The organism is Streptomyces sp. NPDC002773 (genome assembly GCF_040295605.1).
Lineage (GTDB): Bacteria > Actinomycetota > Actinomycetes > Streptomycetales > Streptomycetaceae > Streptomyces.
In genome coordinates this window covers 55,311-111,395 of record NZ_JBEOVO010000003.1, presented here as the reverse complement: position 1 = coordinate 111,395, position 56,085 = coordinate 55,311, and the positions used below count along the sequence as shown (strand labels likewise).

Annotated in this window: 53 protein-coding genes and 3 pseudogenes (1 of these 56 cut by a window edge); 16 read left to right on the top strand and 40 right to left on the bottom strand. The window is 71.4% G+C overall.

Features of this window, described 5'->3' with window-relative positions:
* Positions 1-5 precede the first annotated feature (5 nt).
* The 7 genes from ABT034_RS05740 to ABT034_RS05710 all read right to left on the bottom strand — a co-directional run bounded on the left by ABT034_RS05740 (position 6) and on the right by ABT034_RS05710 (position 7,147).
* On the bottom strand, positions 6-1,016 hold the full coding sequence (locus tag ABT034_RS05740; protein WP_351211607.1) for a TIGR03842 family LLM class F420-dependent oxidoreductase: 1,011 nt from the start codon (positions 1,014-1,016) through the stop codon (positions 6-8).
* A 37-nt stretch (positions 1,017-1,053) separates the two neighbouring features.
* Entirely contained in the window at positions 1,054-2,460 is a 1,407-nt protein-coding gene (hydA, locus tag ABT034_RS05735; RefSeq protein WP_351211605.1) for a dihydropyrimidinase, read from the bottom strand.
* Between the two features lie 64 nt (positions 2,461-2,524).
* Positions 2,525-3,805, bottom strand: coding sequence for an aspartate aminotransferase family protein (locus ABT034_RS05730; protein ID WP_351211603.1), 1,281 nt, complete (start codon positions 3,803-3,805; stop codon positions 2,525-2,527).
* Positions 3,802-4,644: a nitrilase-related carbon-nitrogen hydrolase gene (locus tag ABT034_RS05725; RefSeq protein WP_351211601.1), complete on the bottom strand. Its 843-nt coding sequence runs from the start codon at positions 4,642-4,644 to the stop codon at positions 3,802-3,804. The genes ABT034_RS05730 and ABT034_RS05725 overlap by 4 nt, the downstream gene beginning before the upstream one ends.
* Before the next feature lie 216 nt (positions 4,645-4,860).
* A complete protein-coding gene (locus ABT034_RS05720; protein WP_351211599.1) occupies positions 4,861-6,222 on the bottom strand; it encodes a UL36 very large tegument protein in 1,362 nt (453 codons plus the stop codon).
* A 115-nt stretch (positions 6,223-6,337) separates the two neighbouring features.
* Positions 6,338-6,721: a PPOX class F420-dependent oxidoreductase gene (locus ABT034_RS05715; RefSeq protein WP_351211597.1), complete on the bottom strand. Its 384-nt coding sequence runs from the start codon at positions 6,719-6,721 to the stop codon at positions 6,338-6,340.
* A 51-nt stretch (positions 6,722-6,772) separates the two neighbouring features.
* The gene (locus ABT034_RS05710) at positions 6,773-7,147 is read right to left on the bottom strand and encodes a winged helix-turn-helix transcriptional regulator (protein WP_351211595.1); all 375 of its coding nucleotides are present in this window, start codon (positions 7,145-7,147) and stop codon (positions 6,773-6,775) included.
* A gap of 61 nt (positions 7,148-7,208) precedes the next feature.
* Here ABT034_RS05710 and ABT034_RS05705 point away from each other — a divergent pair, with 61 nt between their 5' ends.
* Complete coding sequence (locus tag ABT034_RS05705) at positions 7,209-7,901, top strand: NAD(P)-dependent oxidoreductase (protein WP_351211594.1); 693 nt, start codon at positions 7,209-7,211, stop codon at positions 7,899-7,901.
* 13 nt (positions 7,902-7,914) lie between these two features.
* On the opposite strand, the gene ABT034_RS05700 is transcribed toward ABT034_RS05705, so the two are convergent.
* Positions 7,915-8,166 carry a helix-turn-helix domain-containing protein gene (locus ABT034_RS05700; RefSeq protein ID WP_351211592.1) on the bottom strand — a complete coding sequence of 84 codons (252 nt, stop codon included), beginning with the start codon at positions 8,164-8,166 and terminating at the stop codon, positions 7,915-7,917.
* Between the two features lie 32 nt (positions 8,167-8,198).
* Between ABT034_RS05700 and map the strand changes: the two genes are divergently transcribed.
* Positions 8,199-8,966, top strand: a complete 768-nt coding sequence (gene map / locus ABT034_RS05695) for a type I methionyl aminopeptidase (RefSeq protein WP_351211590.1) — start codon at positions 8,199-8,201, stop codon at positions 8,964-8,966.
* A gap of 28 nt (positions 8,967-8,994) precedes the next feature.
* Here the strand turns inward: map and ggt are convergent, their stop codons facing one another.
* Positions 8,995-10,800, bottom strand: coding sequence for a gamma-glutamyltransferase (gene ggt / locus ABT034_RS05690; RefSeq protein ID WP_351211588.1), 1,806 nt, complete (start codon positions 10,798-10,800; stop codon positions 8,995-8,997).
* A 103-nt stretch (positions 10,801-10,903) separates the two neighbouring features.
* On the opposite strand from ggt, the gene ABT034_RS05685 reads away from it, so the two are divergent.
* Positions 10,904-11,635, top strand: coding sequence for a hypothetical protein (locus tag ABT034_RS05685; protein WP_351211586.1), 732 nt, complete (start codon positions 10,904-10,906; stop codon positions 11,633-11,635).
* Here the strand turns inward: ABT034_RS05685 and ABT034_RS05680 are convergent.
* Positions 11,586-12,842 carry a cytochrome P450 gene (locus tag ABT034_RS05680; protein ID WP_351211584.1) on the bottom strand — a complete coding sequence of 419 codons (1,257 nt, stop codon included), beginning with the start codon at positions 12,840-12,842 and terminating at the stop codon, positions 11,586-11,588. The two genes, ABT034_RS05685 and ABT034_RS05680, sit on opposite strands and share 50 nt — an antisense overlap.
* 251 nt (positions 12,843-13,093) lie before the next feature.
* Between ABT034_RS05680 and ABT034_RS05675 the strand changes: the two genes are divergently transcribed.
* A complete protein-coding gene (locus ABT034_RS05675; RefSeq protein WP_351211582.1) occupies positions 13,094-14,659 on the top strand; it encodes a CocE/NonD family hydrolase in 1,566 nt (521 codons plus the stop codon).
* Positions 14,660-14,697: 38 nt separating this feature from the next.
* On the opposite strand, the gene ABT034_RS05670 is transcribed toward ABT034_RS05675, so the two are convergent.
* From ABT034_RS05670 to ABT034_RS05615, 12 genes and pseudogenes are all read right to left on the bottom strand, one after another.
* Positions 14,698-15,555: an amino acid ABC transporter permease gene (locus tag ABT034_RS05670; protein WP_351211580.1), complete on the bottom strand. Its 858-nt coding sequence runs from the start codon at positions 15,553-15,555 to the stop codon at positions 14,698-14,700.
* The gene (locus ABT034_RS05665) at positions 15,552-16,196 is read right to left on the bottom strand and encodes an amino acid ABC transporter permease (protein WP_351211578.1); all 645 of its coding nucleotides are present in this window, start codon (positions 16,194-16,196) and stop codon (positions 15,552-15,554) included. The genes ABT034_RS05670 and ABT034_RS05665 overlap by 4 nt, the downstream gene beginning before the upstream one ends.
* 31 nt (positions 16,197-16,227) lie before the next feature.
* Positions 16,228-17,145, bottom strand: a complete 918-nt coding sequence (locus ABT034_RS05660) for a glutamate ABC transporter substrate-binding protein (RefSeq protein ID WP_351211576.1) — start codon at positions 17,143-17,145, stop codon at positions 16,228-16,230.
* 14 nt (positions 17,146-17,159) lie between these two features.
* The gene (locus ABT034_RS05655; protein WP_351211575.1) at positions 17,160-17,906 is read right to left on the bottom strand and encodes an amino acid ABC transporter ATP-binding protein; all 747 of its coding nucleotides are present in this window, start codon (positions 17,904-17,906) and stop codon (positions 17,160-17,162) included.
* A 136-nt stretch (positions 17,907-18,042) separates the two neighbouring features.
* Positions 18,043-18,486 carry a DUF6278 family protein gene (locus ABT034_RS05650; RefSeq protein WP_351211573.1) on the bottom strand — a complete coding sequence of 148 codons (444 nt, stop codon included), beginning with the start codon at positions 18,484-18,486 and terminating at the stop codon, positions 18,043-18,045.
* 92 nt (positions 18,487-18,578) lie between these two features.
* Positions 18,579-19,358: an exodeoxyribonuclease III gene (locus ABT034_RS05645; RefSeq protein ID WP_351211571.1), complete on the bottom strand. Its 780-nt coding sequence runs from the start codon at positions 19,356-19,358 to the stop codon at positions 18,579-18,581.
* A gap of 46 nt (positions 19,359-19,404) precedes the next feature.
* Entirely contained in the window at positions 19,405-20,037 is a 633-nt protein-coding gene (locus tag ABT034_RS05640; RefSeq protein ID WP_351211569.1) for an MBL fold metallo-hydrolase, read from the bottom strand.
* A 9-nt stretch (positions 20,038-20,046) separates the two neighbouring features.
* A complete protein-coding gene (gene pcaDC / locus ABT034_RS05635; protein WP_351211567.1) occupies positions 20,047-21,300 on the bottom strand; it encodes a bifunctional 3-oxoadipate enol-lactonase/4-carboxymuconolactone decarboxylase PcaDC in 1,254 nt (417 codons plus the stop codon).
* 31 nt (positions 21,301-21,331) lie between these two features.
* Positions 21,332-21,589, bottom strand: a pseudogene (locus ABT034_RS05630) (transposase); the annotation flags it as partial.
* Between the two features lie 192 nt (positions 21,590-21,781).
* Positions 21,782-22,045, bottom strand: a complete 264-nt coding sequence (locus ABT034_RS05625; RefSeq protein ID WP_351211565.1) for an FxLYD domain-containing protein — start codon at positions 22,043-22,045, stop codon at positions 21,782-21,784.
* A 206-nt stretch (positions 22,046-22,251) separates the two neighbouring features.
* The gene (locus tag ABT034_RS05620) at positions 22,252-23,289 is read right to left on the bottom strand and encodes a quinone oxidoreductase family protein (protein WP_351211563.1); all 1,038 of its coding nucleotides are present in this window, start codon (positions 23,287-23,289) and stop codon (positions 22,252-22,254) included.
* A 263-nt stretch (positions 23,290-23,552) separates the two neighbouring features.
* Complete coding sequence (locus tag ABT034_RS05615) at positions 23,553-24,041, bottom strand: hypothetical protein (protein WP_351211561.1); 489 nt, start codon at positions 24,039-24,041, stop codon at positions 23,553-23,555.
* A gap of 252 nt (positions 24,042-24,293) precedes the next feature.
* Here ABT034_RS05615 and ABT034_RS05610 point away from each other — a divergent pair, with 252 nt between their 5' ends.
* Positions 24,294-24,713, top strand: coding sequence for a hypothetical protein (locus tag ABT034_RS05610; protein ID WP_351211559.1), 420 nt, complete (start codon positions 24,294-24,296; stop codon positions 24,711-24,713).
* An 11-nt stretch (positions 24,714-24,724) separates the two neighbouring features.
* On the opposite strand, the gene ABT034_RS05605 is transcribed toward ABT034_RS05610, so the two are convergent.
* Both ABT034_RS05605 and ABT034_RS05600 read right to left on the bottom strand, forming a co-directional pair.
* Entirely contained in the window at positions 24,725-25,294 is a 570-nt protein-coding gene (locus ABT034_RS05605; RefSeq protein ID WP_351211557.1) for a transposase, read from the bottom strand.
* Positions 25,189-25,599 (bottom strand): annotated as a pseudogene (locus ABT034_RS05600) (IS5 family transposase); the annotation flags it as partial. The gene ABT034_RS05605 and the pseudogene ABT034_RS05600, both read right to left, overlap by 106 nt.
* A 597-nt stretch (positions 25,600-26,196) precedes the next feature.
* Between ABT034_RS05600 and ABT034_RS05595 the strand changes: the two are divergent.
* Positions 26,197-26,748 (top strand): hypothetical protein, encoded by a 552-nt coding sequence (locus tag ABT034_RS05595; protein WP_351211555.1) that lies wholly within the window; start codon positions 26,197-26,199, stop codon positions 26,746-26,748.
* 52 nt (positions 26,749-26,800) lie between these two features.
* Positions 26,801-27,307, top strand: coding sequence for a hypothetical protein (locus tag ABT034_RS05590; protein ID WP_351211554.1), 507 nt, complete (start codon positions 26,801-26,803; stop codon positions 27,305-27,307).
* Between the two features lie 172 nt (positions 27,308-27,479).
* On the opposite strand, the gene ABT034_RS05585 is transcribed toward ABT034_RS05590, so the two are convergent.
* The 4 genes and pseudogenes from ABT034_RS05585 to ABT034_RS05570 all read right to left on the bottom strand — a co-directional run bounded on the left by ABT034_RS05585 (position 27,480) and on the right by ABT034_RS05570 (position 30,655).
* Entirely contained in the window at positions 27,480-28,517 is a 1,038-nt protein-coding gene (locus ABT034_RS05585; RefSeq protein ID WP_351211552.1) for a M28 family peptidase, read from the bottom strand.
* A gap of 7 nt (positions 28,518-28,524) precedes the next feature.
* Entirely contained in the window at positions 28,525-28,701 is a 177-nt protein-coding gene (locus tag ABT034_RS05580; RefSeq protein WP_351211550.1) for a hypothetical protein, read from the bottom strand.
* A gap of 485 nt (positions 28,702-29,186) precedes the next feature.
* Positions 29,187-29,467, bottom strand: a pseudogene (locus ABT034_RS05575) (MerR family transcriptional regulator); the annotation flags it as partial.
* 921 nt (positions 29,468-30,388) lie between these two features.
* Positions 30,389-30,655 (bottom strand): Tn3 family transposase, encoded by a 267-nt coding sequence (locus ABT034_RS05570; protein WP_351211548.1) that lies wholly within the window; start codon positions 30,653-30,655, stop codon positions 30,389-30,391.
* A 377-nt stretch (positions 30,656-31,032) separates the two neighbouring features.
* Here ABT034_RS05570 and ABT034_RS05565 point away from each other — a divergent pair, with 377 nt between their 5' ends.
* Complete coding sequence (locus ABT034_RS05565) at positions 31,033-33,069, top strand: SpoIIE family protein phosphatase (RefSeq protein WP_351211546.1); 2,037 nt, start codon at positions 31,033-31,035, stop codon at positions 33,067-33,069.
* Positions 33,070-33,398: 329 nt separating this feature from the next.
* Positions 33,399-34,139: a restriction endonuclease gene (locus ABT034_RS05560; RefSeq protein WP_351211544.1), complete on the top strand. Its 741-nt coding sequence runs from the start codon at positions 33,399-33,401 to the stop codon at positions 34,137-34,139.
* Positions 34,140-34,194: 55 nt separating this feature from the next.
* Here the strand turns inward: ABT034_RS05560 and ABT034_RS05555 are convergent, their stop codons facing one another.
* Both ABT034_RS05555 and ABT034_RS05550 read right to left on the bottom strand, forming a co-directional pair.
* On the bottom strand, positions 34,195-34,647 hold the full coding sequence (locus tag ABT034_RS05555; RefSeq protein ID WP_351211542.1) for a nucleoside deaminase: 453 nt from the start codon (positions 34,645-34,647) through the stop codon (positions 34,195-34,197).
* On the bottom strand, positions 34,644-35,519 hold the full coding sequence (locus ABT034_RS05550; protein ID WP_351211540.1) for an LLM class flavin-dependent oxidoreductase: 876 nt from the start codon (positions 35,517-35,519) through the stop codon (positions 34,644-34,646). Before ABT034_RS05550 ends, ABT034_RS05555 begins: the two co-directional genes overlap by 4 nt.
* 94 nt (positions 35,520-35,613) lie before the next feature.
* Here ABT034_RS05550 and ABT034_RS05545 point away from each other — a divergent pair, with 94 nt between their 5' ends.
* Positions 35,614-36,084, top strand: coding sequence for an Lrp/AsnC family transcriptional regulator (locus ABT034_RS05545; RefSeq protein ID WP_351211538.1), 471 nt, complete (start codon positions 35,614-35,616; stop codon positions 36,082-36,084).
* 24 nt (positions 36,085-36,108) lie between these two features.
* Here the strand turns inward: ABT034_RS05545 and ABT034_RS05540 are convergent, their stop codons facing one another.
* On the bottom strand, positions 36,109-36,897 hold the full coding sequence (locus ABT034_RS05540) for an MBL fold metallo-hydrolase (RefSeq protein ID WP_351211536.1): 789 nt from the start codon (positions 36,895-36,897) through the stop codon (positions 36,109-36,111).
* Between the two features lie 75 nt (positions 36,898-36,972).
* Here ABT034_RS05540 and ABT034_RS05535 point away from each other — a divergent pair, with 75 nt between their 5' ends.
* Entirely contained in the window at positions 36,973-37,581 is a 609-nt protein-coding gene (locus ABT034_RS05535; RefSeq protein WP_351211534.1) for a CGNR zinc finger domain-containing protein, read from the top strand.
* Between the two features lie 53 nt (positions 37,582-37,634).
* On the opposite strand, the gene ABT034_RS05530 is transcribed toward ABT034_RS05535, so the two are convergent.
* On the bottom strand, positions 37,635-39,644 hold the full coding sequence (locus ABT034_RS05530; RefSeq protein WP_351211532.1) for a SpoIIE family protein phosphatase: 2,010 nt from the start codon (positions 39,642-39,644) through the stop codon (positions 37,635-37,637).
* A 16-nt stretch (positions 39,645-39,660) separates the two neighbouring features.
* Positions 39,661-41,253, bottom strand: a complete 1,593-nt coding sequence (locus tag ABT034_RS05525) for an oleate hydratase (RefSeq protein WP_351211530.1) — start codon at positions 41,251-41,253, stop codon at positions 39,661-39,663.
* Between the two features lie 275 nt (positions 41,254-41,528).
* On the opposite strand from ABT034_RS05525, the gene ABT034_RS05520 reads away from it, so the two are divergent.
* Positions 41,529-42,968, top strand: a complete 1,440-nt coding sequence (locus tag ABT034_RS05520; RefSeq protein WP_351211528.1) for a Gfo/Idh/MocA family protein — start codon at positions 41,529-41,531, stop codon at positions 42,966-42,968.
* Positions 42,969-43,032: 64 nt separating this feature from the next.
* On the top strand, positions 43,033-44,040 hold the full coding sequence (locus ABT034_RS05515) for a beta-sandwich domain-containing protein (protein WP_351211526.1): 1,008 nt from the start codon (positions 43,033-43,035) through the stop codon (positions 44,038-44,040).
* A gap of 81 nt (positions 44,041-44,121) precedes the next feature.
* Here the strand turns inward: ABT034_RS05515 and ABT034_RS05510 are convergent, their stop codons facing one another.
* Complete coding sequence (locus tag ABT034_RS05510) at positions 44,122-44,919, bottom strand: DeoR/GlpR family DNA-binding transcription regulator (protein ID WP_351211524.1); 798 nt, start codon at positions 44,917-44,919, stop codon at positions 44,122-44,124.
* 309 nt (positions 44,920-45,228) lie between these two features.
* On the opposite strand from ABT034_RS05510, the gene ABT034_RS05505 reads away from it, so the two are divergent.
* From ABT034_RS05505 to ABT034_RS05495, 3 genes are all read left to right on the top strand, one after another.
* Positions 45,229-46,179, top strand: a complete 951-nt coding sequence (locus tag ABT034_RS05505; RefSeq protein WP_351211522.1) for an SIS domain-containing protein — start codon at positions 45,229-45,231, stop codon at positions 46,177-46,179.
* A 110-nt stretch (positions 46,180-46,289) separates the two neighbouring features.
* On the top strand, positions 46,290-47,126 hold the full coding sequence (locus ABT034_RS05500; RefSeq protein ID WP_351211520.1) for a class II fructose-bisphosphate aldolase: 837 nt from the start codon (positions 46,290-46,292) through the stop codon (positions 47,124-47,126).
* Between the two features lie 199 nt (positions 47,127-47,325).
* Positions 47,326-49,623, top strand: coding sequence for an ATP-binding SpoIIE family protein phosphatase (locus ABT034_RS05495; protein ID WP_351211518.1), 2,298 nt, complete (start codon positions 47,326-47,328; stop codon positions 49,621-49,623).
* Here the strand turns inward: ABT034_RS05495 and ABT034_RS05490 are convergent.
* The 6 genes from ABT034_RS05490 to ABT034_RS05465 form a co-directional block, all read right to left on the bottom strand.
* Entirely contained in the window at positions 49,616-51,922 is a 2,307-nt protein-coding gene (locus tag ABT034_RS05490) for an alpha-N-acetylglucosaminidase (RefSeq protein WP_351211516.1), read from the bottom strand. The genes ABT034_RS05495 and ABT034_RS05490 overlap by 8 nt on opposite strands.
* Before the next feature lie 160 nt (positions 51,923-52,082).
* Positions 52,083-52,661, bottom strand: coding sequence for a hypothetical protein (locus ABT034_RS05485; protein WP_351211514.1), 579 nt, complete (start codon positions 52,659-52,661; stop codon positions 52,083-52,085).
* A complete protein-coding gene (locus ABT034_RS05480) occupies positions 52,658-53,833 on the bottom strand; it encodes an ROK family glucokinase (protein WP_351211512.1) in 1,176 nt (391 codons plus the stop codon). Before ABT034_RS05480 ends, ABT034_RS05485 begins: the two co-directional genes overlap by 4 nt.
* 57 nt (positions 53,834-53,890) lie before the next feature.
* Positions 53,891-54,697 carry an ATP-binding cassette domain-containing protein gene (locus ABT034_RS05475; RefSeq protein WP_502972801.1) on the bottom strand — a complete coding sequence of 269 codons (807 nt, stop codon included), beginning with the start codon at positions 54,695-54,697 and terminating at the stop codon, positions 53,891-53,893.
* Positions 54,694-55,752, bottom strand: coding sequence for an ABC transporter permease (locus ABT034_RS05470; RefSeq protein ID WP_351211510.1), 1,059 nt, complete (start codon positions 55,750-55,752; stop codon positions 54,694-54,696). The genes ABT034_RS05475 and ABT034_RS05470 overlap by 4 nt, the downstream gene beginning before the upstream one ends.
* Positions 55,749-56,085, bottom strand: the 3' portion of a protein-coding gene (locus ABT034_RS05465) for a sugar ABC transporter substrate-binding protein (RefSeq protein WP_351211508.1). The gene runs 683 nt beyond the window's last position; 337 of the gene's 1,020 nt are visible here — the last part of the coding sequence; its start codon lies beyond the right edge, outside the window — the gene reads right to left on this strand; the stop codon is at positions 55,749-55,751. The genes ABT034_RS05470 and ABT034_RS05465 overlap by 4 nt, the downstream gene beginning before the upstream one ends.

Here is a 56,085-nt window from a genome sequence, read left to right as displayed (position 1 = left end):
GCGTTTCACGGGTGCTCTCGGCGGAGTGCCGGGATGATGTCGGAGCCGTACGCGTCGATGGTGCCCTCGCGGTTGTCGTGCATGTCGTAGAGGGCGAACTGGTCGACGCCCAGGGACTTGAGGTGGCGGAGCTTCTCGATGTGGGCTTCGGCGGGGCCCAGGAGGCAGAAGCGGTCGACGATCTCGTCGGGGACGAAGGCGGTGTCGGGGTTTCCGGCGCGGCCGTGGTGGCTGTAGTCGTAGCCGTGCCGGTCCTTGATGTACGCGGTGAGCTCGTCCGGGACCATGGACGAGTGCTCGCCGTACCTGGCGACCAGGTCGGCGACGTGGTTGCCGACCATGCCGCCGAACCAGCGGCACTGGTCCCGGGCGTGCGCCAGGTCGTCGCCCACATAGGCGGGCGCGGCGACGCAGACGGTGATCGCGGACGGGTCGCGTCCCGCGTCGGCGGCGGCCTGCCGGACCGCCTTGACCATCCACTCCGTCAGGAACGGGTCGGCGAGCTGGAGGATGAAGCCGTCCGCCTTCTGGCCCGCCAGGGCGAGGGCCTTGGGCCCGTACGCCGCCATCCACACCGGCAGCTTGCCGTCCTTCACCCACGGGATGCGGATGGGGTTGCCGTCCACCACCGCTTCCCGTCCCTCGGCGAGGTCGCGGATGACGTCGATGGCCTCGCCCAGGCGGGCCAGGGTGTTCGGCTTGCGGCCGGCGACGCGCATCGCGGAGTCGCCGCGGCCGATGCCGCAGACCGTGCGGTTGCCGAACATGTCGTTCAGGGTGGCGAAGGTGGAGGCGGTGACCTCCCAGGTGCGGGTGCCGGGGTTCGTCACCATCGGGCCCACGTGGAGCTTCGTGGTGTGCTCCAGGATCTGGCTGTAGACGACGAAGGGTTCCTGCCACAGCACGGCGGAGTCGAAGGTCCAGCCGTAGCGGAAGCCGTTGCGCTCCGCCCGGCGCATCAGCCCGACGACCTGCGAGGCGGGCGGGTCGGTCTGCAGGACGAGTCCGAAGTCCACGCGGGACCTCCTGGTTCGTTCGGTGCGGTCGGGTGGTTCAGTCCAGGTACTGGCAGGTCGAGCGCGGTACGAACGTGCCGTGGCCGGCGTGACCCACGTACTCCCGCCGGTCGATGACGAGTTCGCCGCGCGAGAGGACCGTCTCGACCCGGCCGGTGACCGTCCTCCCCTCGTACGCGGAGTAGTCCACGTTCATGTGGTGGGTGGACGCCGACAGGGTCTGGGTGGCGTGCGGGTCGTAGAGGACGATGTCGGCGTCGGCGCCGGGGGCGATCGTGCCCTTCTGCGGGTAGAGGCCGAACATCCTGGCCGGGGTCGCGCAGGCGATCTCGATCCAGCGGCGCCGCGAGATGTGCCCGTCGACGACGGCCTGGTGGAGGAGGTCCATGCGGTTCTCCACACCCGGGAGGCCGTTGGGGATCTTGGAGAAGTCGCCGCGGCCGAGGTCCTTCTGCCCCGTGAAGCAGAACGGGCAGTGGTCGGTCGAGACCACCTGGAGGTCGTTGGTGCGCAGCCCGCGCCAGAGCGCCGCCTGGTGCTCCCTGGGCCGCAGCGGGGTGCTGCACACGTACTTCGCGCCTTCGAAGCCCGGCTCCGCGAGGTTGTCGGTGGAGAGGAAGAGGTACTGGGGGCAGGTCTCGCCGAAGACGGGGAGTCCCATGTCCCGGGCCGCCGCCAGCTCCGCCACCGCCTCCTGGGCCGAGACGTGCACGACGTACAGCGGTGCGCCGGCGACCCGGGCCAGCTGGATGGCCCGGTGGGTCGCCTCCGCCTCCAGGAGTGCCTTGCGGACCTCGCCGTGGTAGCGGGGGTCGGTCTCGCCGCGCGCCAGGGCCTGTTCGACGAGGACGTCGATCGCGATGCCGTTCTCGGCGTGCATCATGATCAGCCCGCCGTTGTCGGCGGAGCGCTGCATGGCGCGCAGGATCCGGCCGTCGTCGCTGTAGAAGACGCCCGGGTAGGCCATGAAGAGCTTGAAGGAGGTGATGCCCTCCTGGACGAGCCAGTCCATCTCCTTGAGCGTGTGCTCGTTGACGTCGGAGAGGATCATGTGGAAGGCGTAGTCGATCGAGCAGTTGCCGTCGGCCTTGGCGTACCAGGCGTCGAGTCCCTCGCGCAGGCCCTGGCCGACGGTCTGGACGGCGAAGTCGACGATGGTGGTGGTGCCGCCCCAGGCGGCCGCGCGGGTGCCGGTCTCGAAGGTGTCGGAGGCGGAGGTGCCGCCGAAGGGCAGTTCCATGTGGGTGTGGGCGTCGACGCCGCCGGGCAGCACGTAGCGGTCGGTGGCGTCGAGGGTACGGGCGGCGGTCCAGCCGGCCGCCACGTCCGAGCCGTGGGCCGCGAGGGCGACCACACGGCCGTCCTCGATCAGCACGTCGGCATGGACTTCGTCGGCGGCGGTGACGACGAGGCCGCCCCGGATGAGGGTACGGGTGCTGCTCACGGGACTCTCCCTGCTTGAGGAGCGGGAACCACAGGACCCTGACGGCCTGCTCGATGAGCCGGAACTACAGGGCCCTGACGGCCTGTTCGAGGATCTCCGCGCCCTCTTCGGCCTCGGCCACGGTGAGTGAGAGCGGCGGGGCGATGCGCAGGGTGCTGGTGTTGTGGCCGCCGCCCTTGCCGATCAGCAGGCCGCCCTCGCGGGCGGACTCCAGGACGGCGGCGGCCGCGTCGGGATCGGCCCGCTCGGTGCCCGGTTCGGTGAGTTCGATGCCGATCATGAGGCCCCGGCCGCGGACCTCCCGTACCGCCGGGACTCCGGCGCAGGCGGCCCTGACGCGTTCGAGGAGGAGGCCGCCGACGCGGCGCGCGTTGCCCTGGAGGTCGTGCTCCAGGAGGTACGAGAGGTTGGCGAGCCCTGCGGCCATGGTGACGGGTGAACCGCCGAAGGTGGAGATGGAGTTGGCGTCGAGGCAGTTCATGATCTCGGCGCGGGCGACGACCCCGCCGACGGACATGCCGTTGCCGATGCCCTTGGCGAAGGTGAGGATGTCGGGTGGTCCGGCCTGGCCGTGGGCCTGCCAGCCCCAGAAGTGGTCGCCGGTACGGCCCCAGCCGGTCTGCACCTCGTCGGAGATCCACAGGATGCCGTGCCGGTCGAGGACGCGGCGGAACGCGGCGTACAGACCGTCGGGGGGCGAGGTGAAGCCGCCGACGCCCTGGACGGGTTCGGCGATGAGGGCGGCGACGTCGCGGGTGTGGCCGAGGAGGTCTTCGAGGTCGGCGACGCAGGCCTCGGTGAACCGCTCGTCGGTGTACTGGGCGAACGGGCCGCGGGTACGGACGCCGCCGTGCACGTACAGCGTCTGGAGCGGGGAGAGGCCGGTCGGCGACCAGGCTCGGTTGCCGGTGATGCCCACGGTGGAGAAGGAGCGGCCGTGGTAGCTGTTCCGCATGGCCAGGATCTGGTTCGAGCCGCGGTACGCGGTGGCGAGGAGGAGCGCCGTGTCGTTGGCCTCGGTCCCGGAGGTGGTGAAGAAGACGCGGGCGTCGGGGATGCCGGAGAGGGCGGCGATCCGCTCGGCGAGCTCCACCATCGGGCGGTTGAGGTAGAGCGTGGAGGAGTGGATGATCCGTCCGGCCTGCTCGGCGACGGCTTTGGTGACCTCGGGCAGGGCGTGGGCGGTCATGGTGGTGAGGATGCCGCCGAAGAAGTCGAGGTATCTGCGTCCCTCGGCGTCCCAGACGTGCCGGCCCTCGCCGTGGGTGATCTCCAGGGGGTCCTTGTAGTAGAGGGCGAGCCACTCGGGGGCGACGGCGCGGTGGCGGTCGTGGAGGCTGCTCACGGCTGCACCAGCCCGTCGTACGCGTCGGGGCGGCGGTCCCGGTAGAACGCCCACTGCTGCCGCACCTGCTCGATGAGGCCGAAGTCGAGGTCGCGGACGACGAGTTCCTCGGTCTTGTCGGAGGCGACGTCGCCCACGAACTTGCCGCGCGGGTCGACGAAGTAGCTAGTGCCGTAGAAGTCGTTGTCGCCGTACTCCTCGACGCCGACGCGGTTGATGGCGGCGACGAAGTACTCGTTGGCGACGGCGGCCGCGGGCTGTTCCAACTGCCAGAGGTGGGAGGAGAGGCCGCGGTGGGTGGCGGAGGGGTTGTAGACCAGCTGGGCTCCGTTGAGGCCGAGTTGGCGCCATCCCTCCGGGAAGTGGCGGTCGTAGCAGATGTAGACGCCGACCTTGCCGACGGCGGTGTCGAAGATGGGCCAGCCGGCGTTGCCCGGGCGGAAGTAGTACTTCTCCCAGAAGCCCTTGACCTGGGGGATGTGGTGCTTGCGGTACTTGCCGAGGTAGCTGCCGTCGGCGTCGATCACGGCGGCGGTGTTGTAGTAGAAGCCCTCGCCCTCGCTCTCGAAGACGGGCACCACGATCACCATGCCGGTCTCCCGGGCGAGGTCCCGCATCCGGCGCACGGTCGGGCCGTCGGGGACGGGCTCGGCCCAGCGGTAGTGCTCGGGCTCCTGGACCTGGCAGAAGTAGGGGGCGTTGAACACCTCCTGGAAACCGATCACCTTGGCGCCCTGGCGGGCGGCCTCCCGGGCGTGCTCCTCGTGTTTGGCGATCATGGATTCGGTGTCGCCGGTCCAGGTCGCCTGGACGAGCGCGGCGCGTACGACGTCGGTCATGAGCTGCTCCTTCGGCACGGCGTCAGAGAGCCTCTACGCACGTAGACGCGGTGCGTAGGAGGAGAACGTAAGCCCCGTCACACCTCGGAGCAAGACCGCCGCCGGGAAGCGGCCGGGTCGATCATGTTTCATACCCGAGTGGTCCACGTCGGACACGTACCGACACGTACGGGCAAGGACTGACACGTGCGGTGGCCCGCCCCCCTCCCCCTCGGGTCAGGCGCCGGCGAGGCCCGCCACGCGCAGGGCGTGGAGCAGGTCGCGCTCGCGGGTCGCCGACACCGCGCGGGCGGCGTCGAGCAGCAGCGGGACGAGGCCGCGCGGGTCCTCGCCCGCGAGCCGGGCCGCGTCCTCGGGTGCGCGGACCCGGACGAAGGCGGTGAGCAGGGCGCGGGCCTCCCGGTGGTGTCCCTCGGCCCGCAGGGCGTCGCACGCGCCCGCGAGCTCCTCGACCGGCCGTGCCACACCTTGGCGCAGGAGCTGTTCGCAGTCGGCCGCCCGGCCCGCGTCGGCGAGCGCTCCGGCGACGGCCGCGAGATGGCCCGGCGGCATCGAGGCGGCCTCCCAGAGCAGGATCGACCAGTCGGCGCCGAGCCCGGCACGGTGGAGCTCTCCGGCGAGGGCGGGCAGCCGGTCGGCCGGTCCGTTGAGCGCCTCGCAGAGCAGAGCGTGGGCATCGCCGCTACGGCCCTGGGCGCGGAGCCTCTGGAGGGCGTAGACCGCGTTGGCCGCGGCGCGGGCGGCCTCGACGGCATCCGCCTCCGAGGTCTGGACCGCGCCGGGCTCCCGGTCGGGCGGGGCGGCGGCCCCGAACCGGGCCCCCCGGGGCCCCGCTCCCCCGGCCGACGGCACGGACGCGGGCACGGGCGCGACCACCGGCCCCTGCCCCTCGTCCCCACCCTCCAGCCACGCGTACCGCGCACCCCGCGGCCGCCGCTTGGCTTTCGGGGGTACGGGATCGGGTGCGGGTACGGGGTCGGGTGCGGGTACGGGGTCGGGTGCGGGCGACGGGGCCCAAGCCGGCGCGGGCGCCGGAGCGCGAGCGGGCGCCGGTGCCGGCGCCGGTGCCGTCCCGGCGTGCTGTTCCAGGCGTCGCAGGCGGGCCGTCAGGTCCGTGAGGCGGGAGGTCGCTCTCGCGTGGTCGTCCCGGGTCCAGGCGAGGTCGTGTTCCAGGCGGGCGGTCTCCTCCGGGGGCGGGGCCGGGGTCGCCCGGAGCCGGTCGCCCAGCTCTCGGGCACGGGATTCGGCGTACCGGCGTTCGCGTTCCATGAGTTCCCGGCGCTCGGCGAGTGCCTCCGCTCCGCCGGGGCGGCGGTCATGGGCGCCGGTGGCCGCGGCGTACAGCGTCCTGCCCCGCAGGGCGATCGGTCCGTCGGCGGGTTCCCCGGCGTCCTGGAGCAGGGATTCGACGACGTCCCAGGGCAGGATCTCCGTCCCGTCGAAGCAGGCGCGCAGCCCGTCGGGGTCGCGTTCGGCGAAGACCCCGTACCAGCCTCCGCCCGGCGGGATGCGGCCCGCGAGCCCGGTCAGCCAGCGCGCGAACGCGGCCTGTTCCGTCGGAAGTTGATACACCGTCATGCGTCACGCACCTGCCCCGCAGTCGACTGGAACCTTCCGGTCCGCGGGTATTGGACCGCAGTCGTGTTACGGGACGACTACGGACCGTTTTCCTTTGGGTGCCACGCCGCACAATTCACCCGAAGCGCACGACGATCCCGGCGTGCGGACGCTTCCCGAGCCGGGCGAGCGTCGCCGGCACGTCGGTCAGCCAGAACTGCCAGGTGTACTTGCGCGAGAGCAGGCGCCGGATCCGGCGCAGCTCCTCCCCGTCCACGAGCCGGCCCTCGCCGGCGACGTGCTCGGCGCCCTCGGGGACGTTCCCCCGCATGTCGCAGACGGCGGCCGTGACCCGCGGGTCGTTCCGCAGGCGCTTGACCTTCCAGGAGTCGGAGCGGGTCCACACGTACAGTTCGGCGCCGTCCACCGCGTACCAGACGGGTGTCGCGACCCCCGTGCCGTTCTTCCGGTAGGTGGTCAGGCTCACGTATCGGCCGCGCCGCAGCTCTTCGGGCATCATGCCCGGGAGCCTATGCCGGGGTCGGGTGGGAGGCGTGGGCCAGGGTCTCCCTCACCGGCCGTGCCCGTACGCGGTCCTGGCCTCGGTGATCTCGGGGACGTGGGCGCGGGCCCACGCGCAGGCGTTGTCGAGCGGGTCGATCAGCGAGCGGCCGAGGGCGGTCAGCGCGTACTCGACGCGGGGCGGGTTCTCGTCGTAGACGGTGCGGGTGAGGAACCCGTCGCGCTCCATGGTGCGCAGGGTCTCGGTGAGCACCTTGGGGGTGACCCAGTGGAGCGGGACGCGCAGCTCCGAGAAGCGGCGCGGCTGCCCGTCCTCCAGGCAGCGGAGCACCACGGCGGTCCACTTTCCGCCGACGCGGATGGGTTGTGCGCGGTCGGAGCAGTCCGGGTCGTGGAAGAGGTCGGCGGGCAGCGGCTGGTTCATGCCCCCGAAGCTAGCCCAGTACCGTTGAAGTAACCAGGCACCCCCGTCCTACGGTCCTGCCATGGACAACGACATGAGCAGCAACGACATGAACGACGGCACCGGCGTCAGCGGGAACATCGTGGTCTTCGGTGCGGGTGGACGCGTGGGCCGCGCGGCCGTGGCCGAGGCGGTGGCCCGTGGCCACCGGGTGACGGCGGTGGTGCGCGACCCGTCGAAGCACCCGGATCTGGCCGGGGGTTCGGTCACGCTGGTACGGGGTGACGCCACCGACCCGGCCTCGGTGGCCGCCCTCGCGGCCGGCCATGACGCCGCCGTGAACGCCTCGGTCCGTCTGGACGTCCCCTCGGAGGAGTACTTCACCACGGCGGCGAAGGCGATGGTCGCCGGTCTCACGGAGGCGGGCGTGCGACGGCTGTTGACCCTCGGGATCGCGACGACGCTGGAGACGGCGCCGGGGGTACGGATCATGGACGCGGCCGAATTCCCGGCGGAGTGGCGCGCGTTCGCGCAGGGCCACGTGGCCGAGTTCGACCTGCTGTCCGCCGAGGCCGGGCCGGAGCTCGACTGGCTGATGGTCGTGCCGCCGCTCGACCTGAACGCGGAGGCGGAGGCGACCGGCGGCTACCGGACGGCCGTGAGCACGGTGCTCGACGGCCCCGGCAGGATCGCGCACGCGGATCTCGCCCTGGCACTCCTCGACGAGATCGAGCACCCGCGCCACAGCCGCGTGCAGCTCGCGGTCTCCCTGTAGGCGCCCGGCGCCCTCAGACGGGCACGAGCGCGCACCGGACGACCAGCTCGTCCATGGAGAGGCCGAGGACCCCGGCGAGGGCCGCGACGGTGAAGAACGCCGGGGTCGGGGCCCGGCCGGTCTCGATCTTGCGGAGGGTCTCGGCGGACAGGCCGGCGGCGAGGGCGATCTCGGCCATGGACCGCTCGCCGCGCGCCTCGCGCAGGAACAGGCCGAGGCGTTCGCCGCGCTCGCGCTCTTCTGGGGTCAGGGGTGTACGCACCATGCCACCATTCTAATACCGGTATAATAATTGGCATGGTGGAGATCAAGACGAACGAGAATCTGGCGTCCATGCGTGAGTCGGGGCGGGTGGTGGCCCGTGCCCTCGCGGCCGTGCGGAAGAGGGCGGCGCCCGGCGTCCCGCTGTCCGAGCTGGACCGGGCCGCCCGGGAGGTGCTGGACGCGGCGGGGGCGGGCTCGCCCTTCCTCGACTACCACCCGGAGTGGGCGCCGGTCCCGTTCCCCGCGGTCGTGTGCGTGTCCGTCAACGACGCCATCGTCCACGGCATCCCGGACGGGACCCGGCTGGCCCCGGGCGATCTCGTCTCGGCGGACTGCGGCGCCCTGCTCGGCGGCTGGGCGGGCGACTCGGCCGTCAGTTTCACGGTCGGCCCGGCCCGGCCGGAGGACGCCCGGCTGGTCGCCGCGGCGGAGGAGGCCCTGGCCGCGGGCATCGCGGCGGCCGTCGTCGGCAACCGGATCGGCGACATCGCGCACGCGATCGGGCGGGTCTGCCGCGCCGCCGGGTACGGCGTCCCGGACGGCTTCGGCGGTCACGGGATCGGCCGCGCGATGCACGAGGACCCGGGCGTCCCCAACGAGGGACGACCGGGCCGGGGCATGAAACTGCGCCACGGGATGGTGCTCGCGATCGAGCCGATGCTCATCGGGGGCGGTACGGACGACCACTACACGGCGAGCGACGGCTGGACGATCCGTACGTCCGACGGCTCGCGCGCGTCCCACGCGGAGCACACGGTCGCGATCACGGACGCGGGCCCCCGCGTGCTCACGGCGCTGTAGGCGGCGCGGGGGCGGCCCACCGACCGGCCTACCCTCCCGCCGGCCTGACCACCATCGCCGAGCCGCCGCCCCTGCGGACCTTCTCCGCTGCGGCCACCCAGCGGCCGTCCGGCAGGCGCTGCACGCCGGTCGTCGCGCCGATCTCCGGGTTCTGCCGGAACCCGTGCCCGATCGCCTCCAACTCCGCCTTGAGCGGGCTGTCCCACAGACCGGGTTCGAGTTCGGTGGTCGTCTGGTTGCGCTGGCTGGCGCGCGGCGCGGCGATCGCCTCGACGAGCGGCAGGCCCCGGTCGACGACCCCGGTGAGGGTCTGCAGGACCGTCGTGATGATGGTCGCGCCACCGGGGGATCCGAGGGCGAGGACCGGCCGGTCGTGCCCGTCGAGGACGATCGTCGGGGACATCGAGGAGCGGGGCCGCTTCCCGGGTCCGGGCAGGTTCGGGTCGTGCACGGCCGGGTTGGCCGGCGCGAAGGAGAAGTCGGTCAGCTCGTTGTTGAGCAGGAAGCCCCGGCCGGGCACGGTGATGCCGCTGCCGCCGGTGGACTCGATGGTGAGCGTGTACGCGACGACGTTGCCCCACTTGTCGGCGACCGTGAGGTGCGTGGTGTTCTCACCCTCGTACGTGGTCGGGGCGGCCGTGCCGCCGCTCCTGCACGGCACGGGGTCGCTGGGGTCGCCGGGCGCGAGGGGGCTGGTGAGGACGGCGTCGTCGCGGATCAGGCAGGCGCGCGAGTCGGCGTACCGCTGGGAGAGGAGCCCGCGTGTCGGCACCCGTTCGAAGGCCGGGTCGCCGACCCAGCGGCCCCGGTCGGCGAAGGCGATGCGGCTGGCCTCGATGAACCGGTGCAGATAGCGGGACGGGGAGGCGGCCGCGAGGTCGGTGCCCTCCAGGATGTTCAGCGCCTCGCCGACGCTCGTACCCCCGGAGGAGGAGGGGGCCATGCCGTAGACGTCGAGCCCCCGGTACGAGACCTTCGTGGGCCGGCGGAACTCCGTCTCGTACGCGCCGAGGTCACGGGTCGTCAGGTCGCCGGCGCGGACCTTCCGGGTGGCGCCCTCGCGGACCGGGGGCGTGCGGACGGTGTTCACGATGTCCCGGGCGAGCGGGCCCCGGTAGAGGGCGCCGACGCCCTGGCGGCCGAGCGTCTCGTACGTACGGGCCAGGTCGGGGTTCTTGAAGACGGACCCGACCACCGGCAACTTCCCGCCGGGCAGGAAGAGTTCGGAGCTGGCGGGGAAGTCGCGGAACCGCGCCTCGTTGGCGGCGGTCTGCGCGCGGAAGGTGGCGTCGACGGTGAAGCCGTCCCGGGCGAGGCGCCCAGCGGGTTCGAGCAGGGTGCCGAGCCGTTTGCTGCCCCAGGCGTCGAGGGCGGTCTTCCAGGTCGCCGGGGTGCCGGGGGTGCCGACGCCGAGGCCGCTGGTCATGCCCTCGTCGAAGGGGATCGGCTTGCCGTTCTCCACGAAGAGCTCCGCGTCGGCGGAGCGGGGCGCGGTCTCGCGGCCGTCCACGGTGTGCACGGTGCGGCTCTTCGCGTCGTAGTAGACGAAGTAGCCGCCGCCTCCGATGCCCGCCGAGTACGGCTCGGTGACGCCGAGGGCGGCCGCGACGGCGACGGCGGCGTCGACGGCGTTGCCGCCCTCGCGGAGCACCTCGACCCCGGCGGCCGACGCGTCGGCGTCGACACTGGCGACGGCTCCGCCGTAGCCGACGGCGACGGGCTCCTTGACGGGTGCGGGTGGCGGCGGGGTGTTCGGCGGCGCCGCCGCGCCCACCGAGAGCACCGTCAGGGCGACGGCGAGCAGAGAGACCTTCCGGGCGGCGGAACGACGCATCCGTACCTCCAGTCGAGACCGTCCGGGCAGCGTAACTTCCGTCGCGCCGTCTCGTCAGGACCGCCTCGAACAAGGGTGCGTCGAGCCGCTACGATGCGCGCCCATGAACGAAGACGTGCGCAACGTCGTCCTGGGTGTTCTGGCGACCGGGGAGAGCGCCTCACTGGGCTGGCTGACCCGGACGTACCTGTGGCGCCGACGGCTCCGGCGGAAGCAGGCCTTCTTCGGGCTGCGGGACGGCTCCGACTGCCTGCTCGTGGTGAACCGCCACGCGGGCAGCGATCGTGCCGTGCACAGCGTCGACGTCTCCGCGCTCCTCGAACTCTCGGCCCTGATCAAGGACTGCGGGGCGCGGCCGGAGATAGTCCAGCACGACGAGGCCCGGCAGGGTCTGGGGGACCGCACGGAGTTCTGCGTCGGCGGACCGTACTCGAACCGGCGGATGGCGGCGCACCTGGCGTCCCTCCTGCCCGGCCTGACGATGAACGTGGAGTCGGAACCGATTGCGGACCGGGGGATGTTCACCGTCGGCGGCGAGGCGTACCGGCTCGTGAACGGAGCGGCCGAGTACGTGATCCTCGCGCGTCTCATCGGGGGCGACGGCGGACGGCCCGTCTTCCTCCTCTGCGGTCAGGCGGCGATCGCCAACCAGTCGGCGGCACGCCATCTGGCCCGGCATCACGAGACGCTGGCACGGAAGTACGGCTCCGGTCCTTTCGCCCTCCTCCTCAAGGTCGTCCACTCGGACGCGTACGGCCCCGATGTGGTGGAGCTGGTGGCCGATGTCACGCGCGCGGCGCTGACGGCTCCCGCAGCCGCACCGGCAGCGTCTTGACGCCGTTGATGAAGTTGGAGACGAGCCGGCGGGGCGGGTCGGTGAGTTCCAGGCCGCCGCACGCCTTCCGCACCTCCTCGTGGAGGACGCGCAGCTGGAGCCGGGCGAAGTGGGCGCCGAGGCAGACGTGCGGGCCGTCGCCGAAGGAGACGTGAGGGTTCGGGGTCCGGCCGAGGTCGAGGCGGTGGGGGTCGGGGAAGGCGCGCTCGTCGTGGTTGGCGGAGGCGTGGAAGACGACGACCTTGTCGCCGCGCCGGATCGCCTGGCCCGCCAGCTCGGTGTCGCGGGCCGCGGTGCGCCGGAAGGAGAGCACGGGCGGGTGCACGCGCAGGAGTTCTTCCACCGCCGTGTCCAGGGAGACCTCGCCGTTCCACAGCCTCCGCTGCTCGCCGGGGTGTTCGGCGAGGGCGAGGAGTCCGCCGGGGGCGGCACTGCGGACCGTGTCGTTGCCCGCGACGGTCAGCAGGAAGAAGAACATCTCCAGTTCCGCGTCGGCGAGTTCGGAGGTGGCGAGCGAGGTCATGACGTCGTCGGCGGGATGCGCGCGCTTGTACGCGGCGAGGTCCTGGGCGTAGGCGAACATCTCGGCGAGCATGGCGGGCGAGCGCGGATTGACCGGACGCCCCTCGCCGTCGAGGACCGGGGGCTCGTCGGGGTCCTGGTAGGCGATGACCCGCTCGGTCCAGGTGTGGAGCAGTCCGCGGTCGCTCGCGGGGACGCCGAGCAGGTCGGTCAGGTTGAGCAGGGCGTAGTCGTCGGTGACGGTACGGACGAGGTCGGTACGGCCGCCGTCCGCGCGGGCGGCGCTCAGCAGGCTCCGGGCCCGCTCGCGGGCGGTGACGCCGAAGCGTTCGATCCGCCCCGGGGTGAAGGCCCTGCTGACGAGCCGCCGCAGCCTGCCGTGCTCGGGCGGGTCCTGGTTGAGCATCATGCGGCGGATGAACGGCAGGTCGGCGGGGTCGGGGTCGCGGATCTGGGTGGCGCCGAGGCACGAGGAGTACGTCCCCGGGTCCCTGAGCACCCGGACGACGTCGGCGTGCCGCGTGACGGCCCAGAATCCGGGCCCGGCGGGCCAGCCCAGGATCTCCGGCTCCTCCTGGCGGGCGACGGGCGTCAGATCGCGCAGGGCGCGGAAGCGGTCGTGCGGGATGCCGGCGGCGTAGATCCGCGGATCGAAGACGCCGGGAGTGCTGTGCGAGTCCGCCACCGCGCCGCCCCCGGGAGAGATTCAGAGGTGAAGACGCCGCCATCATGACAGGTCGGGACCGACGGCCACAGGACCGCTCGCACCTGCGGGGCCCTCCCCGGCATCCGGCCAATCGTTACTCACGCGTAACATACCGACCGGTTACCACGGGTAAACCGTTCCGGTTACCGTCGGGTCACTTTCACTGCCCCCCATCACCGCCCCCGGCAGTGCCCGCACTGACCCCGCAGTGCCCCAGTGAGGAGTGACCCGTGCGCACATCCCTGACCCTCGCCGTCTCGGCCGCTCTCGTGGCCGGAACGGCCCTCGGGCTCGCGCCTGCCGTCCAGGCCGGAGAGACCGGAACGAGCGCGGACACCGGCATCCGTTTCGTCGACATCGCCGGGGAGGGCGGCACCGTCCTCAAGGCGAACGTCATTACCCCCGCCGGTTCCGGCGGCGCCGCCCGCCATCCCCTGATCGTGCTCCCCACCAGCTGGGCCATGCCTCAGATCGAGTACCTCGCCCAGGCCAAGAAGCTCGCCGACTCCGGCTACGTCGTGGTGAGTTACAACTCCCGCGGCTTCTGGCAGTCCGGCGGCGAGATCGAGACCGCGGGCCCCAAGGACGTCGCCGACGCCTCGAAGGTGGTCGACTGGGCGCTCGCGAACACGCCCGCCGACCCCGAGCACGTGGGCATGGCGGGTGTCTCGTACGGCGCCGGGATCAGCCTCCTCGCCGCCGCCCACGACCCGCGGATTAAGGCCGTCGCCGCGCTCAGCGGCTGGGCCGACCTCATCGAGTCCATCTACAGCGGCCGCACCCAGCACCTCCAGGCCGCCGCCCTGCTCGGCGGCGCCGGGTACCTGACGGGCCGCCCCGGGCCCGAGCTCAAGGAGGTGCTGGGCGACTTCCTCTCGTCGAACCTCGACAAGGAGGACGAGATGATCGCCTGGGGCCGCACCCGGTCCCCCGCCACCTACCTGGACCGGATCAACGCCAACGGCGCCGCGGTCATGCTCGGCAACGCCTGGGGCGACACCATCTTCCCGCCCAACCAGTACGCGAGCTTCTTCGAGAAGCTCACCGGCCCCAAGCGGCTGGAGTTCCGCCCCGGCGACCACGCCACCGCCGAGGCCACCGGCCTGTTCGGACTCCCCAACGACACCTGGACCAGCGCCCACCGCTGGTTCGACCGCCACCTCAAGGGCGTCGACAACGGCATCGACCGCGAGCAGCCGGTGCAGCTGAAGTCCCGCTCGGCCGCCGGCTACGAGGGCTATCCCGACTGGAAGTCCGTCCACGCGAACCAGCGGAAGTTCGACCTCGGCGGTACGCAGCGGATCTGGGCGAACGTCGACTCCGGCGCCAACGGCGGCATCACCCTGCTCTCCAACGCCCTGGACCAGTTCCTCCGCGTCCCGCCCGTCGTCTCCGTCCCCCTGCTCCCCCGCGCCTTCGCCGGCGTCTGGCAGTCCGAGCGGTACGACACCCCCCAGCGCGTGCGCGGCACCGTGAAGGTGCACACCACCGTCACCCCCGCCGAGACGAGCGGCACCCTCGTCGCGTACCTCTACGACGTGGGTCCGCTCGGCGTCGGCAAGCTGGTCAGCAACGCCCCGTACACCTTCCACGACCGGACCCCGGGGAAGCCGTTCGCCGTCGACCTGGAGCTGTTCTCCACGGCGTACGACGTGCCGGCCGGGCACCGGCTCGCGCTGGTCGTCGACACCGTCGACCCGCTCTACATCGAGCACAACCCGACCGGCGCGCAGCTGACCTTCTCCTCCCCCTCGGCCGACCCGTCGTACGTGTCGGTACCGTTGCGGAAGGAGTGATCACCGGCTGCTGCCGGGCGGGTGCGGCTCCTCGCTCGCTACTGCGGTCCCGGCAGCAGCGTCTGTGGTTCGGCCGGAGCGACGTCCACGGCCCTGGTCTTCGGGTTGCGGCGCTCCCTGCGGGCCACCCAGGTGGCGAACCAGGAGAGCAGCATGCACATCCCGATGTAGATCGGTGAGATGACGAGGACGACGGGGATGAACGGCAGGTCGTAGTCCAGGTTCGAGGCGATCAGCTTGCCGGCGTGCAGGAACTCCTCGTAGGTGATGAGGAATCCGAGCGAGGTGTCCTTGAGCGCCACCACCAGCTGGCTGATGATGGCCGGGAGCATCGCGCGGACGGCCTGCGGCACCAGGACGTAGGTCATGACCTGGGTCTTGCGCATGCCGAGCGCGTACGCGGCCTCGCCCTGGCCGCGCGCCACGGCGTGGATGCCGGTGCGGAAGACCTCCGCGAGCACGGAGCCGTTGTAGAGGGTCAGTCCGGCGACGAGCGCGGGCAGCGCCTGCACCTTGAGCGCCACGAAGATGAAGAAGATCATCACGAGGACGGGCATCGCGCGGAAGAACTCGACGAGCAGCGTCGAGATCCAGCGCAGCACCCGGTGTTCGGAGAGCCGTCCGGTGGCGAGGACCGCGCCGAGGGCGAGCGAGAGCACCGAGGCGTACGCGAAGGCCTTGAGGGTGTTGCCGAGCCCTTCGAGCAGCAGCTCCTGGATGCCCTCGTAGGCGAAGGGCGACCACTTGGTGGTGGTGAACTGGTCGTTGTCGAACAGGAGGTAGAGGATCCAGCCGGCCAGGGCGAGGATCAGCACGGTGGACGCGAGGCCGTAGAGGAGGTGGCGCCGCCGGGCCTGCGGTCCCGGGATGTCGTAGAGGGCGGTGGACTCGGTCATCGGGCGACTCCCCAGCGCTTCTCCAGGACGTGGAAGAGGGCGCTGATGGTGAGGGTGATGATCAGGTACCCGGCGGCGATCCAGACGAAGGTCCAGATGATGTTGTAGCCGAGTTCGCTCAACGTCTTGTAGGTGCCGAGGAGTTCGGTGACGCTGAACGCTCCGGCGATGGCCGAGTTCTTGGCGAGGGCGATCAGGGTGGAGCCGATCGGCGGGATGACCGTGCGGAAGGCCTGCGGCAGGACGACCGTGCCGAGGGTCTGGGTGAAGGTCATGCCGAGGCTGCGGGCGGCCTCGCCCTGCCCGCGCGGCACGGTGTTGATGCCCGAGCGGAGCGCCTCGCAGATGAAGGCCGAGGTGTAGCAGCCGAGCGCGAGGACCGCGAACAGCTGGAAGGGCAGGACGAGTCCGAAGCGGGGCAGTCCCAGCATGACCGCGAAGAAGAGCAGGGTCAGCGGGGTGTTGCGCAGGACGGCGACCCAGACCGTGCCGAAGACCCGGAAGGAGCCGACGGGCGCGACCCGGAAGGAGGCCATGACGAAGCCCAGGACGAGGGCGAGCGCCGAGGCGTAGACGGTGAGTTCGACGGTGCCGAGGAATCCCTTGCCGTAGAGCGAGAAGTTGTCGGTCAGGACGTCCATGACGTTGACTCCATGTCGGGGGGCCCTCCGGTCAGCGCGCCGGGTAGCGGTCGATGGCGGGCGGTCTCGGGGCGGGCACTCCGGAGAGGCCGAGCGTGGCGTCGTACGCCTTCTTCCAGTCGCCGTTCTTCTCGTGGGCGGCGATGGCGTCGTCGAGGGCGAAGCGCAGGGCGTTGTCGCCGCGCGGGACGCCGATTCCGTACGGCTCCTTCGAGAACGGCTTGCCGACGACCTTGAGTTCGTCGGGGACCTTGGCGGCGTAGCCCATGAGGATCGTGTCGTCGGTGGTGACGGCGTCGACCTGGTAGGTCAGCAGGTTGTCCACGCAGGCGGAGTAGGTGTCGTAGGCGACGAGTTCGGCCTTCGGGTAGTCCTTCTCGATCCGCTGGTACGGGGTGGAGCCGGCGGCCGAGCAGACCCGCTTCCCCGCGAGGTCCTGGGGGCCCTTGATGTCGTTCTCGTCGGTGCGGACCAGGAGGGACTGGCCGGCCTGGTAGTAGGGCCCGGCGAAGCCGACGAGCTTCTTGCGGTTGTCGTTGATGGTGTACGTGCCGACGTAGTAGTCGATCTGGCCGTTCTGCAGGGCGGTCTCGCGGTTGGCGGAGGCGATCGTACGGAAGTCGATGCCCGCCGGGTCGAAGCCGAGGGAGGCGGCCATCATCTTGGCGATCTCGATGTCGAAGCCCGAGTAGCGGCCGGTGGCCGGGTCCTTCTCGCCCATGTAGGGCTGGTCCTCCTTGGCGCCGACGACGAGCCGGCCGCGCTTCTTCGCCCGGTTCCAGGTGCTGGAGTCGGGCAGGGTGAAGCCCGACAGGACCTGGTAGACGGGGAGTTCGTCGGGCTGCGGGCCCTTGACGGGCGGGCTGCCCTCCTTGCCGCAGCCGGCGAGCGCCGCCGCCGCGGCGAGGAGTAGAGCGAGGACGGCCGGGGCCCGGTGCGTGCGCTGCATGGTTCCCACCCCGCTCAGTGCTTGAGGATCTTGGAGAGGAAGTCCCTGGCGCGCTCGCTGCGCGGGGCGGTGAAGAAGTCCTCCGGCGCGCGGTCCTCGACGATCTTCCCGTCGGCCATGAAGACGACCCGGTTGGCGGCGGAGCGGGCGAAGCCCATCTCGTGGGTGACGACCACCATCGTCATGCCCTCGTGGGCGAGTTGCTGCATGACCTCCAGGACCTCGTTGATCATCTCCGGGTCGAGGGCCGAGGTCGGCTCGTCGAAGAGGAGCGCCTTGGGGTCCATGGCCAGGGCGCGGGCGATGGCCACCCGCTGCTGCTGGCCGCCGGAGAGCTGGGCCGGGTACTTGTCGGCGTGCGCGGCGAGTCCGACCCGGTCGAGGAGTTCGCGCGAACGCCGGTCGGCCTCGTCCTTCTTGCGCTTGCGGACCTTGATCTGCGCGAGGGAGACGTTGGCGAGGACGGTCTTGTGGGCGAAGAGGTTGAAGGACTGGAAGACCATGCCGACCTCGGCGCGCAGCCGGGCGAGCGCCTTGCCCTCGTCGGGGAGGGGCTGCCCGTCGATGACGATCTCGCCGGACTCGACGCGCTCCAGGCGGTTCATCGCCCGGCAGAGGGTGGACTTGCCGGAGCCGGACGGGCCGATGACGACGACCACCTCCCCCCGGCCGACGGTGAGATCGATGGACTGGAGGACGTGCAACGTGCCGTAGTGCTTGTTGACGCCACGCAGTTCGATCAGCGGATCGACGACGGCCATACGCTGCCCTGCCCCATTTCTCAGCGGTGTCGGGTCAGCGCAAACTATCCACCAGAAAAGGGACTTCACGCCCGACACGCATGAAACAGGAAAAGCCGTATTTACTGCAGAAGGGTGGCGCGGGCCTCCCCCGGAGTCAGTACTCGGCGGCCTCGGCGTACACCTGGGAGAGCTCCGGCGAGCCCGTCACCGCCCAGTCGAGACCGGCCTCGACGACCTGGATCTCCCGGCCGGAGGCGAGCCGTACCACCGGGCCGCCGTTCGGCCACACCTGCCAGTGGGCGCCCGGCACGTTCCGGACGATCACGGTGCCGAGGTAGAGCCCGGCGTCGTTCCCGATCCAGGGCAGCTCCTCCGGGTCGTCACGCCAGCGCGGCGGCAGCTGGTCGAGCTCCTCGAGGGAGCGCGGGGTGTCGTCGAGCGCCACCCCCGCCTCCGCGACCCGGGCACGCAGCAGCTCGCATTCGGCGAGCAGCTCGCCCGCTCCCCCGGGGTCGCGGTCGAAGGCCGCGACCAGCGGGGAGCCGGCCGGCTCGGGTTCACGCCGCTTGCGCCAGTGGTCGAGAAACGGGATGTTCATCAGAACAGCGTCGCACCGACGTCTCCCGGTCGCCCACCCGGCGCGCGGAGATCATCATCGCCGCGGCAGCGGCGCGGACAGCCCTGAACGCCCTACACGTCGAGGTCGACGACGACCGGCGCGTGGTCCGACGCGCCCTTGCCCTTGCGCTCCTCGCGGTCCACATAGCTGTCCGTGACCGCCTCGGCGAAGGGCTTGTTGCCGTAGACCAGGTCGATGCGCATGCCCTTGTTCTTGGGGAAGCAGAGCTGGCGGTAGTCCCAGTACGTGAAGGGGTGGTCGTACTTGAGGGGGCGCGGGACCACGTCGGTCAGGCCGGCCTCGCGCAGACCGGCGAGCGCGGCCCGCTCCGGCTCCGTCACGTGCGTGGCGCCCTCGAAGACGGCGATGTCCCAGACGTCGTCGTCGGTCGGGGCGATGTTGTAGTCGCCGAGGACGGCGAAGGGGCGCTCCGCCGCCGCGTCGTCCGCGACGGCCGCCTTCAGCGCCTCGAGCCAGCGCAGCTTGTACGCGTAGTGCTCGTGGGCCACCTCCCGGCCGTTCGGCACGTACACCGACCAGACGCGGACCGGGCCGCAGGTCGCGGAGATCGCCCGGGGCTCCTCCAGCGTGTCGTAGTCGGGGCCGCCGGGCAGGCCCATGACGACGTCCGAGAGGCCGACGCGGGAGACCAGGGCCACGCCGTTCCACCGGCCCGTGGCGTTGACCACGGACTCGTAGCCGAGGGCGCGCAGCTCCTCGGTGGGGAACTGCTCGGCCGTGCACTTGGTCTCCTGGATGCACAGCACGTCCGTGCCGCTGCTCTCCAGCCAGGCCAGCAGCCGGGGCAGCCGGGCGGTGATCGAATTGACGTTCCAGGTGGCGATGCGCATGGCCGCAAGCCTACGTGCGGGGTCCGACAATCGGCGCCCGCCCGACTCAGAGCTGGGTGGACGCGCCGGGGGCGAGGCGGTCGTGGTCGGTGCCGCCGAGGGCGCCGATCTGGCGGTCGTAGATGGGCCGGGCGAGATCCGTGAGCAGGGCGTCGTGGATGTCGTAGGCCCGGCGCGGCTTGACCTCGCGGACGTAGTCGATGACCTCGGAGATCTTGTTCCACGGGGCCATGACAGGGAGCAGCAGCGTGTCCACGGGGTGGTCGGGCACGGTGAGCGCGTCGCCGGGGTGGAAGACGGCGCCGTCGACGAGGTAGCCGACGTTGGTGACGCGCGGGATGTCCGGGTGGATCACCGCGTGCAGCTCGCCGTGGACCTGGACGTCGAAGCCGGCCGCCGTGAAGGTGTCGCCGTCGCCGACGGTGTGCACTCGCCCGGGGAAGGCCGCCGCGAGCTGTTCGGCGACGCTGCGGAGCGTCCAGATCTCGGCGGCCGGGTTGGCGTCCAGGGCGGCGCGGAGGCGGCCCTCGTCGAAGTGGTCAGGGTGCTCGTGCGTGACGAGGAGGGCGTCGGCCCCGAGGGCCGCGTCCTCCTCGGTGAACCCGCCGGGGTCGAGGACGAGCGTCCGCCCGTCCTTCTCGAGACGCACGCAGGCGTGGGACTTCTTCGTCAGCTTCACACGGCCAGGTTACGCCGGGGGCGTGGTCTCCTCCTCGACGACGCGGGCCACCACCCGGAGCGCGGTGTCGGCGGCGGGGAGGCCGCAGTACACGCCCGCGTGGAGCACGATCTCCCGCAGCTCCTCGGCCGACAGGCCGTTGCGGAGGGCGGCGCGGGTGTGGTCGGCGAGGGCCTCCCGGTGGCCGCCGGCGATGAGGGCCGTGAGGGTGACGACGCTGCGGGTGCGCCGGTCGAGGCCCTCGCGGCTCCAGACCTCGCCCCAGGCGTAGCGGGTGACCAGGTCCTGGAAGGCCCCGTCGGGGTCGTCGGCGAGGGCCTGGTCCACATGGGCGTCGCCGAGGACCTCGCGGCGCAGCCCGAGGCCCTTCTCGTACGGGTCGGGGCGACCGGCCTCCGCGGCCTCCGCTGCGGCCGGGGCGGGCTCGGCCACGGGCACGGGGGTCGCGGGCAGGGGCGGCACGGTCAGGACGCCGCTGGTGTCGGGGGCGGTGCCGGCGAAGTGGTCGATGAGCAGGTCGGTGACGGCGGCCGGCTGCTCGACGGGCGCGAGGTGCGAGGCGCCGGGGACGACGGCGAGACGGGCGTCGGCGATGCCGGCGACCAGGGTCCTGGCCTCGGCGGGTCCTGTGACCTGGTCCTCGGAGCCGACGAGGACGAGGGCCGGGATGACGATCCGGTCGAGGGCGTCGCGGACGTCGAAGAGGGCGAGGGCCTCGCAGGCGGCGGTGTAGCAGGCGGGGTCGGTCGTACGGACCATCTGGACGGCCCAGTCCACGATCGCGGGCTGGGCCCCGGCGAACACGGAGGTGAACCACTGCTCGGGGGCGGCGCGGGCCATCGGCTCCAGGCCGTTGGCGCGGACGATGACTCCGCGCTGGCGGAACTCGTCGGCGCTGCCGAACCGCGGCGAGGTGGCGACGAGGGCGAGGGAGGCGACCCGGTGGGGTGCGCGCAGGGCCAGGTCGAGGCCGACGGCGCCGCCGAGGGAGCAGCCGGCGTACCCGAAGCGCTGGACGCCGATCGTGTCGAGGGTGGCGAGGAGCCGGTCGCCGAGGTCGGCGACGGAGGTGAAGGGCTGGGCGGGCGCGCCGCCGTGCCCGGGCAGGTCGAACCGGACGACCCGCCAGTCCCGGGTGAGCTCGGGTATCTGCCGGTCCCACATGTGCCATGTGGTACCGAGGGACGGCCCCATGACCAGGACGGGAGCCTGTTCTGGCCCGTCAACGCGGTACTGCAGCGTATCGATCTTGGTCTCGCTCACCGGTTCACACCTTCATCTGTCACGACAGCCCCTATAGCGTCGGGTACGAATGGGTGGTCCTGACCAGGTGGAACACCTCACGAGCAGCGTAGCGTTTGAGGCATCGGACGATTTCGCGCCGGGTCTTGCCCTGCTGGGTGCGGCACTCGTAGCACTCCTGGGTGCGGGGGTCGAAGCGCAGGCGGGACTGCACGATCCGGTGCAGGGCGGCGTTGGCCTGCCGGTCGCCGCCGCGGTTGAGGCGACGGTATTGCCTCGCGCCCGAGGATCGCTCGACGGGGCTGACCCCGCGGGCGAAGTATCCGGTGCCGGGCGGCCTCGAATACTCAACTCGCCCTGCGGCCGCTCCGCCATCATCCGCGTGCTCATCGGACAGGTGGACGTCGTCACGGCGATGTTCATCTCGACGACTTCCAGGCCGGCGCAGCGGGCGCGGGTCCAAGGCCGCGTCAGCGCGAAGCCCCACCGGCCGGGAGCCGATTCAGGACGCGAATCGGCTGACGTCCGTGATCCGGCTTGTGATCTCGGCCGTGATCTGGTCCAGGCCCTGGGCCGTCAACCTCGACTGCCGGCCAGGCGCGAGGCCGTTCGTCGTCGCATACGCCTCGCTCAGCCGCCTGTGAGACGCGTCGACGAACTCGACCTGCACGATGTAATTGCTGGCCTTACTCGACCTATTGGTGACCAGCAACTCCGCACTGGGCCACTTCGTGGCCGAATCCACCTCGCACGCCGTGATCTTCACGTCCCCCCCTCGGACCGCTCTCCTCCTGCGGCCGCTCCGAGGCCGACTGGCAGGTAGATCCCGCCTTCCCTTGCAGAGGGATTTCCGCTGCCGGTCTCTGCGAGTGCAGGACCACGCCCCCTGTAGCGGGTTCGCGAAACCCTGTGGTGCTGAAGCGGTGAGTGGTGCATTCGTCGGCCGTTAACCGAGGCGTGGCCCTTACGGTGTCAGTTCGAGTGAACTGCACTCCCGGCATCAGCTCTGCGTCCCTCGCGGTATCCAATAACGGCCGCATCGGGTATGACGAGCAGCTTGCCGGTGGTACGCCGAGCCTCCAGATCGCTGTGGGCCTGGGCGGCCTCGGACAATGCGTAGCGGCCCGTTACGGTGACCTCAAGCGCCTTGGAGCGCACCCACTCGAACACATCGGCGGCCCGTCGGAGCAGTTCGGACCGATCGGCGATGAAGTCCCCGAGGCTGGGCCGGATCAGGGTCAGCGAACCGCCGTGGGCGAGCCGAATCGGATCGAACGGCGGCACGGCACCACTTGCCGCGCCGAAGAGCACGAGATGGCCGCGGGGTCGCAGGCTGGCGAGGCTCGCGTCGAAGGTGTGCGCGCCGACGCCGTCGAAGACAACCGGCAGTCCCTGACCGCCGTTGAGCCGCCTCACCTCGGCTGCGAGATCGTCGACTGCGGAGGAAAGGATCACCTCAGCGGCTCCGGCACGCTTCGCCAGCTCGGCCTTCGCCGTGGTCGACGTCGTGCCGATCACCCTGCCGCCGAGATGGGTGATGAGTTGGGTCAGAAGCAGCCCCATGCCACCAGCAGCCGCATGAACGAGCACCGTGTCGCCCCCCTGGACCGGGTAGGCGTCCTTGACGAGGTAGTGCACGGTCATGCCTTGGAGGAGCACGGCGGCGGCTGTCTCGAAGCCGATGTCGTCGGGCAGCGGCACCAGCCGGGAGGAGTCCACGACGGCCCGCTCGGCATACGAGCCGGGAATCTCCACCCAACCGACCCGGTCCCCGACCGCGACGTCAGCGACGCCGGGTCCTACTTCGACGACCGTGCCGGCGCCCTCAGCGCCCGGGGTGAAGGGCAGCGGGAGGCTGTACCGGCCTTCGCGGTGGTAGACGTCGAGGAAGTTGACCCCGGACGCGGCGACCTCCACGACCGCCTCGCCCGGACCCGGCCGCGGCTGGTCCACCTCGGCCTCCCGCAGCACCTCGGGACCGCCCACTTCGTATACCTGAATCGCTCGCATGACCCTCCAATGATCGGCTCGTCCCCCCGCCAACCCCGTGGATGGCGATCCGATTCCCGGCATGCAGATCAACGCCCGCCAGCGCCACGCCCTGGCCGGCTGCCTGACGAACGGGGCCGCCGCCGTCAAGGTGTCGGTCGGAGTCGTACACAAGCCGCGGGATCAAAGTGCGGCCACGCATACTGAGCTCCACATCTCCAAGATCCCCGACAGCGTCACGTGCTCAGCGAGATGACAGGCTGTTCGCTCGGTCGGTGGGCGGATCACCAGAGGCCGAAGAACCGCGTCCACCACGTGGGCCGCACTGCGAAGTGCTCCAGCGCGCTGGGGCCCTCGTAGTCGCTCTCCAGCAGTTCTTCGGGGACGTTCACGTAGCCGAGTCCGGTCAGGGCCTGCTCCACTGTGGCGAGGTCGGCGGGATCCAGCGCGCCCTCCTCACGCGCGTCGTCCGTGCCGAGGAAGGCCCCGGGATTGTCGGCGCATACCTCGGCGAGGGAGCCGAACTTGCTCACGCAGACCACGCTCCGTGTTCCGCAGATCGTCGCGTCCGCGGGCACGTGGATGCGCCCGTACTCACTGGAGTCCTGGGTGTCCCGCTCGGACTCGCACGGGGCCCCGAAGTCCGCTTCGAGCCGGCGGACCAGACCGCTGAACGCGAGGCCGGTCACGGCGCGGTCGTATTGCAGCGGCTGTTCCAGTCGGTCGGGGTCGTCGAGTTCACGCAGGAGGGCCAGCAGTTCCGTCTCGCTCATTGCCATCCGCCCACCCTGCCGCCCGGCGGGCGGCAGCAGAGGGGCAGGGGTGTGCAGGCAAGGGCCAGATTCCGAAGGTAGGGGCTTAGGCTGCGGTCTCGCGCTCGATGACGGCGAGACGGTCCTTGAGTCTGCAGCTGGGGCCGTTGACGGAGACGACGACGCCGACCAGCCAGGACTGGATGACCAGGACGGTTCCCATCGCGCCTTAGGCCGTGTATCGGAAGTGAACCGTGTGCATAGGGTGTCGGCATGTCACTGAGTCACATAGCCCTCTCGTCGGGTCGTTCGATCCGGCTCACCGAGCTACGGATGTCTTCGACCTACGGGGGGATGCTGGAGGGCTACCCGTGCAAGCGCATCAACGACCGGAAGGTCAGCTGGCTCCAGCGGCAGGCCGAGCACGCATTTCCCTCCATACCGGTCCATCTTGTTCCGCCCTCGCGCGAGTACCCGGACGAGACCGCCGGCGCTTTCGGTCCGGTTGAGGTGCTGCCTTCAGTGGCCTGCATCGGTGTCTTCGACTCCACGGCGCTCGATCCGACAATGGATGGTTCCTCCCTCGTCGTCGCCTGGTTCCAGCCAGCACCGGAGGTACCGGCGGGCGAGGATGCTGATCACGCGCTTCGCAGCGTTCGTTGGGAGGAGCTGGCCCAGAACTACGAGCTGTAGCAGCGTGCTGGTCACAGCCACTCGTTGATGGCCGCGACGAGGACAGTGGCTTCAAAGCGGACCGCGAGTTTGTCGTAGCGGGTGGCCACGGCCCGGTGGCGCTTGAGGCGGTTGATTCCGCACTCGACCGCGTGACGTTTGCGGTAGTCGACCGGATCGAATTGCGGCGGTCGGCCACCGCGGGAGCCTCGCTTATGGCGGTTGCGTGCCTGGTCGGCCTTGTCCGGGATGGTGCGGCGGATCCCCCGGCGGCGCGGGTAAGCGCGGTTGTTGCGGGAGGCGTACGCCTTGTCGGCCCGCACGCGATCGGGGCGGACGCGCGGCCGGCCCGGCCCGAGGCGGGGCACGCGGACTTTCTCCAGCACCGGCTCGAACTGCGGCGAGTCGCCGCGCTGCCCTGCGGTCACCACGATCGACATGGGTTTCTGACCTGCTCGACGGCCAAGTGCAGCTTGGTGGTGAACCCCCCGCGTGAGCGTCCCAGCCCGTGATCGACCGGCTCGGTGAAGACGCCGCCCGGCGGTTCCTTCTGCAGGCCGCCCTGCTTGCGGGCCCCGGCCGCGTGCTGGTGGGCGCGGCACACCGTGGAATCGACGCTCAGGTCCCACACGATCGCACCCTTCGCGTCGGCCAGGGACTGGAGCCGGGTGAAGACCCGGTGCCAGGTGCCGTCCCGTTGCCACCGGCGGAACAGGTCGTAGACCCGTCCCCACGGCCCGTATTCGACAGGCACGTCCCGCCACGGCACACCGGTACGAACCCGGAACCGTATGCCGTCGATCAGCTGCCGCCGGGGCCAGACGGACGGCCGCCCTGCCTTCGCCCCCTTCGGCAACAACGGCTCCAGCAGCGCCCACTGCTCATCCGTGAGATCTCCCCGCCCCATGAACCGTGATCATCCATCGGTCAAGATCCGAGCAGTGTCCGCTGGGACCAGAAGAACAAAGTGCCACTCAGCACCGTGATCAGCCCGCGGGCCGGGGCCGCCCGCCACAGCGGTGTGATCGCGGACAGAAAGAGCGCAGCCGGCGCAAGACCACACCGAGATCACGTTCGTCCTGCCCGCCGGCCATTCGGTCGGTGAGGTGAGCGTGGTCGGCGACTTCAGCGACTGGCGGCCCGGCGCCCACCCGATGGGCGAGCGTCCCGACGGCACCCACGCGGTCACGGCCATTCTGCCGGGCCAACGGCGCACCCGCGTCCGCCATGACAGTCCGCGTGCTGCGGTGACACAGCGGCCTGCGCTGGGTGGTGCGCTGCCGCCCGACCCACTGACCTGCCCGCAGTGTCCGCGGCCGCTCCCCCGACCCGACCGTTGTCCGTCACAGCGTCCAGCCGGGCCGGCCACCCTTTACCCGATAGCACATTTTAGGCGATATGTGAAATTCTGGAATGGTGCACCAAGGGACAGCACCCGCGGCGGTGACCCCCGCACGCCCAGGTTCTGGCTGCCTGTGTGAGCTGTCAAAGAGTGGAGGATGCGATGTGGACCATCGTCATCATCGTGGCCGCCGTGGTCATCGTGGTCGCCATCGCGCTGACCATGCGGACCATGGCCCGGCGCCGGCACCTGCGGGATCAGTTCGGGCCCGAATACGAGCGCGCGGTCGAGGCGGAGCGGAGCCGTGGAGCAGCCGAGCGCGACCTCAAGGAGAGGGAGGAGCGGCATGAGGAGCTGGAGATCAGGCCGCTGCCCTCGACGGTCCGGGACCGGTATGCCCGGGACTGGGCCAGCGTGCAGGAGCATTTCGTCGACAGTCCCGACCAGGCTGTGGGTGAGGCGGACCGGCTCGTGACCACGCTCATGAGCGAGCGCGGCTACCCGACGGAGAACTATGAGCAACAGAAGCGGGACCTGTCGGTCGAGCACTCCCGAACCCTGGACCATTACCGCATCGCCCACGAGATCAACGGGCGTGCCGGCGGCAGGGACACCACGACAGAAGAACTGCGGAGTGCGATGGTCCACTACCGGGCCCTGTTCGACGAACTGCTGCAGGACGACACCGCTTCGCCGGATGAGGAACGCCGCTGAATGCCCAGCGGCCGGGATCGGATGTTCACCACCGCCATGAAGGTGAAGAGACATGCAGAGAGAATCACAATACGGGCGCGACGAGTACGCCGAGCCCGCCGAAGAGACACTGTCGACCGAGGACATCGCCCGGCCCCAGACGGAAACATCGCAACAGCCCCCGGACGATGACCCGTCAGCGGCCCCCGATGACGAGGGGGCAGCACTCAGGACCAGAATCACGGACGAGGCGGGAGACGAGCGGGACGCTGTGCCCGGTGAACGGGACGAGTCCGCGCGGCAGCCCGATGCCGCCCCGCTCCTCGGGGCACAGGAGGCAGAAGGGCTCCGGACCAGGTGGCAGGAGATCCAGCAGGGATTCGTCGATGACCCGAAGCAGTCTGTGCTTGCGGCAGACGGGCTCGTCGCCGAGGTGATGCAGCTGCTCGCCACCACGTTCGCCGACCACAAGCTGGGGCTCGAAAGCCAATGGCACCGCGGCGAGGAGGCCGCCACCGAGGACCTGCGCCTGGCCCTGCGCCAATACCGATCCTTCTTCGACCGCCTGCTCAGCACCTGACCTACGGCCCGGATCCGCGACGAGTACCGTCCGGCTGGGGGCGCTTGTACGCAGAACACCGGCCGGTGGCTCCCTCGCGCGTAGAGCAGGCAGCCACCGGCCGGTATACGTACAGGGGCCGTCACATGGGATCGACGTCCCCGCTGCCCCTGTCGTTCTCCGGAGGCAGCGATCAACCGGGTCCGCCGACCGACCAGGACACAGCGGTCGCGGCGGTCGCGACGGCGACCGCCGCAAGGCGCCGGTAGTCGATGGTGTCCGGGGTGTCGGTCGGGCGGTGGTAGTTGCGGTTCCGGAAGTTCGCCGTACTGGTCAGCATCAGGGCCGGAATTCCCGCGTTCCAGAAGGACGCGTGGTCGCTGCGGTCGAGCTGGATCAACGGGGGCACCCCGAGGCCGGCGAGTGCGCCCAGCAGGCCGTCGGGACGCGGGTCGCGCAGTGTGACAGCAGGCAGTGAGGGCTCTGCGGCCTCGGCTGCCCGGCGCCACAGGGCGGCCGCCGCCTCCGACGAGCGCCGGTGGGCCACGAGGGTGAAGTCGCCTCGCTGCCCGGTCGAGCGGACCGCCGCGGCCGCCCGGGGGAAGGCCGCGCGAAAGCCGCCGGGCATCAGCTGGGTTCCGGGCTCGTTCGCGAAGAAGCCGACCGACTCCAGGCAGATCATGCCCGTGACCCGCCCGGCGTGGCGGAGCCGCCGGGCAGCGACCCGTGAGCCGATCATCCCCAGCTCCTCCATGTCGAAGACCATGAGGGTTACCGCGGGCGGTCGCGGCAGCCCGCCGAGGAGCCGCGCGATCTCCAGCAGCGCGGCGACTCCGGAGGCGTTGTCATCGGCTCCGGGGCTGTCGGCGACGGTGTCCAGGTGCGCTCCGACGACCACCGTGGGGCGGGCGTCGCCTCCCGGCAGCCCGGCCAGGAGGTTCGCGCCGGTCAGCCGCCGGTGCAGACGGAGTTGGAACGCGAGCGCCCGACTGGTCTGACGGTCGGTGCCGCCCAGGCGCCACCGTACGTCGAACGGCTGCCGCTCCGTCCACCAGCCCGCAACGGCCAGTTCACTCGTCACATGGGCCTCGGCGCGCAGCATGGCCTCGGGGGCACGGATCCGGCTGCGCGGGCGGTCGGCAAGGTATTCCACGTCATGTCGCAGGCGCTGCGGGTCAGCCCGCCGGGCCAGTTCGCGTACGAGCGCGGGCACTTCGTGGCCGAGATCCATGACGGAGTCAGCTCCGAGCGGCCGGGGCCGGGACGGCCACGATCCGGTCGAGGGCCGGCGAACAGCCCGTGCCGCGGCAGCCAGGCTGCTCCGCCGGCAGCTTGCGGCCTTCGGTGCCGAGGCCGTCGACGGCCTCGCCGAGCGTGACCGGATCACCCATCGCGTAGATCGTACGCACGTACATGGCGCCCTTCCTCATGGGTAGGCCGGCGCCGGGGCGGGCGCACAGCCCTCACTCCATGCCATGACAGGGGCGGGTGGGAGGCAAGGCCGCCCGGGCGTTCGAGTGACCGTGCCCTCTCTGCGCTTGGCCGACCGGCGATCCGGCGGCAGGAGGCGTCCCCGCACCTGGGAAGCGGTCGGGGGGCAGTCCAGCCTGACGGATCAGCGCAGGCTGGGGCGTCGGGAGTGGCGCAGACGCATGCCGTAGTAGACGATGTCCGCCGCGAGCAGGACGATGCCGATGATCAGCAGGTAGAGCAGCCCCTCAGCAGTAGCGCCCATGACGCCCAACACCATCGCGACGACGAGCACGGCGTCGAGCGGGACGAAGACCAGGCGGTGGCGGGTGGGCAGGTCGATCTGGACCGTGGCCATGACCGACTCGTCCGTGCTGGTGTCCACGTAGATCGCCTCCAGCACTCCGATCTCGTACCCTCCCCCGTCCATCACGTCCTGGGCTTCTTCGAGCTGGTCTTCCAGGACGATGATGCGGCAGGCGGCTTCGATGGGGGTGCCCTGGTCGACGAGTTCGCGGGCGCGGGCGGCGATGCGCAGTGGGTAGCGGGAGTAGCGGCGGTGGCCGCCCTCGGAACGGAGCGGGGTGATCAGGCGGGCTTCGCCGAGGGCGCGGAGGAAGCCCTGGGTGGTGCCCAGCATGTCGGCGGCCCGGCCCATGGTGTACGCGGGGTAGTCGTCGTCGAGAGGCCGTAGGAGTCGTCTGCTGTCATTTGCACCTCTCTCTTGGAACGCGTGGAGGGGCCCTGGTGCCGTATGGCACCAGGGCCCCGAAGGAACTTCTACACCACGTGCCGACCCTGATACCGCGTCGGCCTTCTGTGTCCGCCCACCCGGCCCAGTCGCTGTCGGGAGTGCGGGGATCGCGGTTGCTTGACCGGAGACCACCTCACTATCGATGTCCTGCGGTACCCGGACTCAAGACTTCCGTCCGGGCGATCCTGATGGTGCTTCGTTCCTCCGTTCTTCCCTCGGTGATCGACTTCCCTACCATCGGGGTACTGCGCACTGCTGGTACTGCTTGTACTGCGTACTACTGAGCGACCGTGACAGCGTCACTCTTCGGCAGCCAGCCCCGTTGCCCGTCCTGCGTCTGCTCTGGCTTAGAACCCCACTGCCGAACTTCCCGGTGCGCGCGTCCGCAGCCGACGCCTTCACCGAGGTGCTGCTCACTGACTTCACTGCTGGGTACTGCGAACTGCTCTCGCGGGTACCGCACCTTCCATGACCGCGGTCCCGCTGCGGCGGCCCCTGATCACTGCGGGCCACCCGGTCCGGCCGTCAGTCCCGTCGCCGTCTCACAACAACCCTGGCTCCGAAACTCCACCGCCGCACCGTCCTGCGTACTGCACCTACCTGTACTGCTGGTACCGCTCGCCGGCAGTTCGTCTCTGCCAGGCCCTGCTGTCCTTCTGGGCTACGAGAGAAACCATAACCACGCCACCGCCCAATGTCTACTTCGGCCGATATAGATTTCCGGGTGTCCTGCGACGAGGTAATCGGCCTCGAACAGTGACGCGGGTGGGAGCACAGCGGGGTCGCACTGGGTTGCCCCCCCCCGCTGGTACGTCATGCCTCAAGCAGATACCACCCCCGGGTAGCGCCACCCCGCGGCCCTTCACGATCTGGTCGTACTACTGGCGGACCAGGTCCCAGTTGATCGTCTTGGTCGACAGCATCGGCGCCAGGTTCGGCCACTTCTCGTCCTCCCCGGCCGTCGGCCGGTAACGGCAGGCTGAGGCGACGTTCTTCAGCCGGGACAGCAGGTTGAAGCCGAGCGTGCGGGCGAAGGCCAAGCCGACGATGGAGACGCCCTGCGTGTCGGTGCACACCGCGCTCGTCCTCCTCGGGCCCAGGACACCGACCGCTTCCAGGGCGACAGCGTCGTCGAACGCGGCCACGGGGTCCTGGACGGCGAGTGCGGCGGCCGTGGCGAGGTAGTCCCAGCTCGGCCCGCATCCGGCGGTGAAGGATCCTGCAGCATGACAGCAGTGGCGTTGCCGAACCGTCCGGCTCAGCCGGCCGCACGGGCGTATCGCCCCCTCTTCGGCCCCGGTCTCGGCCTTCGCAGCCCGTGCCCACCTCACGCACAGCGCACCCCCGCCTGCTGTCGTCGTGATGTCCGAACCTCGGACGGCGAGCAGAATTGACGTGAGGTCCCCGTCCGACCGACGAGTGGCGTGCTCGGCTTCCGCGTGTGCGCTTGAAAGGGCGCCTGGTGTCATCGAATCCAACGGGGGTGCAAGGTCCCGGGCCGCTCTGGTCGGAGCCGGGAACCTTGCTGGAGCACGTGGCCGTCGCCGTGCTCGGCATGGATGACGAGGACCGGATCTGCTACTGGGGACCCGGCGCGCAACGGCTTTTCGGATACGAGGCCGAGGACGTCCTGTCCAAGCCCGCCGCCGCCCTTTTTCCCGCCGCCCCCGTGGAGGGGACCAGTGCGGCGGGGCGGCTCGCGGAACGTGGTCGCACCTTGGGCTACTGGCGGGTAAGAATGCCCGCCCTGCATCGGGACGGGACGGTCTTCGACTGCGGATTCCGGGTCTTCCCGGTGACGGGCCGCCACGGCCGCACCGTCATCGTCGGCCTGGCCAGCAGAGGTGACGAACTCGACCGGGTGAAGACCAACCTCACGTTTCTCGACGCGCTTTTCGAGACGTGCCCGATCGGCCTCGTCATGCTCGACGAGGACCTGCGGTACGTCCACCTCAACCAGGCCCTCGCCGACATGGACGGAATTCCGATCGAGGACCACATCGGGCGCGGCATGGAAGACTTCATGATCACCTCCGATGGCGGCGAGTACCAGCGCATGCTGCACGCCGTCGCCGACGAGGGGCGGCCCGTGGTGAGCGCGCTGGTCGTTCTTCGCACGCCGGGCCGTCCCGACCGGGATCAGGTGCGCTCGGTGAGCTTCTTCCCGTTGAGCCAGGCGGGCGATACGCGGCCGGGGCTAGGCGGTCTCCTCGTGGACGTCACCGACCGTGAACAGGCCATCGTGGAAGCGACGGCCGGGCGGCAACGGCTGGCTCTGCTGGACCGGGCCTCGGCCGGGATCGGCACCACCCTGGAGGTGGACGTCACCGCCCGTGAGCTGGTCGAAGCGGCCGTTCCGGAGTTCGCCGACGCCTCCGTCGTGGAAGTCGTGGAGTGGATGGACGAATCCGAGGTGTTCGACCCGGACCTTCCCATGGTCACGCGACGGATCGCATCCGGCACCAGCCTGCCGCCTCCTGCCCTCGAACTCGTCGGCGGACTGGAGCGCGTGACGTACCCCCCGGGCTCCACCATCCACGAGACGCTCCGCACAGGCCGCCCTGTCTGCGTCCCCGTGAACGAGGAGTTCATGACACGGACCGTGATCCACCAGGCCCGCAGCCAGTTGCTCATCGACAGCGGCCTGACCTGCCTCCTCATCGCTCCCCTCATCGCCCGAGGCAAGGTCCAGGGAATCACCATGTTCGGCCGCTCCGCCGCCCGCCCCGTCTTCACCGAGCAGGACCTCAGCCTGGCCGGCGAACTCGCCTCGCGTGCCGCCCTGTGCCTGGACAACGCCCGCCTCTACAGCCAGGTCCAGGAGATCGCGCTCACCCTCCAGCGCGCGCTGCTCCCCACCAACCTGGCGACCAGCCCGTCCCTGCGCATCGCTCACCGCTACCTCCCCGGCAGCCACCTCACGGAGGTCGGGGGCGACTGGTACGACGTGATCGACCTGCCGGGCGGCCAGGTGGCCCTCGTGGTCGGCGACGTCATGGGACACGGCGTACCGGCGGCCGTGGCAATGGGCCGGCTACGGATCACCGCCAAGGCCCTGGCCCGCCAGAACCTGGAACCCGACGTCCTCCTCAGGGAACTCGACGCCTGCGTCCAGGAGGCGGGCATCGAGCTGGCGACCTGTCTCTACATCCACTACGACCCCGCGACGGGCCGCACCCGCATCGCGAACGCCGGCCATCCCCCGCCCCTCGTACGCGAACCGAACGGCTCGGTGAAGATCATCGACAGCGTGCCGGGGGTTCCCCTCGGTGTCGGCGGCTTCCCCTTCGGCACGATCGAGATCACGCTCCAGGAGGGAGACATCCTGGCCCTCTACACCGACGGCCTCATCGAGTCCCGCGGCAAGGACATCGACGAGGGCATCCGAGCACTCTGCGCCCAACTGGCGGGTGCTACCGGCACATTGGAAGAGACGGCGGACAGCACCCTCACGCACCTGCTGGCGGCCGGCCCGACCGACGACACCGTGCTCCTCCTCGCCCAGGTCACTGAGCGTCGCCATCCGTCGACCTCGACACCGACGGACGACGAAGCCTGAGTCCGGGCGGGTCGAAGACGCGCCCCCGCCATGGACCGACTGGGCGCCCTCGGATGGTCTCTACGACCTGTGGAATGTGGTGCCCAGCGAGGGCCCGGGAACCAGGACGGGTGCGTCCTCTCGCCCGTCGACGCGACATTGCAGAGTGTTCGGTGGTGTCTCGCTCACCCGCCAGAACTCTCATCTCTCCCGGGTGCCCCTCCAGCCGGGGAGCCTGTCGTGCCTGCCGCCTCCGGGCCGCCACGTTTCGAAAGCGCGTTCACGGACAGGCGGTGGCGTCAGGGACGCCGCGGTGGGCGGGAGCCGTCGACGAGTGGGGGAGGTTCCGGATGAAGGCGACCGGGGAGGGCAGAGGTGCGGCCGGGCGCCGCCCCGCGGCCATCGGGCGCGATCTGGTGCTGGCGGTGGGGCTCGTCGGGATATGCGGCGGTGGCCTGGCCCTCTTCGTCAGGACGGCCGATGTGGCGGGTGGCACGGTCGTCGCCCTGGTGGCGCTCGCCGCGCTCGGAGTGCTCGCCGTCGGCCTCGCGGTGGCCCGGGGAGGCAGGACGCCCGTCCGGAACCATGCGGGCCCGCGTCCCGCCGACATGCCGGACGCCCCGGCCCCCGTCCCGGACGTGCCCGGCGTCGGGGCGGAGGCTCTGGATCACGCGGCGGTCGACGCCGACGGCTTCGAGCACACGGTCGCCGCGCTCTGCGCGCGGGACGGCTGCGGCGCTGTGGAAGTGGTCGGTGGAGCGGGCGACCTGGGCGCCGATGTGGTCGCGGTGACCGTCGACGGCCGGCGTGTCGTACTCCAGTGCAAGCACTACGCGGAGGACAACCGCGTCGGCTCCCAGGATCTGCAGAGGTTCGGCGGCACCTGCTTCACCATCCACGAGGCCGATGTGGCCGTCGTCGTGACCACCAGCTCCTTCACCGCTCCCGCTGTCGAGTACGCCGCCACGTGCGGGATCATCTGCGTGGACGGTGAAGCCCTTGCCGCGTGGACGGACCAGATCGCGCCGCCTCCCTGGGACGCGCTCTCCGCGGATCCGACGGCTCCCGCCTCTCTGACCGGCCCGGCGTGAGCCGTCGTCCTCCGGCGGCGGAACCCACGCAGGCCGCGGCGTCCGGAGCCTGGCGTCAGCGGTAGTGGGGCGCGACCACGGCCCGTACCTCGTCGAGCAGCGCGGGTCCGTGCTGCGGCACGGGCGGTCGGCCGCTGCCCGGCCTGATGTCCAGGAGCTGCTCGTTGGACAGGGCGAACACCACCCGCCGCAGCCCGGCCTGTCGGATGGCCGCCTCGCACATCCCGCACGGCTGGCAGCTGGTGTACATCGTGGTTCCCGCGGCCGTCGCCACGTCCAGCTCTCGTGCGGCCCACCTCGCCAGCTTCAGTTCCGGGTGCGCGGTGATGTCGTCGCCGGTGAGGGTCGTGTTGCGTTCCTCGGCCAGCACCGTGCCGTCCGGTCCCGACAGCAGTGATCCGAACGGCGGGTTGCCGCTCGCGCGTGCCTCGGCCGCGAGCGCGATGGCCCGCCGGAGGAGGGCGTGGTCGTCAGGGGTGAGGGCGGGAGTGGGCGATGGGGTGGTCATGGGTGCTCCGTTCTGGTGCGGGGTGCGATGTGGGGCGCCCGCGTGTGCGCGGCCACCGTGGCGAGGGCCTGCCAGGCCGCCTGCGGGTGGTGGGTCTCCCGGGGGTCGCCCTGGTAGGGGTCGAGGACGACGGAGTCGACGCCCAGCAGCCGTAGTTGGTCGAGGTCGTCCATGATCTGGTCGATGGTGCCCTCACCGGCGAGCCGTTCCGGTCCGTCGACGCGTGTCGCGGTGAGTCGGAGGGCTATCCGGGGGGCCAGGGCGGGAACGGGGAGCTGTTGCCCTTCCGCGTACGCCTCCATCCTGGTCACGGCTTCGCGCAGCCACGGCAGGGTGGGACGCAGCGGGTGCCACGCGTCTCCGAGCCGTACGGCCCTGCGCAGTCCCGCGTCGCTGTTGCCGCCGACCCACAGCGGGATGCCGCGGTCTCCGTAGGAGGCGGTGTCCGCCCATGCCGCCCGGATGTCCCTCAGGTGGTCGTCGGTCAGTCGTCCGCGCTGCGTGAACGGGATGCCGAGGGCGGCGAACTCCTGCCGTGCCCAGCCCACTCCCACACCGAGGACGAGCCGCCCGCCGCTCAGCTCGTCCAGGTTGGCCGCCATCCGGGCGGTGAGCAGCGGGTGTCGGTAGGGGGCGATGAGGACCGTCGTCCCGAGCCGGATGCGGGTGGTGAGGCCGGCCAGCCAGGACAAGGTGGTGAAGGGCTCGTAGAAGGGAGCGGGATAGCGTTCGGCGACGTCGGGCGTGATGGCTACGTGGTCCGAGACCATCAGGAGGTCGAAGCCCAGGCCCTCCACGGTCCGGGCCCAGTTCCGCAGGACTCCCGGGTCGGTTCCGGGGCCGAAGTTGAGGACGTTCACGCCGATCTTCATGATCCCGAGCGTAGTCAGGCCATGCGACCCGACTGAAGGGATTCCTCCCTGTGCTCACGCCCGTTCGCCGTGGATCTACCGGTAATCTGGGCGGATGACCGAGAGTCTTGACGCGACGGACTGGGCCATCCTGGACGAGGTCCAGCGGGACGGCCGGATCGCTTTCACGGAGCTGGCGCGCCGGGTGAACCTGAGCACCTCGGCGACGACGGAGCGGGTGCGACGCCTTGAGGCGGCCCGGGTGATCACGGGGTACCAGGCGGCGGTGGACCTGGAGCGGACCGGGTACCCGGTGATGGCGGTGGTCCGGCTCAAGTACCCGGGGCCGGGGACCCGGCACGAGCCGCTGCGCCGGCTGCTCGGCGAGCGCCCCGAGATCCTGGAGTGTCTGCGTACCACCGGAGACGACTGCTACGTCATGAAGGTGGCGACCACGTCGATGGCACACCTGGAGGAGATCGTCGACGAGCTGGCCGAGTTCGGGAGCACGACCACCAACCTCGTACTCAGCCGGACACTTCCGTTCCGTGGCCCCCGAGTCCCTCGGGCGGACTCCGCCGGGTAGGCGCGGGCGCGGTCACGGCATCGGTCAGCCCGGGGTGCCCAGGTCCAGGCGGTCGGCGAGACCGGCGTCGGTGAAGGCGGCTGTCAGTTCGGCTCGTCCCTCGGTGAAGTGGGCCCAGCTGTCGTAGTGGACGGGAACCACGCGGCGGGCGCCGAGTATCTTCGCGGCGTCGGCGGTCTGCGCGCTGTCGAGGACGATCAGGGCGCCGTCGAAGAGAACGGGGAAGCGGGGAGCCCCGGCGAACAGGACGGCGGTGTCCACCGGGCCGAAGCGTTCGGCGATCTGCTCGACGAGGTCGAGCGAGGCGTTGTCGCCACTGACGTAGACCGTGGGCAGGCCCTCCCCCGTCAGCACGAAACCGACGACCTGCCCGGTGATCGGTTCGACCTCCTCGCGGGGCCCGGGGCCGTGGATCGCGGGTACGCCGGTCACGGTGATCGTGCCGCCGCCGGGGCGGTCGAGGTCGATCGGCTCCCAGTCGGCCAGGGCCTTGGCCCCCGCTCCCAGGCGCTGCGCGCCGCCGGGGGTGGTGAGGGTGAGCGGAACGTCGGCGAGCAGCGCTCGGCCCGAGACGTCGAGGTTGTCGGGGTGCTCGTCGTGGGAGAGCAGGACCACGTCGACCCTGCCGAGGTCGGCCGGTGCGGCCGATGCGGGCTCCGTCTTGGTCAACCGGCCGCCCGGCACGGTGTATTCGCGAGGCGCGTCGAAGGTGGGGTCGGTCAGGAATCGCAGGCCGCCGTATTCCAGGAGGGCGGTCGGGCCCCCGAAGACGCGGATGGGGATCTGCTCAGTGGTGGTGCTGCTGCCGGCCATCAGTTCCTCACGGATGAGTAGTGGTTGATCCGTGAGGAACGTAGTCCTTTCTCACGGATGAAGGCAACCCCTAACATGAGAGGTGTGATCGTGACCCCGAGTGCCGAATCCCTGCCACCGCCCGCGCCGGGGGCCGAGGACCACCTCGCCCTCGACTTCGTCAACAGCGCCGTCGCGTTGCCCGGAGGGCACTTCATCGACCTCCTCGGCACCCCCGAGGCGACGAACACATGGCTCCACGAGCGCGGCCTCGCACCGGCCGACGCCGGGGTGCGGGAGATGTGCGCGACCCAGCTGCGCTCCTTGCGCGAACACGTCAGGTCGTTGTTCGCCGCCCGCGTCGCCGGGGTGCCCGCCCTGCCCGCGGCACTGTCCGCCGTGAACGACGCGCTGAGCGGAGCTCCCACAGCCGCCCTGCTGTACTGGGACGAGAAGAACGGCCCCTACCGCGCGGCGCCGTGCCCCACCGACGAGATCCTCGACCGCGCTCTCGCGACCCTCGCGGCCGACACCGCGGACCTCCTCACCGGCCCCGACGCCGACCGCCTCACCGGCTGCGGTTCCGCCCCGTGCAACCGGTATCTGCTGCGCCACGGCCGCCGTCACTGGTGCTCCACCCGCTGCGGGGACCGCGCCCGCGCCGCCCGCGCCTACGCCCGGCGCACCGAGCCGAAGGCCGACTGACGCGAACCCCGCCTGCGTACCTGCGTATCCGCGTATCCATGGCCCCGTCGCCGTCACCCGGGAGGCTCGGCCTCCTCCCCCAGCTCGGCCCAGACGGTCTTGCCCTCGTCGGTGTAGCGCACGCCCCAGTTCTGCGCGAGGGTGGCGCAGATGAGGAGGCCGCGGCCGCCCTCGTCGACGGCCTTGGCGTGGCGGAGGTGGGGGGCGGCCTGGCCGGCGTCGCCGACCTCGCAGATCAGGGTGGTGGCGGAGTCGCGGATGAGCCGCAGCGTGATCGGCGCGGCGCCGTAGCGCACGGCGTTGGTGACGAGTTCGCTGGCGACGAGCGCCACCGTGAACGGGTCGGCGGGATGTTCCCACTCCCGGAGGCACGCCTCGACATGGGTGCGCGCGGTGCCGACGGCCGCGAAGTCGAACGGGACGGTCCACTCTGCCAGTTCGCTCGGCGGCAGGTGCCGGGTCCGGGCGAGGAGGAGGACGCGGTCGGGGGCGAGGAGCCCTTCCACGTCGTCCGCCATGGCCTCCACGTCGCGTCCGGGGTGACCGAGGGCGCGGAGGAGGTCCTCCGTCGGGGGGTCGGCGTCCCCCGAGGTGGCGGGAGAGGCCAGGCAGAGGGTGCTGCCTTCGGGCAGGAGGTGTTCCGCGCAGGCGAAGGGCGGGCCCTCGGCGCCGAGCAGGGGGCCTTCGTCGACGGGTTTCGTGTCGATCGATCCGTCGGGCCTGACGACGGCGAAGAGCGAGGTGCCGGCGCGGGCGATGTCGAGTCGCCCGCCGACGGGGTCGTGGACGGCGACGGTGCAGCTCGCCGTCGGGCGGTCCTTCTCGGACGCGTCCGTGTGCTCGGCCGCGAGGCGGAGGGTGGTGTCGTGGAGGCGGGCGAGGAGTTCGTGGGGGTCGAGGTCGAGCGTGGTCAGGCTGTGGACGGCGGTCCGCAGCCGGCTCATGGTGGCGACGGCGCTGAGTCCCGCGTGCTCGACCTGGCCGACGACGAGCGCCACCCGCGCCCCCGGCAGCGGGACGACCTCGAACCAGGCTCCGGCGCCGCTCCCGCCGGGGCGGTGCCGCTGTGCCGCGTCGACGGCCCGCTGCGTGGCCTCCTCCTGACGCAGCGGCCAGCTCTGCAGCGCGGTCATGATCACATGCTCGCGGGTGAACCGCAGGGCGTTCTCCAGGCAGGTCGCCGTCCGGTCCGCGATGCCCTCGACGAGTTCGACGTCGTCCGCGTCGTAGGGTTCGGCCTCGGCCGTCCGCTGGAAGGCGACGACCCCGAAGATCTGCCCCCGTACCGTCAGCGGGGCGACGAGGCGCGTCCCGGCGGACCCGCCGTCCCCTTCGCACGGGAGCAGCACGGCCCCGGACGGCAGCGCCTCGCCGAAGATCCCCGGGAGCAGGGTGGCGCCCGCCGCCGGGATCGCCGGGCCGGTCTCCGTACGCCCGGCCGCCGTGCAGCGCAGGAGGGGTGACGGGTTACGGGACCACAGGCCCGGTTCCCTCCCTCTCAGCACTCTGTCGGTGAGGGCGACCACGACGGAGTCGGCGAACCGCGGCAGCGTCAGGTCGACGAGTTCCCGGGCCGTGCGCTCCACGTCGAGGCTGGAGCCGATCCGTTCGTGGGCGTCCTGGAGCAGCCGCAGCCGGGCCTGCGCGCGCTCGCGCGCGGTGACGTCCGTACTCGTGACGACCAGGCCGAGCACGCGTCCGGCGGCGTCCTGGAGGCGGTAGGCGGAGGCGGAGAAGACGTGCTCGGTCCGGCGGTCGGTGGGGGGCCGGCCGGTGACGAGGTGGTCGAGCGCCGGGCGGCCGGTGGCGAGGACGGCGCGCAGGACGTCCTCGTCGACGCTGACCCCCGCGGGCGCGTAGGCCTCCGCCGCCGGCAGACCGACGAGCCGTTCCGCCGGGAGGCCGCGGATGCCGCCGGCGACCGTGTTGACGCGGACGACGCGGAGCTCCGTGTCCAGGACGTGGAGGCCGACATCGGACTGGGTGAACACCGCGTCCAGGACGGCTTCGCCCCAGGGCCCCGAGGCAGCGTGTTCCCGCGACTCTTCGGGCTCCGTGTTCACTCGTGCCTCCCGGGCATCAGGCGAAGGCGGTCTTCAGCGCGGACCAGGCGATCTTCGGATCGGCGAGGCCGTGGTACATCGCGGGGATCTCCCGGTCGACGCCGAAGTGGTGGTAGACCGCCAGCATGGCGGAGCGGACCGAGTACTCGACGGTGAAGACGACGTCGTCGGGGATCTCGACGAACTGGCCGAGGAAGGCGAAGTTCTGGGCGCCGTCCGGGACGACGAGGGGCCGGTCGGCGACGACGCGGCGCTGGAACTGGGCGTCGATGTAGGGCATCTGGACGGTGGTGACCTGGGTGGTCGCCCGTACCTCGTCGGCGATGTCGTCGAAGCCGAGGTGGCCGAGGAGTTCGTCGAGGATCTCGGCGCCGGTGCAGTCGTCCATCTTCTTGGGCACGTGGTCGCCGGGGACGTCGCCGAAGAGCCCGTACCCCCACAGCGTGTACGTGTCCTCCCGCTGCTCACGGAAGTGGGGCTGCGCCGGCACCACGACCGAGAGGAGCCAGCGGGAGTCCTTCCAGGTCATCAGGGCGCCCTCGCCGGGGACGTTGCCGGTGTACTCCTGGATGCGGTCCAGGAGGGTGCGGCCGGTCATGGTGAGCGTGAAGGACTCCCATTTGGTCTCGTCGATGTTGCCGGAGAAGGCGTTGGGGCGGCCGAAGTCGGGGGCGTTCTTGGCGATCGACTCCCAGAGCCGCCAGGATCCGTCCCGCTTGTCGCGGATCAGCTCGGGGACGGTGCTGCTGTCGCCGTACGCGGTGTCGGCGGTCATGGAGCCGATGGTGAGGAACGTGTAGTCGTCCTCCCCCAGTTCGATCGTCCCGTCCTCGGCGCCGTCCCGCTCCAGATGGAGCCGGGAGATCCGGCGGGCGGCGGGGCCCGAGAAGTCGACGTCGGCGACGGTCACCCCGAATTCGGTCCGCACGCCCTGGGCGGTGAGCCACTCCTGGAGCGGGCGGATCACGGAGTCGTACTGGTTGTACTTGCTCCGCCGCACGCCGGACAGGGTGTGGATGCGGTCGAACTCCTGCACGAAGGCGAGGAAGTACCGCTTCAGCTCGATCGCGGAGTGCCAGTTCTGGAAGGCGAACGTGGTCCGCCACATGCACCAGAAATGGGTCGTGAAGAAGTGCGGCTGGAAGAAGTCGTCGATGCGCCGGGCCCCGATCACCCGCTCCGGCAGGGCGAGCAGCCGGGTCATGTCGGCGCGGTCGCGCGTATCCAGGCCGAGGAGGGAGGCGTCGGCGATGGTGCGGTCGGCGTTGATGATGCGGGCCTTGGCGTGCGTCGGGTGCTCGATGTTGAAGGCGAGCATCTCCTGCCGTACCGAGACCGCCGGATCGTCCAGGGTGGGGATCGACTCCAGGAGGTTCCACAGGCACACATAGTGCTCCTCCTCGAACATCCGGCCGCCCCTGGTGACGTATCCGCCCTCACGGGTCGGAGCGGGGGCGCCGTCCATCGATCCGCCCGCGATCGGCAGCTGCTCCAGGATGCGTACGTTCCGCCCCGGCACCCCCGCGTCCCGTACGAGGAACGCCGCTGCCGCGAGCGAGGCGATGCCACCGCCGGCGAGGTGGACCTTGGAGTGCTTCGATGCCGGCACGGGCGGGACCTCCGGTTCGCGGGGCGGACGCAGCGCGGACGGTCGGGGAAGCGACGTGTCGACCCGACCGCCCAGCCCTACGAGCCTCACCCGGATCGGTCCCCGGCGCGAACCGAGCACGTGGGCCGCGTGAACGATCCACGCAAAGGATCCGGCCATGGATGCGCGGCCATGCTTATAACTACCTCGCAATGAACACCTATTGACACGCGTCCGATCGTCCCGTCACAGTCGTCACGCGTCCGCTGCCGTACGCCTAGAGGAGCGATGAATCCATGACAGAAACCCCCGCAGTCTCACGCCGCCTGATCCTGGGAGGCGCTGTGGCCGCCACCGGGGCACTGGCCACCGGCGTCGGAGCGGCGGCCCCCGCCGCCGCCGCCGCGACGGACACGGCGACGACGACGCCGCGCCGCAGGGCGGGCCAGAGGTCGATGATCGACGTGGCCTACGAGCCCCACCGGACGGTACGCGTCGGTGTCATCGGCCTGGGCAACCGCGGCTCCGGCATGACCACGGGCTGGTCCGTGGTGCCGGGCTGCACCGTGACCGCCGTCTGCGACATCCGCGCGGACCGCGCCAAGCGGGTCGCCGACCGGCTGGCCGCCGACGGCAGGCCCCGCCCCGTCGAGTTCGGCGGCTCCGCCGACGCGTACGCCCAGATGCTGCGGCGCGACGACATCGACCTGGTCTACATCGCCACGCCCTGGGAGTTCCACTACGAGCAGGGCAAGGCCGCGCTCCTGGCCGGCAAGCACGTCATCGTGGAGCTGCCCATCGCCACCGGGCTCGACGAGCTGTGGGACCTGGTCGACACCTCGGAGCTCACCCGGCGCCATCTGATGCTGGCGGAGAACTGCAGCTACGGCCGCAACGAGCTGGCCATGCTCAAGATGGCGCACGAGGGACTGTTCGGCGACATCACCAACGGGCACGGCGGCTACCTCCACGACCTGCGCGCCCTGCTGTTCTCCGACACGTACTACACCGACTCCTGGCGCCGGCTGTGGCACACCCGCAGCACCGCCTCCTTCTACGCCATGCACGGGCTCGCGCCGATCGCCGCCGCCATGGACATCAACCGGGGCGACCGCATGACCACGCTGCGCGCCACCGCGACCGCGCCGAAGGGCCTGGCCGACTACCGGGAGCGGTTCGTGCCCCGGAACCACCCCTCCTGGAACGAGACCTACGTCAACGGCGACCTCGTCACGTGTCTGATCGACACGGCCAAGGGCCGGGTCATCCGCGCCGAGCACGACGTGAGCTCGCCCCGCCCGTACAGCCGGATCAACACGCTCGCCGGCAGCCGGGGGATCTTCGAGGACTACGCCGGGGTGCTGTCGGCCGGGGGCGGACGCGTCTACGTCGAGCCGGACCACAGCGGACACGCCTGGCGGGACTTCGGCTCGTACCGCAAGGAGTTCGACCACTGGCTGTGGAAGAAGATCGGAGACGACGCCGCGAACAACGGCGGCCACGGCGGCATGGACTACGTCCTCCAGTGGCGGACGGTCCAGCTCATGCGGGCGGGCCTCGTCCCCGACATCGACGTCTACGACTCGGCGGCCTGGTGCGCACCCGTCCCCCTGAGTGTCATGTCCCTGGCAGCAAAGGGGCGGCCCGTGCAGATCCCCGACTTCACCCGGGGAGCCTGGGTCAACCTCCGGATGGGACTCGACTCGCGCACCACCGACATGCCCTCCGTCGTCTGACACGTCCCTCCACCCCCTTCACCCCCTCCACTTTCTCCACCCCCTTCCCGAGAAGGAGCAGTACGTGAGATCAGCAGGACTGGTCGGATCGCTCAGAGCGGTGGCCGTGGCAGGTGCGCTCGCGCTCCTCCCGGCCGCGGCGGCAGGGACCGCGGTCGCGGCGGAACAGGCGCCGGCGCCCGCCGCCGCCCGGACGGCGGTGACGATCTCCCCCGTCGACCTGGCGGGCCCGGCCATCTCCACGGTGAAGGTGACCGTCACCAACGCCGGACCGGAACGGATGCGCTCGCTCAAGGTCTCCTTCGGCGGCCCGACCGGCTGGGCCGTCCAGCCCTCCGTCCTCAGCGTGGACGGCTCCCTCACCACGGGGGCCTCCGCCGACGCCGTCTTCCGCATCCAGGTGCCGGAGCAGCGCGGCGGCTTCACCGTCCGTACGTTCACCGCGACCGCGACCTACCAGGGCGGCGACGGAGCCGGTTCGGCCACCGCCACCAGGACGCAGCGCAGCGGCACGCCCCTCGCGAACCTGGCCGCCGCGTACAACAACGTGGCCGTGACCGACGAGAGCCACACCGCGCCCGGGGACTACGACGGCGAGGGCAACAGCTTCTCCGCGCAGAAGCTCGCCGACGTGGGCCTGCGCCCCGGAGCGCCCGTCAGCGCCCTGGGCGCGGAGCTGCACTGGCCGAACGTGCCGAGCGGCACCAGGAACAACGTCACCGCCTCGGGCCAGGCCGTCGCCCTGAGCGGCGCCGGCGGCAGGCTCGTGTTCCTCGGCTCGGGCGTCACCAGCGGGGCGTCGGGTACGGCCACCGTGTACTACACGGACGGGACGAGCAGCACCGGCTCGTTCGGCTTCCCGAACTGGTCGTTCGACCCGGCGAACGCCCACGGGGCGACCCTGGTGGCGTCGAGCGACGGGCGCAACCGGCCGAGCGGGTACGGGAACGCCGGCATCAAGTACCGCGTCTTCGCCCACTCCATCCCCCTCGACGGGACCAAGCAGGTCGACTTCGTGGTGCTGCCGAGCAACGGCAACATCCACCTCTTCGACATGGCCATCGCTCCCTGAGCGCTGGAGGGCCTGAAGCCCTGAGGCCCTGACAGCTGCCGGGTCCGCCCCGGATCTCTCCCGAGGTCCGGGGCGGACCCGTCAGACCGCGACCACCTTGATGCCGAGGTCCTGGAGACGGGCGGTCATGTCGGCCGGTGCCCCCGAGTCCGTGACGACGACGTCGACGGCGTCGAGTCCGCAGATCCGGGCGAAGGCACGCTTCCCCATCTTCGACGAGTCGGTGACCACGACGACACGCTGGGCGCGTTCCGCGAACAGTCTGCTGATGCTCGCCTCGTCCTCGTGACGGGTCATCACGCCGAGCCGGGGGTCGAGCCCGTCCACGCCGAGTACGGCGATGTCGAGGACGACCTCCTTCAGCACACCCGCCGTCAGGGGGCCCACCAGCTCGTACGTCTGGGGGCGGGCCACCCCGCCGGTGACCACGAGCTTGATCTGGGGCCGGACCGCGAGCTCGCCCGCGATGTTGAGGGCGTTGGTGACGACGGTGAAGGCGGGCGCCGTGGCCTCGGTCGCGCCACGCTGCCCGCTCCCCACCCGCAGCGCGAGCGCGCGGGCCACCTCCGTGGTGGTCGTCCCTCCGTTGAGGCCCACGACGTCTCCGTCGCCGATGAGTTCCGATACCGCGGCGGCGATGCGCTGCTTCTCGGAGGCGTGCCGGGACGACTTGTACCGCAGGGGCAGTTCGTAGGAGACGCCGTGGGCGATGGCTCCGCCGCGCGTCCGGACGAGCATCTGCTGCTCCGCGAGCTCGTCGAGGTCGCGGCGGATGGTCGCGGCGGACACCCGCAGGGACGCGGCGGTCTCGTCGACCTCCAGCCTGCCCTCGGCGGCCAGCAGCTCAAGCAGGGCGTTCCACCGCTCGTGTTTGGACATGCTCCGGCGCTCCTTAGACCTCGGTCCCCGCGATCCCCGCACGCGCGTGCCGCGAGGTGCGCCCGGTGGCCCGCCGCCGGGCCGTGTCGCTGACGAATGGGGAAGCGTAACCCGTGCGCGGAAGGGGCCGCCGCTGCGGGGTGTCGGCCTTCCGCGCGACGCCACGGCCTGCCCTCTGGACCATGAGCCACCGTTCCGCCATACTTCTCGCACCAAATATGCTTGCAATTGATTGAAGCAAGCGCTCACCATACGTTTTCACGCACCAGTCAGGGGTGTGTGGCCCGTCCTCCGAAGGAGCCGTTCCCCATGACCACCACAGCGTCGTCCCGTACCTCGGTCGAGATCGCCTCGCAGCCCGACACCTGGCTGCGGGTGAAGGAGTCGTCGGCCCGGCACGCCGACGTCCTGCCCCGGCGCGGCGAGCGCGTCGCCGTCGTCGGCTGCGGCACCTCCTGGTTCATGGCCCTGGCCTACGCCGAGCTCCGCGAGCGTGGCGGCCACGGCGAGACGGACGCCTTCGCCGCGTCCGAGTTTCCGCACGGGCGCCGCTACGACCGCGTGCTCGCGATCACCCGCTCGGGCACCACGACCGAGGTCCTGGACCTCCTGGCCCGGCTGAAGGGCACCACGCCGACCGGTGCGATCACCGCCGACCCGGAGACCCCCGTCATGCGGGCGGCCGACGCCGTCGCCGTACTCGACTTCGCCGACGAGGAGTCGGTGGTGCAGACGCGGTTCGCCACCACCGTGCTCGCCCTGCTGCGCGCGCACCTGGAGGCGGAGGACGCGCTGCCGGCCGGCGTACTGCCGCTCGACCGCGCGGTCTCCGACGTACGGCGGGCCCTCGCGCTGGACCTCGACGGCGATGTGTGCGCCGCCGAGCAGTTCACCTTCCTCGGCACCGGCTGGACCTACGGGCTCGCCCTGGAGGCCGGCCTGAAGATGCGCGAGGCCGCAGGCGCGTGGACGGAGGCGTACCCGGCCATGGAGTACCGGCACGGCCCGATCAGCATCACCGGCCCCGGCCGGGTGACCTGGGTCTTCGGCCCGACCCCGGCGGGTCTCGCCGACGACGTCGCCCGCGTCGGCGGCACGCTCGTCGCCGGGTCCGGCGACGAGCCCGGGGCTCTCGACCCGCTGGCGGACCTCGTCCTGGCCCAGCGGCTCGCCGTCCGGCTCGCGGAGGCTCAGGGCTTCGACCCCGACCGGCCGCGCAACCTCACCCGCTCGGTGATCCTCGAAGACCCGTCCGCCTGACGACGCCGGTCGTCCCTCCGGCACCGTACGTCCCCGCGCCCCCTTGCGTACCTCCGGGGCCGGACGTCCCCGCGCCCCCTTCCGTACCTCCGTTCCCGTGGAGAGAAGCCATGCCCCTGTCCGCCACTGACGAGATCGTCGCTCCCGCGTACGGGAGGACGTCCGGGGTCGGCGCGTTCAACGTCGTCCAGATCGAGCACGCCGAGGCGATCGTCGCCGGGGCGGAGAGCGCCGGACTGCCCGTCATCCTCCAGATCAGCGAGAACACCGCCCGCTACCACGGCTCGCTCGCCCCGATCGGACTCGCGTCCCTCGCCCTCGCCCGCGCGGCGGACGTCCCGGTGGCCGTCCACCTCGACCACGCCGAATCGGCCGACCTGGTCCGCGAGGCCGTCGACCTCGGCTTCACGTCCGTCATGTTCGACGCCTCCACGCTGCCGTACGCCCAGAACGTGGCGGCGACCCGGGAGATCACGGACCACTGCCACCGCGCGGGCGTGTGGGTCGAGGCGGAACTGGGCGAGGTCGGCGGCAAGGACGGCGCCCACGCCCCCGGCGTCCGTACCGACCCGGACGAGGCCGCCGCGTTCGTCACGGCGACCGCCGTGGACGCCCTCGCCGTCGCCGTGGGCAGCTCGCACGCCATGCTCACCCGCGACGCCGTCCTCGACTTCGGCCTCATCGCCCGGCTGCGGGCCGCCGTGGGCGTGCCGCTCGTCCTGCACGGATCGTCAGGGGTCGCCGACGACGACCTCGCCAAGGCGGTCACGGCCGGCATGACCAAGGTGAACGTCTCCACCCACCTCAACAAGACCTTCACCCGGAAGGTACGCGACCACCTCGACGCCCACCCCGATGCCGCCGACCCCCGGAAGTACCTCGGCCCGGCGCGCGACGCCGTCGCCGCGGAGGTGGCACGGCTCCTGCGCGTGCTCGCCGTCGGCTGACCCGTACGAAACTCGCACGGGACTCGTACGGACTCCTACGGGACTCGTACGGGCCGACCCGGCCCGGCGCATGCCTCGGCGCATCCCACTCCCCGCCATTCGGGCCCTGACGGCGTGCCGAGGAGCGGGCGCGCGGGCAGAGTGGCGATGAGCCGCGGTCCTCGCCGGTGACCAGGCGTGGAACGGAGTGTGCACCCGGATGGCCCGCACGAACGACGACCCCCTCGACGCCGGGCACGCGGCCGGGCTCGTCGTGGACGCCGAGGGGACCGTTCTGAGCTGCACCCCCGCCGCGGAGGCGCTCCTGAACCGCACGGCGCGGGACCTGCGCGGGCTGCGGGTCCCCGACCTGCTCGCGGACCCCGGGAGCTGGCGGACGGTCATGGCGCAGCAGGACGGACCGGTCTGGGAGGGCCGTGCGGAACTCGCTCCGGACGGCGGCGGCGACGTGCTGTTCCGGGTCCTGCCGCTCGACGACGGACGGGACGCCGGCGACGCGCGCCAGTTCCTGGTCCTCGCCGCCCCGCGCGCCCTGGTCGCGCAGTGGCGTCAGGGCCATGCCTTCATGCGGGAGCTGTTCCTCCAGGAGCGGGTCGGCCTCGCCGTCCTGGACAAGGAGCTGCGGCTGGTCCGGACGAACACCCCCCTCCTGCCCTATACGGGTATTCCCGCCGATCTGTACGGGGCCCGGCTCACGGACTTCCTCCGGGAGTCGGACGCCCGGGCGATCGACGCGCGGCTGCGCGAGGTGCTGACGACCGGGGCTCCGCTGGTCTCCGTCGACGTGGAGGTCCACACGCAGGTCGACCCGGGCACGGGCCGGATCCTGGCGCTTTCCGCGTTCCGCCTCCAGGGGACGGACGGCGGGGTCGCGGGGGTCACGGCCATGTTCCTCGACGTCACGGAGCAACGGCTCTCGCGGCGCCGGCTCGACCTGCTGCACCGCGCGACGGCGGCGCTGAGCGCCAACCTCTCCGCGGAGGAGACGACCCGGGACCTGGTCGAGGTGCTCGTCCCGGGCCTGGCCGACGTGGCGGTCGTGGATGTCGCGGAGGCCGTCTTCACCTTCGAGGAACCGGGCTCCGAGCACGACCCCGGCGACTCCCTGCGCCGGGTGGCCGCGGCCGGGGGCTCCCCCGGGCTGCTCGACGCCGGTGCCGGCGTCGATCCCGTCGCCTCCCCGTACGGGATGAGCGCGTGGCTCCGGGCCAGGGGGCTGCTCCTCGGCCGGATCCAGGTCGGGCGGGGCGAGGGCCGGCCGCCGTTCGCCCCCGAGGACCTCGCCCTGCTCGACGAGATCGCCTCGCGGGCCGCCCTGGTCGTGGACAACGCCCGCCGGTACAACCGCGAGAGGAGCGCCGCGATCAGCCTGCAGCGCAGTCTGCTGCCGTCACCGACGACCGACACCGTCGCGGTCCACACCGCGAGCGTCTACCTCCCGACCGACACGGCCAACGGGGTCAGCGGCGACTGGTTCGACGTCATCCCCCTCTCCTCCGCGCGGGTCGCGCTCGTCGTCGGCGACGTCGTCGGCCACGGTCTCCAGGCCACCGCGACCATGGCGCGGCTGCGCACCGCCGTACGGACGCTCGCGGACCTCGACCTGGAACCCGACGAGCTGCTCACCCACCTGGACGACCTCGTGTCGCAGTTCGTGATCGAGGCCGGTGAGGCGACCCGTACCCCGGGGGCGGAGACCGCCTACGGCTCGTTCGGTGCCACCTGCCTGTACGTGACGTACGACCCGGTGACCCGGCGGTGCCTCGCGGCCAGCGCGGGGCATCCGCCGCCGGCCCTGGTGGCCCCGGACGGCACCGTCGGCTACCTCGACGTCAGTCCGGGTCCGCCGCTCGGCGTCGGTGGGCTGCCCTTCGAGCCGGTCGAGACGGAGGTGGCGGACGGCAGCGTCCTCGCGCTCTACACCGACGGTCTGATCGAGCGCCGCGGGCACGCCGACCTCGACCTGGGCATGGCGGCGCTCGGGAACGCGCTGTCCGCGGCGGTCGCCCTCGGCCGACCGCTGGAGGAGGCCGGGCCCGAGGTGGTGCGCCAGCTCGTTCCGGGCCCGCTGTCGGACGACGTGACGCTTCTGCTCGCGCGGACCCGGGCGGTCCCCGGACGGGACACCGCCGCATGGACGTTCGCGGCGGACCCGTCGGTGGTGGCGGAGGCCCGGGAGCGCGTACTGGAGCAGCTTTCGCGGTGGGGCCTGGACGAACTGGCCTTCACCACCGAGCTGGTGGCGAGCGAGCTGGTCACCAACGCCATCCGCTACGCGGGCGGTCCGCTCGAACTCCGGCTGATCCGGGCGGCGTCACTGATCTGCGAGGTCTCCGACCGCAGCAGCACCCAGCCCCGTATGCGCCGCGCACAGGCCTCGGAGGAGGGCGGCAGGGGCCTCTTCCTGATCGCGCAGCTCACCGACCGGTGGGGCAGCAGGTACACCCGGTACGGGAAGACGATCTGGACGGAACAGGCCCTGCCCCCGCCTAGTTGAGTGCCGCCCGGTCAGGGGCGCGGCGCCACTGGTGGAGCGTCCCTGCCGGGTCGGTGGCGGCTTGGGCCGGCTGGGGGGCGGGCAGGGCTTCGTGTACGGCGGTGGCCAGGGCCACCGGGTCGCCCGAGGTCCGGACGGGGTACGGGTCACGCTGATGGTTCCAGGCGTCCTCGACGGCGAACCAGTCGATGGCGACCGGGGCCCGGCCGGTGGCGAGGGCGGTGTCGAGGGAGTCGAGGTACGCCGTCCAGCGCACGGCGTAGAAGTCGGAGACGAGCCCGGACCATTCCCGGTTGGCGTAGTCGTGGAGGCCGCCCGCGTCGCTGCCGGAGCGGTGGCCCCAGGTGGTGAGGACGGAGCGGGCGTCGAACTCGGCCGCGGCCCGCTCCTGCTCGGTGCCGCCCCAGGCCTTGGCGTCCTCGAGCCAGGGGCCGAGGAGGAACCGGCGGTCCGTGGCGAGCAGTTGGTCGAGGAGGGTGAGATGGCCCTTCCATTCGGTGGCCAGCTGCCGGAACCGGGGAAGGTCCTTGGCGTCGTAGGCGGTCTTGATCCGCGGGAGCAGGGTCCGGCTGTGGTTGGCGAGGGCCTGCCGTGCGACGTCGACCAGGTCGAAGCGGTAGGCGTCGGTGGTCCGCAGGCCGGGGGCGACCCGCAGCAGTTCGGTCAGCGCCCGCCGTACCGTGCCCGCGTCGTAGCGCATGCCCGTGGGCCCCCAGCTGGCCGCCTTGGTCGCCGTCAGCCGGGGGCGGGCGGTGAACAGGCTGTCCTGGGGCTCGCTCCAGGCGCCGGACGGAGTGCTGTACGGGCCGCCGCGGAGCAGCTCCCAGGCCTTGGCGGCGTGCGGGTCGGCGCCTCCGTAGCGCCGCTCGGCGTACGCGGCGAACCATGCCCGGTGGTCCAGCGGCCCGGTGCGCCAGGCCAGTTCGGTGAACAGCTCGTAGGCGACGGGGTTCTGGCCGGTGCCCTCCGGCAGGTAGGCGATGCCCTTCAGGGTGCTGCCGGGCTTGGAGCGCCACGCGTCGAAGCGGTCCGCCCAGACGGCGGTGTTGGCGCCGATGGTGGTGTGACCGCCGAAGTTGGGGATCGTGCCGAAGGCATAGGGCGCGCCGTGCCAGGTGGTCTCCCGGTCGAGCCCGTCGAAGCGGTCCGACAGACCGTCGACGATGAGGAGTCTGCTCTTGTCGACGGCGTCGATGATCTGCGTGGAGGGGTTCTTCTGCCAGCCGAGCAGGGTCCAGACGGCGCCGGGGCGCGCGGTCTGGAGAGCGTTCATGACGGCCTTGGCGGCCTCTCCCATGGGGACGTCCCCGGGACGTCCGCCCTCGTGGAGCAGGTCCATCTTGTACATCGCGGAGTCGCCGATGAGGTGGCGCTGGTGGCGGTAGAAGGAGGCGGCGACCTGGGCGTACACCGGGCTGCGCGGGTCGAGCCAGTCGGGCCGGTCGAAGCCGACCCAGCGGCCCTGCGGGACGACGGGTCCCGCGGGGTTCCGCGCGGTGAAGGACGGGGGCACGGTGCCGAAGTAGCCGGGCAGGACGGGGGTCATGCCGAGCTGGCGCAGCCGGTCCGCGATCCTGCGGCCCAGCGCGGCGCGGTCGTCGAGCAGCCGTTCGGAGACGGGGCCGCCGAACTCCGCCATGTTCTGCATCAGCCACCACGGCTGGTGCGCGGGGCCGGGGATCCAGGACCGGAGTTCGTCATCGGAGTAGCCGAACTCCTGGAAGGTCCGGTGGTAGACGGCGTCCGCGCCCATCTGGACGAAGACCTCGTTCGCGCCGTGCAGGGCGAGCAGGTCGATCTGCTTCTCGTACGCGGCCCAGTCGCGGTAGGCGCCGGAGTAGCCGTCGTCGGTGTCGTTGAGCGCGAAGCGGTGGGGCACGGACGCGTCCTTGCGGACGGTGCCGGAGGGGGCGGGGAGGATCCGGGGCAGTTTCGCCGTGCTGTCGCCGGGCCATCCGATGTCGACCTTCGCGGTGTACTTCAGGTACCAGTTGACGCCGCTGAGGAGGACGGCGGGGCTGGTGCCCTCGATCCGCGGCGCGCCGGCGCGGCCGGAGACGGTGAAGTAGTCGCCCGAGGCGGGGCGGCTCACCGGGACGAGGGTGAACTGGGACGCGTGGCGGGGCAGCAGGCGGACGAGCGCCGCTCTGGCCGGGCCGGCGGCGAAGGCGGACCGCCCGTCGGCGGCCGCCGCGGTGGGGTCCGGCGGCGCCGCGGTCCCGGTCCCGGCCGCGGCCGGTACGGCGAGGGCCAGGGCCAGGGCCATGAACGCGGATGCCCAGAAGGCCAGTCTTCTCACGGCGGCTACCCATCGGAGCAGGGGTGTTGACGGAGCGTCCGATCATTTGAAGGCGGGCCCCGGAGCCGGTCAAGACACCGCACCGCTCACGGCGAGGGGAACATCTGTGGGAATGACGACCGTCCGGCGCGGGGCACGCGAGTGCGACCCCCTCGGGGGGTCAGGGGCTGGTCGTCGAGACCGTGTGGACGCGCGGGAAGGCGGGGTCCGTGAGGTCGACGGTGATGTCGGTGGTCGGGCGCGGTGCCTCGCGCTTCACCGTGGTGCCCGCCCAGTCCACGCCCTCGACGAAGTTCCAGCCGACGATGTCGGCGTCGCGCTCGCCGACGGTGATCCGGCCGGGTGTGAGCGCGGCGCGGCTCGTACCGGACTCGGCCAGGTAGGCGTCGAGGCCGGCGGCGGTGGTCGTGAACTGGACGTACAGCCGGCTCGTCCGCCAGTTGCTGGTCTCGTAGTAGGCGACGTCCCAGGACCCGGCCGGGACCGGGACCTCGAAGACCCGGCGCTTCATCAGCGAGGGCCAGTTGTCCTGGAGGCCGGCCGCGGAGGACTCGCGTTCCTTGTCGCGGCCGCTGTCCCGGCTCTGGCCGGCGGAGACGACGAGGTAGCCGGCCGGGATGCCGACGAGCAGCACGATGATGACGGCGGTCAGCCAGCGGCGGCGGATCATGTGCCGGCGGTCCTCGGGCAGCTTGTCCCGGGTGTCGCGCGGCGGGAGGGACTGGCGGGGCACGGTCATGAGGGCGGGTCCTCGGGGGGACGGGCGGCCAGGGCCGAGGTCCCGTTGCGCAGGGCCTGGGCGTAGCGCTCGTACCGTTCGTACCGCTCGACCCGGCGCCGGTTGGCGCGGCGGAAGCGGCGGGCGACGAGCCGGGCGAGGTCGGCGGCGCCGACCATGCCGGCCTCGGGGCCGAGCTGGGCGCGGGTGATACGGGCCTCGGGGCGGTAGCCGCGGCCGGTGAGGTGGCGGCGGAAGGAGTCCCTCGCGGGACCGATGAGCAGGTCGTCGGCGGCCGAGACGCCGCCGCCGATGACGAAGCAGGAGGGGTCGAGGGCGGCGGCGAGGTTGGCGATGCCGACCCCGAGCCACTGGCCGATGTCCTGGAGCAGCTCGACGCACATGGCGTCGCCCTCGCGGGCTAGCTCGGTGATGAGCGGTCCGGTGATCTCGGGGATGTGTCCCTTGACCCGTTCGATGATGTTGTACGCGACCGGTGAGTCGGCGGCGGCCAACTCGCGGGCCTCGCGGACCAGGGCGTTCCCGGAGCTGTACTGCTCCCAGCAGCCGCGGTTGCCGCAGGGGCAGCGGTGTCCGCCGGGGACGACCTGCATGTGGCCGAACTCGCCGGCGACGCCGTACTTGCCGCGCTTGACCTGGCCGCCCTCCAGGATGGCGCCGCCGATGCCGGTGCCGAGGGTGATCATGACGAGGTGGTCCTCGTCGCGTCCGGCGCCGAAGCGCCACTCGGCCCAGGCGGCGGTGTTGGCGTCGTTGTCGACCATGACGGGGACGGCGAGGCGGCCCTGGAGGGCGTCGCGGAGGGGCTCGTTGCGCCAGGCGAGGTGCGGGGCGAAGAGCACCGTGGCGCGCTCGGCGTCGACCCAGCCGGCCGCGCCGATGCCGACGGCGTGCACGTCGTGCCGGTCGGAGAGGTCGAGGACCAGTTCGACGATGGTGTCCTCGACGACCTTGGGGCTCTTGGACTTGTCCGGGGTCTCCGTGCGGAGCTTCTCCAGGATGTTGCCGTCGGCGTCGACGACACCGGCCATCACCTTCGTACCGCCGATGTCGATGCCGACGGTCGGCACCCGGGGCGCCGTCAGGTGGGAGCGCCGCTCCCGGGTGCCGACGGTCCGCAGCACGGTGCCGCGGGCGGAGCCCCGGTGCGCGAGGTCACGGTAGGTACTCATCGGCTCCGATTCTGCCAGGTGGGGGGTGAGGAGGCCGCTACATCGGGGAGGCCGCGGTCACGTCGCGGAGGGCCGTTCCAGTTCGTGGCGGAGGTCGTCCAGCTCGGTGCCGCCGGCCATCTGCCGGGTCAACTCGTCGAGTGTGACGGAGCCCTTGGTGTGGCTGCCGGCCATCACTCCGCGCTTCAGGAGGACGAAGCGGTCGCCGACGAGGTAGGCGTGGTGCGGGTTGTGCGTGATGAGGACCACGCCGAGACCCTGGTCGCGGGCGGCGGCGACGTACTTGAGGACGACTCCGGACTGCTTGACGCCGAGGGCGGCGGTCGGCTCGTCGAGGACGAGGACCTTGGCGCCGAAGTGGACGGCGCGGGCGATGGCCACGCACTGGCGCTCGCCGCCGGAGAGGGTGCCGATCGGCTGGTCGACGTCGCGCAGGTCGATGCCCATGCGGAGCAGGGCCTCGCGGGTGGTGGACCGCATCAGGCCGACGTCGAGCCGCTTGAAGGGGCCTGAGCCCTTGGTGGGCTCGGAGCCGAGGAAGAAGTTCCGCCAGACCGGCATGAGGGGGACGACGGCGAGGTCCTGGTAGACGGTGGCGATGCCCCGGTCGAGGGCGTCGCGCGGGTTGGCGAGGGTGACGTCCTCGCCCTCGATGCGGAAGACGCCGGCGTCGTGCCGGTGAAGGCCCGCGACGATCTTGATGAGGGTGGACTTGCCGGCGCCGTTGTCGCCGAGGACGCAGGTGATCTCGCCGGAGCGGACCTCCAGGGAGACGCCTTCGAGGGCGCGGATGTTGCCGTAGTACTTGCTGACGTCGTCGAGCTCGACGAGGGGAGCGGACTCGGTGTTCAGGGCCGTCGTCACTTGGTGGCCTCCACGCGCTTGCGGATCCAGGCGTTGAGCAGGGTCGCCAGGAGGAGCATCGCTCCCAGGAAGAACTTGAACCAGTCCGGGTTCCACTCGGCGTACACGATGCCCTTGCTGGTCATGCCGAAGATGAGGGCGCCGACGGCGGAACCGATGGCGGAGCCGTATCCGCCGGTGATGAGGCAGCCGCCGATGACGGCCGCGATGATGTAGATGAGCTCGTTGCCGACGCCTTCGCCGGACTGGACGACGTCGAAGGAGAAGAGCAGGTGCTGGCCCGAGACCCAGGCGCAGAAGGCCACGCCCAGGTAGAGGCCGATCTTCGTCCGGAAGACGGGGACGCCGACCGCGCGGGCCGCGTCGGCGCCGCCGCCGACGGCGAAGATCCAGTTGCCGAAGCGGGTGCGGAGCAGGATCCAGGTGGCGAGGGCGACGAGGCCGAGCCACCACAGGATGGTGACCTTGAACTCGACGCCGCCGACGGTCAGCTGCGAGGCGAACAGCTTCCGGGCGGAGGAGAAGCCCTCCATGTCGGCGATGGTCTTGGTGGAGACGGTGCCGCTGATCAGCTTGGTGAGGCCCAGGTTCAGGCCGGTCAGCATGAGGAAGGTGCCGAGCGTGATGATGAAGCTGGGCAGTTTCGTACGGGTCAGCATGAAGCCGTTGAAGGCGCCGACGGCCAGCGTGACCAGCAGCGAGACGCCGACGCCGACCCAGACGTTCGCCGTCATCTGGTAGCTGAACATCGAGGAGATCAGCGCCGAGCTGGTGACGAGGACGCCGGCGGACAGGTCGAACTCGCCGCCGATCATGAGGAGAGCGACGGGGACGGCCATGATGCCGATGGTGGAGGCCGCGTAGAGCACGGTCCCGAGGCTGGAGGCCTTCAGGAAGCTGTCGGCGACCACCGAGAAGAAGACGAAGACGGCGATCGCGCCGACGACCGAGCCGAGCTCGGGGCGGGCGAGGAGCTTCTTCAGCGGGGAGGTACGGAGCAGCCGTTCGTCGACGTGGTCGACGCCGTCCGAGGGTGGGGCGGTGGAGCTGCTCATCGGGTGCCCCGCTCCGCGTACTCGACGAGCTTCGCGGCGTCGTCCTTGGTGATGATCTGGGGGCCGGTGAGGACCGGCTTCCCGCCGCCGAGGACGTCGGCGTTGTAGCGGTACAGCCAGAGCAGGTCGACGGCCTCGTAGCCCTGGAGGTAGGGCTGCTGGTCGACGGCGAAGCCGAGGGTGCCGGCCTTGAGGGCGGTGGCGACCTTGGCGTTGAGGTCGAAGGTGTCGACCTCGGCCTTGCTGCCGGCGCTCTTGGCGGCCTGGACGGCGGTGTCGGCGAAGGGGGCGCCGAGGGTGACGACGGCGTCGATGTCCTGGTCGGACTGGAGC

Coding starts and splice junctions, on each gene's coding strand:
- ABT034_RS05685 (WP_351211586.1), top strand. CDS start 10,904: ATGAACGAAGACGTGCGCAACGTCGTCCTGGGTGTTCTGGCGACCGGG.
- ABT034_RS05650 (WP_351211573.1), bottom strand. CDS start 18,486: ATGAACATCCCGTTTCTCGACCACTGGCGCAAGCGGCGTGAACCCGAG.
- ABT034_RS05555 (WP_351211542.1), bottom strand. CDS start 34,647: ATGACCACCCCATCGCCCACTCCCGCCCTCACCCCTGACGACCACGCC.
- ABT034_RS05645 (WP_351211571.1), bottom strand. CDS start 19,358: ATGCGCATCGCCACCTGGAACGTCAATTCGATCACCGCCCGGCTGCCC.
- ABT034_RS05710 (WP_351211595.1), bottom strand. CDS start 7,147: ATGAACCAGCCGCTGCCCGCCGACCTCTTCCACGACCCGGACTGCTCC.
- ABT034_RS05485 (WP_351211514.1), bottom strand. CDS start 52,661: ATGACCGTGCCCCGCCAGTCCCTCCCGCCGCGCGACACCCGGGACAAG.
- ABT034_RS05550 (WP_351211540.1), bottom strand. CDS start 35,519: ATGAAGATCGGCGTGAACGTCCTCAACTTCGGCCCCGGAACCGACCCG.
- ABT034_RS05590 (WP_351211554.1), top strand. CDS start 26,801: ATGCAGAGAGAATCACAATACGGGCGCGACGAGTACGCCGAGCCCGCC.
- ABT034_RS05495 (WP_351211518.1), top strand. CDS start 47,326: ATGGCCCGCACGAACGACGACCCCCTCGACGCCGGGCACGCGGCCGGG.
- ABT034_RS05700 (WP_351211592.1), bottom strand. CDS start 8,166: ATGGTGCGTACACCCCTGACCCCAGAAGAGCGCGAGCGCGGCGAACGC.
- ABT034_RS05500 (WP_351211520.1), top strand. CDS start 46,290: ATGCCCCTGTCCGCCACTGACGAGATCGTCGCTCCCGCGTACGGGAGG.
- ABT034_RS05720 (WP_351211599.1), bottom strand. CDS start 6,222: ATGACGGTGTATCAACTTCCGACGGAACAGGCCGCGTTCGCGCGCTGG.
- ABT034_RS05510 (WP_351211524.1), bottom strand. CDS start 44,919: ATGTCCAAACACGAGCGGTGGAACGCCCTGCTTGAGCTGCTGGCCGCC.
- ABT034_RS05655 (WP_351211575.1), bottom strand. CDS start 17,906: ATGGCCGTCGTCGATCCGCTGATCGAACTGCGTGGCGTCAACAAGCAC.
- ABT034_RS05580 (WP_351211550.1), bottom strand. CDS start 28,701: ATGTACGTGCGTACGATCTACGCGATGGGTGATCCGGTCACGCTCGGC.
- ABT034_RS05560 (WP_351211544.1), top strand. CDS start 33,399: ATGAAGGCGACCGGGGAGGGCAGAGGTGCGGCCGGGCGCCGCCCCGCG.
- ABT034_RS05470 (WP_351211510.1), bottom strand. CDS start 55,752: ATGAGCAGCTCCACCGCCCCACCCTCGGACGGCGTCGACCACGTCGAC.
- ABT034_RS05615 (WP_351211561.1), bottom strand. CDS start 24,041: ATGAGCGAGACGGAACTGCTGGCCCTCCTGCGTGAACTCGACGACCCC.
- ABT034_RS05705 (WP_351211594.1), top strand. CDS start 7,209: ATGGACAACGACATGAGCAGCAACGACATGAACGACGGCACCGGCGTC.
- ggt (WP_351211588.1), bottom strand. CDS start 10,800: ATGCGTCGTTCCGCCGCCCGGAAGGTCTCTCTGCTCGCCGTCGCCCTG.
- ABT034_RS05715 (WP_351211597.1), bottom strand. CDS start 6,721: ATGATGCCCGAAGAGCTGCGGCGCGGCCGATACGTGAGCCTGACCACC.
- ABT034_RS05480 (WP_351211512.1), bottom strand. CDS start 53,833: ATGAGTACCTACCGTGACCTCGCGCACCGGGGCTCCGCCCGCGGCACC.
- ABT034_RS05585 (WP_351211552.1), bottom strand. CDS start 28,517: ATGGATCTCGGCCACGAAGTGCCCGCGCTCGTACGCGAACTGGCCCGG.
- ABT034_RS05505 (WP_351211522.1), top strand. CDS start 45,229: ATGACCACCACAGCGTCGTCCCGTACCTCGGTCGAGATCGCCTCGCAG.
- ABT034_RS05670 (WP_351211580.1), bottom strand. CDS start 15,555: ATGACCGAGTCCACCGCCCTCTACGACATCCCGGGACCGCAGGCCCGG.
- ABT034_RS05725 (WP_351211601.1), bottom strand. CDS start 4,644: ATGACCGACGTCGTACGCGCCGCGCTCGTCCAGGCGACCTGGACCGGC.
- ABT034_RS05665 (WP_351211578.1), bottom strand. CDS start 16,196: ATGGACGTCCTGACCGACAACTTCTCGCTCTACGGCAAGGGATTCCTC.
- ABT034_RS05610 (WP_351211559.1), top strand. CDS start 24,294: ATGTCACTGAGTCACATAGCCCTCTCGTCGGGTCGTTCGATCCGGCTC.
- ABT034_RS05660 (WP_351211576.1), bottom strand. CDS start 17,145: ATGCAGCGCACGCACCGGGCCCCGGCCGTCCTCGCTCTACTCCTCGCC.
- ABT034_RS05595 (WP_351211555.1), top strand. CDS start 26,197: ATGTGGACCATCGTCATCATCGTGGCCGCCGTGGTCATCGTGGTCGCC.
- map (WP_351211590.1), top strand. CDS start 8,199: ATGGTGGAGATCAAGACGAACGAGAATCTGGCGTCCATGCGTGAGTCG.
- ABT034_RS05520 (WP_351211528.1), top strand. CDS start 41,529: ATGACAGAAACCCCCGCAGTCTCACGCCGCCTGATCCTGGGAGGCGCT.
- ABT034_RS05545 (WP_351211538.1), top strand. CDS start 35,614: ATGACCGAGAGTCTTGACGCGACGGACTGGGCCATCCTGGACGAGGTC.
- ABT034_RS05620 (WP_351211563.1), bottom strand. CDS start 23,289: ATGCGAGCGATTCAGGTATACGAAGTGGGCGGTCCCGAGGTGCTGCGG.
- ABT034_RS05535 (WP_351211534.1), top strand. CDS start 36,973: ATGAGAGGTGTGATCGTGACCCCGAGTGCCGAATCCCTGCCACCGCCC.
- ABT034_RS05540 (WP_351211536.1), bottom strand. CDS start 36,897: ATGGCCGGCAGCAGCACCACCACTGAGCAGATCCCCATCCGCGTCTTC.